The following is a 57,671-nucleotide window of genomic DNA, read 5'->3' on the forward strand; positions in this document are numbered from 1 at the left end:
CGAGCCGCCAATTACCTTGTGGGTCATACCGGAACGTCGACGCCAGCCTGGCAGCAACCCATCCCGGGCCGCAGGTCGACTATCACAGTTACCTTTTTCGTGGCCCTGCAATGGGGCCTCCGGCCTTCGGGTCCGGCATGACTTCCCCCTCCTGTTGCAGTTCATGATCCGGGGGGGGTGTCACCGGGTCCGGAGGCATCGACGGACCGCTGATGAGGGGCTTGAGCACCGGCTTCACCCAAGGCCGGAAGAGCTCTCCGTAACGTGGATGTGGCAGCTCGGTGCCCAGGCAAGGCCGGACGAGAACGTGACCGGAGGGGCCTGCACGTGATCGACACTGGCGACATCGACGTCTTCCTCGGCCTGGACGTCGGCAAGGGCGAACACCATGCCACCGCCGTCACACCGGCCGGGAAGAAGGCGTTCGACAAGCGCCTGCCCAACACCGAACCCAAACTCCGCGAGCTCTTCGCGAAGTTGCAGGCCAAGCACGGGACGGTGCTGGTCGTGGTCGATCAGCCGGCTTCGATCGGGGCTCTTCCCCTGGCGGTCGCGCGGGACATGGGCTGTCCGGTCGCCTACCTGCCCGGGCTGACGATGCGGAGGATCGCCGACCTCTACCCAGGTGAGGCGAAGACGGACGCGAAGGACGCGTTCATCATCGCGGACGCGGCCCGCGCGATGCCGCACACACTGCGGGCGATCGACGGCGAGGACGAGACGATCGCCGAGCTGGAGATGATCGTGGGCTTCGACGACGACCTCGCAGGGGAAGCGACCAGGGTCGCGAACCGGCTGCACGGCCTGCTGACCCAGATCCATCCCTCACTAGAGCGGGTGTTGGGCCCGCGGTTGCAGCACCCGGCCGTCCTCACGCTGCTGGAACGGTTCGGCTCCCCGGCCCAGATCCGCAAAGCCGGCAGACGGCGACTGGTCACGCTGCTGCGGCCGAAGGCCCCGCGGATGGCCGAGCGACTGGTCGAGGACATATTCGATGCTCTGGACGAGCAGACCGTGACGGTCCCGGGGACCGAGGCGGCCGCGCTGATCGTCCCGAGCCTGGCCGCCTCGCTGACTGCCGTCCTTGACCAGCGCAAGCTGCTAGCCGGGCGGATCGAGGAACTCCTGGAGGACCACCCTCTTTCCAAGGTCCTGACCTCGATGCCGGGCATCGGCGTCAGGACCGGAGCCCGGATCCTGATCGAGGTCGGTGACGGCCGCACCTTCCCGACCGCCAGCCACCTCGCCGCCTACGCCGGACTCGCCCCGACCACCCGGAGCTCGGGCTCATCGATCCGCGGCGAACAACCTTCCCGGAGGGGAAACAAGCAGCTCAAACGGGCCTTCTTCCTCTCCGCCTTCGCCGCACTCGGCGACCCGGCATCGCGGGCCTACTACGACAAGAAGATTGCTCAAGGGAAGCATCACACCCAGGCCCTGCTCTGCCTCGCCAGACGCCGGGCCGACGTCCTGTTCGCGATGCTCCGCGACGGAACCTTCTACGAACCGCAGCCATCGGCCGCAGTCACCTGACCTGCGGGTCTGCGAGGAGAACGACTCGATCAGCCTCGACATCGAAGCCAAGCACCGGATGGTCGGAGTCGCCCTCCGGGTCCATCAGCACCGGCTTGCCCAGCCGCCGGCCGATCTCCCGAAGGAAGCCGCAGAACACATCAAGTCGCTCCTGGCCCTGCAACTCCCGCAGGTCGACGTCGAAGTCGACTTCATCGTCGGCATAGAAACGGAAGATCGCCAACACATCAGCAGTCGGCCAGACCCGCAGGTCAGGGCACTCGGCATCCGCCGGACGGGACAGAACGGCCTCTGCCCGGGGCACCGGAAGCACCCTCTCCCCTTCGGAGTACTGGCACTTCCAGCCCTTCGCCGCGACAAGATCGAGGACCGCCTGCCAGTCCTCCACCGAGGCATCCGGGACACGCACGTCCGGCAACGACCCCATCAAGTCCGGGTCGAAGAGACACTTCACGTCATCCCACAGCAGGTCAGCCACCCCACCATGCTGCCCGGCTCGACGACCCACCGCACCCCCGTTTCCCTTGACCAAAGACATAGGGGCACCCCCCCACGCTCCCGGCGCAGCTCCCTTGAAGATCTGAAGTGCCGGGGCGGCTTTGCCCAGACCGACGAAGGTGTCGCTGGCCCGGATCGATTTGAGGAAGGGGGTCACGGCCTTGGGCAGCCAGCGGTTATCGAAGAACGCGGTGAGGCCAGCCACCGCACGTGTGGTCACCTCGTGACCCGCGGGGGAGCGGTAGTCGGCGCCTTCCGGGCAACCGAACCACGCCTCCCAGTCAATCGCCCCGAGACCCTGGCCGATTGCCCGCCATATCTCTTCGTCCCGAGGACGCATACCCGACATCATGGTGGATTGGCAGACGAGGAAGTGAGGATTTTCCCGAGCGGGTCACCCTTCCCGGCCCGCTTTGCACCAGCCCTTCGTCCGGTGCCCACATCACAGCAACAGCAGACAGGGACTGCGGATCGCACACGGCGGACACCTCTTGCACGCCCGCTGGGCCGGCGGCTACCGGGATACAGGGCCGGTCTCCTGAAAGGCACGGGCACGAAGGGACCGAGAGGCCATTCCCCTGGGGCCTCTTATCGCGCGAAAGGTGGTCGTCTCACCAGGGCCGGTCTTGCGTTCCTACCGGCTGCCCCTCGGTGGCAGCGAGCTTGCAGAGCCTGCCGGGTTCATGATGCGGCGCACAACATAGACCACGATCGCCGGTTAGCCAAACCGGCGATCGTGGTGACCATTGGTGGCGGTCGTGCTCGCTGCGCCTGGCGGTGGGGAGAAGCAGGATCAATGAACGACGCCGCACACCGGAAGAGGGGAGGAGAGTGGCCTGGCGTGACTGAGTCGCAACCTCCGCAAGCGCTGTTGTCGCTGTTGAGGGAATCTCAACTCTTAGTTATGGCGGCATAGAGGCTCAGGTGTGCATTGCATCGGGAAGTCGAATTCCCAATGCGAGCATGACATTTGACTTGATGAATGTCAGAGATCGTGAAGGAGGGCCTATGCAAAGTGGGAGCTCTATACCGGTTGGCGTGGCCGGTAAGTGGCTATGTGAACACTTCAAAGATGACCCAGCGCCCCGGGTCGACATCAGCTTCAGGGACGAGGAGCCGGACCCGGTGGCATACCGGCGCATCCTAGAGATCCTCTTCCAGCCTCGCACCGACACCCCCGCAGCATAAGATCTACGCCACATGGGTGACCCCGGCGGCACCGCAAATGCCCCGGGGTCTGGCCAGTCGCGAAGGGACTGACATGGGCAAGGCTCTCACGCGTGCAGTTGACACCGCACTGCGAACCACCGGTACGGCCCCACTCCGGGCCGTGGACTACCTCCGAGTGTCCACCGAGGAACAGGCCGACGGATACGGCATCGCCTACACCGGGAAAAAGACCGTCCGCTACATCCAGAAGAAGGGCTGGAAGCACGTCGGCACGTACGCCGACGAAGGCTTTAGCGGCAGCCTGGAGGCCGACGACAGGCCGGACCTGCGGCGCCTCATGAAGGACGCTCGCAAGACCCCTCGCCCCTTCGACATGGTCGTGGTCAACGAGGGCCGCGGCATCGGCCGCACCGGCCGCGCCTTCTGGAAATGGGTCTGGGACCTCGAAGACCTCGGCGTATACGTCGCCGTGGTCAAGAAGGACTACGACAACTCGACACCGGCCGGCCGCAGTCAAATGCGCAAGGACGCCGACTACGCCGAGGAAGAGCGCGAGCTGATCCGCGAACGCACCCAGGGTGGCATCCAGGAGAAGGCCGAGGATGGCCTGTACCCGGGCGGCATGGTCCCCTTCGGCTGGGACGTCGCCGAGCGCGGCAAGAAGGGCGCCTCACACTACGTCGTCCACAAGGAGGAGGCGGCGACCCTGCGCCGAGCGCGGGAAGTCTTCCTGGAGAAGCGCAGCTGGGAGGAGACGGCGCTGATCCTCAACAGCGAGAAGCGCCTGACCCGGTCCGGAAACGGCTGGACCGCCAAGAACATCCGCTGCCGCCTCCTGGGCGATGCGGCCCTGGAAAGCCGCGTCACATGGCGAGGCCACGACGCTCAGCGAGACCAGGACGGCAACCCGATCTACGGGGAAACCGTCGTGATCAACCTCCCGTCGATCTTCACGGACGAGGAGGTCCAGGAGTTGAAGTCCGCCATGGAAAGCCGCCGGCCGTCGACCAAAACCCGGTCCCGCATCTACCTCCTGACCGGCCTCATGACCAGCCCCTGCGGCAAGACCTACGAGGGCCACCAGCACCGGCCCACAGAGGTCATCTACCGATGCAAGGGCCGGCACGAGTCGTACGCCGGAGCGGGCGACCGCTGCACCTGCCCCTACCTCGAAGCCACCAGCATCGAGAAGCAGGTCTGGAAAGACGTTATGGCGACACTCGGCGACGCCGACCGCATGAAAGCCATGGCCCAAGACTGGCTGAACGCCACCAGCCACAAGCGCATGGACTACACCAAGCGCATCGCCGAACTGGACCAGCGGATCGCCGAAACTGAAGACCTCATCGACATCACCGCAGCCACCGCCGCCAAGCGCGCCCTGCGCCGCGGCCTGAGCCGCGAGGAGGCCGAGGAGGCCGCGGAGCGGGCCGCCAAGCCCCACGAAGACGAACTCGCCGGGCTGGAGAAGCTACGCCGTGAGGCAGAAGCGTGGCAGAGGGAGGCTGCAGAGACAGGCCGCTGGCTTCAGAACTTGGAGCGCCTGGCCGAGGTCGCCGGGCGCAACCTGCAGGACGTAGAGCCTGCCGAAAAGGCCGAGCTGCTGCGCATGATGAAGACACGAGCGGAAGTCCTCCGCTGCGCTCCGAGGCGCAAGGGCGTTGCCTGCGCGGTACGGGAGTGGTTCGTGGCCGCCGGCCGTTGCGTCCCCGTCCTCACGGACGATGCTTGGGAGCGGATCGCGCCGCTGATGGGCGGTCCGCGCTGCACCATCGACCGCCGGGTGATGGTCGAAGCACTCCTGGAGAAGGCAACTTCGGGCGCCCGCTACAAGGAGCTGGCGCCGAAGTACGGCGTCGACTGGAAGACGCTCCAGACCCAGGCGAACCGGTGGCTGAACCGGGGTGTCTGGGCCGAGGCGATGAAGGTGTTGGCCGACGCTGAGTGTGTCCCGGTGTGGCAGCCGGACCCGGTCGAGATCAAGGTGACATTCGCGCCGCTGGCTCTTGAGTCCAGAGTGGGAGTCGAGGAACGGGACGGTTCGAACCGGGGCCGCCGACACAGAACTCCGTGCGCTCGCCGAAGCCCTGGCCGACCATGTCCTGGGTGACCACCTGGGCGTGCGCGCCGCAGTCCTTGATCAGCGCGGACAGCTCCAGCAGGGCGAAGACGTCGAAGCGGTGGACGGCCGGTTCGGACGCGGCCGGGTCCCGGTTGACGACGAGCAGCGACTCGGAGCTGTCCGGCAGCCCGAAGAACGCCTGCTTGCGGCGGAGTCTCCGCTTCCACAGGTAGGTGCGGGCGAGCCAGCCCAGCGTGGCGCTGATGCCCGCCGCGACCACACCCAGGACGATGTTGCGTACGTCGTCAGTCATGTGCGCGCATGCTAGCGGGCGTCCACGTACCTGTGTTCGACGGGCAGCGGTGTGCGGGCGGACCGTGCGCCCGACACGCGCTTCCCGGTGTTCCTGACGCGGCCATGACGATCAACTAAGCTGCCCGGACGGCCCTTCCCTGGAGGTGCGGATGCGTCGCCCTGTCGCACGGAATCTGACGGTCCTGGCGGTCTCGGCCGCCGTGGTGGTGTCGGTGGGGGCGGCCGCGCCGCCCACGCCCCGGAGCGGGCCCGCGGCCCCCAAGACCCCGGTGGCCGTCGGGTACGGCGGCGCGGTCGCCAGCGTCGACCAGGACGCCTCCGCCGCCGGCATCGAGGTGCTCCGCAAGGGCGGCAACGCCGTCGACGCCGCCGTGGCCACCGCCGCGGCCCTCGGCGTCACCGAGCCCTACTCCGCGGGGGTCGGGGGCGGCGGCTACTTCGTCTACTACGACGCCAAGTCCCGCACCGTACGCACCATCGACGGCCGCGAGACCGCGCCGCTCACCGCCGACGACAAGCTGTTCACGGAGAACGGGAAGCCGCTCGCCTTCGCCGACGCCGTCACCAGTGGCCTTGCCGTCGGCACCCCGGGCACACCCGCCACCTGGCAGACCGCCCTCGACCGGTGGGGCAGCCGCACGCTCTCCTCGGTGCTGAAGCCCGCCGAGCGCCTCGCCCGGCACGGCTTCACCGTCGACGAGACCTTCCGCTCGCAGACCGCCTCCAACGAGCAGCGGTTCCGCTACTTCCCGGACACCGCCGAGCTGTTCCTGCCGGGGGGCGAACTCCCCGCCGTCGGCTCGACGTTCAAGAACCCGGACCTGGCCCGCACCTATCAGGAGCTGGGCCGCGAGGGCGTCGGCGCGGTCTACCGCGGCGAACTCGGCGAGGACATCGTCGACACCGTCAACGAGCCGCCCGTCGACCCGGACTCCGGCTGGAACGCCCGCCCCGGCGACCTGTCCGCCAAGGACCTCGCCGCCTACGAGGCCAAGCTCCAGGCGCCGACCAAGACCTCCTACCGCGGCCTGGACGTCTACTCCATCGCACCCTCCTCCTCCGGCGGCACCACGGTCGGCGAGGCCCTCAACATCCTGGAGCGCAGCGACCTCTCCACCGCCGACAAGGCCGGCTACCTGCACCGCTACATCGAGGCCAGCCGCATCGCGTTCGCCGACCGCGGGCGCTGGGTCGGCGACCCGGCCTTCGAGGACGTACCGGCGAAGGAACTGCTGTCGCAGCGGTACGCCGACTCGCGCGCCTGCCTGATCAAGGACGACGCGGTGCTCACCAGCCCCCTCGCCCCCGGCGACCCGAGGCACCCGGCCTCCTGCGCGGACGGCGGCACGGCCGCGCCGACGACGTACGAAGGTGAGAACACCACACACCTGACGGTGGCCGACAAGTGGGGCAACGTCGTCGCCTACACGCTCACCATCGAGCAGACCGGCGGCAGCGGCATCACCGTGCCGGGGCGCGGCTTCCTGCTCAACAACGAGCTGACGGACTTCTCCTTCGCCCCGGCCGACCCGGCCGTCCACGACCCGAACCTGCCCGGCCCCGGCAAGCGCCCGCGCTCCTCGATCGCTCCGACGATCGTCCTGGACCGGCACCACCAGCCGGTGGTGGCGCTCGGCTCGCCCGGCGGCGCCACCATCATCACCACCGTGCTCCAGACCCTCACCGGCTTCCTCGACCGCGGACTCCCGCTCGTCGACGCGATCGCCGCCCCGCGCGCCAGCCAGCGCAACGCCGCCCAGACCGAGCTGGAACCCGGCCTCTACGACAGCGGCGTACGGGCGGAGCTGGAGGCCATCGGGCACTCCTTCAAACCCAACCCCGAGATCGGCGCCGCGACCGCCGTGCAGCGACTGGCGAACGGGGAGTGGCTGGCCGCCGCGGAGAAGGAACGGCGCGGCGGCGGCTCGGCCATGGTGGTCCGGCCGGTGCGACAGAAGTAGTCAGAGTTCGGGGACGGGCCGCTGCGGCGTGCGGAACGCCAGCCGCCCGTCCTCGACGTCGACCGTCACCCGGCCGCCGTCCGCGACCCGCCCGTCGAGCAGCAGCCGGGACAGCTCGTTGTCGACCTCGCGCTGGATGGTGCGGCGCAGCGGGCGGGCGCCGTACTCGGGCTGGTAGCCGCGCTCGGCGAGCCAGTCCACGGCCGCGTCGGTGAAGTCGACGGTGATGCCCTGCGCGTGCACCATGCGGCGGGTCTGCTCCAGGAGCAGGCTGGTGATCTGCCGCAGCTGCTCGCCGCTGAGCTGGCGGAAGACCACGATCTCGTCGACGCGGTTGAGGAACTCGGGCCGGAAGTGCTCCCGCAGCGGACGCAGCACCTGCTCGCGCCGGGCCTCCTCGTCCGCCTCCGCGCCGCCCGCGCCGAAGCCGATCCCGGCGCCGCGCCGGGTGATCACGTCGGAGCCCAGGTTGCTGGTCATCACGACGACCGTGTTGGAGAAGTCCACGGTGCGGCCCTGCGAGTCGGTCAGCCGTCCGTCGTCCAGGACCTGGAGCAGGATGTTGAAGACGTCCGGGTGCGCCTTCTCCACCTCGTCGAGCAGCAGCAGCGAGTACGGGTGGCGGCGCACCACCTCGGTGAGCTGACCGGCCTCCTCGTGCCCGACGTAGCCGGGCGGGGCGCCGACCAGGCGGCTGACCGTGTGGCGCTCCTGGTACTCGCTCATGTCGAGGCGGACCATCCGGTCCTCGCTGCCGAACAGCGCCTCGGCCAGCGCCCTGGCCAGCTCGGTCTTGCCGACGCCGGTCGGGCCGAGGAAGAGGAAGCTGCCGATGGGCCGGTCGGGGCTGGACAGCCCGGCGCGGGAGCGGAGCACGGCGTCGGAGACGACCCGTACGGCCTCGTCCTGGCCGACCACGCGCTCGTGCAGGTGGGACTCCAGACCCAGCAGGCGGTCCTTCTCCTCCTGGGTGAGGCTGCTGACCGGGATGCCGGTCTGCCGGGAGACCACCTCGGCGATGGACTCGGTGCCCACGACCAGGTTCAGTCCCTCGTCGGCCTCGCCGTCGCCGGTGGCCTCGGTGATCCGCTGCTTCAGCTCGACGATCCGGTCCCGCAGCTGCGTCGCCTGCTCGTACTGCTCGTCCGCGACCGCCTGGTCCTTGTCCCGGACCAGCTGGTCGACCTCGCGCTCCAGGGCCCGCACGTCGGTGCCCTTGGTACGCGACTGGAGCCGGACGCGGGCACCCGCCTGGTCGATCAGGTCGATGGCCTTGTCGGGCAGCCGCCGGTCGGTGAGGTAGCGGTCGGACATCTCCACGGCCGCGACCAGTGCCTCGTCGGTGTAGCGGACCTGGTGGTGGGCCTCGTAGCGGTCGCGCAGTCCGCGCAGGATCTCGATCGCGTCGGCGGTGGTGGGCTCCGGCACCAGGATCGGCTGGAAGCGGCGGGCGAGGGCGGCGTCCTTCTCGATCCTGCGGTACTCCTCCAGCGTGGTGGCGCCCACGATGTGCAGCTCGCCGCGGGCCAGGGCCGGCTTGAGGATGTTCCCGGCGTCCATCGAGCCGCTCTCGCCGCCCCCGCCGGCGCCGACGACGGTGTGCAGCTCGTCGATGAAGATGATCAGCTCGTCGGAGTGGGCGCGGATCTCGCCCACGATGTTGTTCATCCGCTCCTCGAAGTCGCCCCGGTAGCGGGTGCCCGCGACCACGCCGGTCAGGTCCAGGGCGACCACCCGGCGCCCGATCAGCACGTCGGGCACGTCGCCGTCGGTGATGCGCTGTGCCAGGCCCTCCACGATCGCGGTCTTGCCGACACCGGCGTCACCGATCAGGACGGGGTTGTTCTTGCCGCGCCGGGAGAGCACCTCGACGGTCTGCTCGATCTCCTCCTCGCGCCCGATCACCGGGTCGATCCGCCCCTGCTGGGCCAGATCGGTGAGGTCACGGCCGTACTTGTCGAGGGTGGGGGTGTTCGTGGTCCGGGCGCTCTCGGTGCGGCCCTTCGCGGCCTCCGGCGTCTCCGTGGGCAGGTTCGAGGGGGCGAACCGGGCCGCGTTCAGGATGTGCCCGGCGGCCGAGTCCGGGTTGGCGGCCAGGGCGCTGAGCACGTGCTCCGGGCCGATGTACCCGGTGCCGGTGGAGCGGGCCAGCTCGTGCGCGTCGAGCAGGGCGCGCTTGACGGCCGGGGTGAGCGAGAGCGACGTGGGCGGCGGGACCTCGCCCGGCGGGTGCTGCACCGGTCCGGTCCGCTCGTCGATCTGCGAGGCCAGCGAGTCGGGGTCGGCACCGGCCCGGCTGAGCAGTCCCCGGGTCGGCTCGGTGGCGAGGGCCGCCCGCAGCAGGTGCTCGGTGTCCAGGTCGCGGCTGCCGTGCTCGGCGGCGTACTGGGCCGCGCCGCGCACCAGCTCCCGGGCGGGCTGGCTGAGCAGCCGGCCGATGTCGATCTGCCGGGGCCGGGGCCCGCCGAAGAAGCGCGCCAGGAATTCCGCGAACGGGTCGCCCTCCGGGCCCATGTAGCCGCTGGTCATCGTGTACCGACCTCCGCTGCATCGCTGATCGACGTGCCGGGGCCGGGTAACCCGGCAGGCATGCGGTCATGCCCAACATGACACGTTCTGTTCCACCGGGCATGCCGGGACCCCGCCCGCGCGGGGCCTTCGTCCACCCCGGCAACCGCCCGCCACCCCACGGCACGCACGGCCCCAGGCCCCGGACCGGGTTCGGGCCGGCTCCGACCCGGTCCCGGCCACCGGCTCCGACCCCGGTCCCGGCCACCGGCTCGGTCCCCGGCCCGGCCACCGGCTCGGCTTCGGACACGGACCTTGGGTGGGCTCTCGATCCGGACTCCGGACTCCGGACTCTGACCAGAGATTCTGGGCACGCCCCGGGCTTCCGCCTCCGCCCGGCTCCGGGCTCGGGCCATGGGCGGGTTCGAGTTCGGTCCTCGGCTCGGGCCGCGGCTCGGTGCCGGGCCCGGTCCCCGACCCGGGTGCAGCGTCCGAGCCCGGGCGGGTGCGGACCGCCGGCCCGCCTCACGGCCTGGGCCAGGCTCCGACACGTGGTGCTCGGGGGGACGGCCCGGACCAGGCCCGGTTCGGGCTCACGCCCCGGACCAGGCCCGGTTCGGGCTCACGCCCCGGGCCTCCGCTCGGCCCCTGGCGGGCCCCGGTCGGGCTCTCGATCCGAACCCCAGGCTCGGACCGGTGCCCCGGCGCACGGCCCGGGTCTCCGCCTCCGCTCGGCGCCGGGCTCGGTCCCCCCCGGCCGGACCGCTCCGCCCCGGGGCCCGGCCGGGGGCTCGATTCGGAGTCGGCGCGGTCAGGGCCGGGCTCGGTGGGGGGCGGGTTCAGAGGCTGTCCCTCGATGTCAGGACGCGCGGGCCGCTGTCCGTGATGGCCACGGTGTGCTCCACGTGGGCCGCCCGGGAGCCGTCGTTGGTGCGCAGGGTCCAGCCGTCGGGAGCCGCGTGGTAGTCGTCGCGGCCGCCGGCGATCAGCATGGGCTCGATGGCGATGACCATGCCGTGCCGCAGCGGGAGCCCGCGCCCCGGGCGGCCCTCGTTGGGCACGCCCGGGTCCTCGTGCATGTGCCGGCCGATGCCGTGACCGCCGAAGTCCTCCATGATCCCGTAGCCGCCCGAGCGGCACACCGTGCCGATGGCGTGGGCGATGTCGCCGATGCGGTTGCCGACGACGGCCGCCTCGATGCCCGCGTCGAGCGCCCGCTCCGCGGTCTCGATCAGGGTGAGGTCGGCCGGGCGCGGGGTGCCCACGACGAAGCTGAGCGCCGAGTCGCCCGCCCAGCCGTCCAGGAGGGCGCCGCAGTCGATGGAGACCAGGTCCCCGTCGCGCAGCCGGTAGCCGTCCGGGATGCCGTGCACGATCGCGTCGTTCACCGACGCGCAGATGACGCCGGGGAAGGGCGTCGGAGCGAAGGAGGGCCGGTACCCGAGGAACGGCGAGCCCGCGCCCGCCTCCCGCAGCACCTCGTGCGCCACCGCGTCCAGCTCCAGCAGGGACACGCCCACGTCCGCGGCCCGCCGTACGGCGGTCAGGGCGCGCGCGACGACCTGTCCGGCCGCGTGCATGGCATCGATCGATGTGTCCGTCTTCAGTTCCACCATGCCAATTACTATACCGGTATTTTAATTGGAGTCGCGACGTGCGTCGGCACGCCCGGGGCCGGTACGGGAAACCGGTATTAGAATGACGACATGGTACGCACCCCTCTGACCCCCGAAGAGCGCGAGCGCGGCGAGCAGCTCGGCCGCCTGCTCCGCGCGGCCCGCGGCGAGCGGAGCATGACGGCGGTCGCCGCCCAGGCCGGCATCTCCGCCGAGACACTGCGCAAGATCGAGACCGGCCGGGCGCCCACCCCGGCGTTCTTCACGGTGGCCGCGCTGGCCGGCGCGCTGGGGCTGTCCATGGACGAGCTGGTGGGCAGGTGCGCCCCCGTGCCGGCCTGAGGCGGCGGCACTCACCCACAGGAGTGCGAAACACGATCGACACCGCGCCTTGACGACGATGGTCTTGGCAAGCCCCTCCGGCCAGGCTTACGTTCGTCCCCCTACGGCCTGCTCTACGGGCGTAGAGGCTCTGACGTCGTGTCGAAGGAGCAGCTCATGGCCAACGTCGTACGTGCCGCTCTCGTCCAGGCCACCTGGACCGGCGACACCGAGTCCATGGTGGCGAAACACGAGGAGCATGCCCGCGAGGCCGCCCGGCGGGGTGCCAAGGTCATCGGGTTCCAGGAGGTGTTCAACGCCCCCTACTTCTGCCAGGTCCAGGACCCCGAGCACTACCGCTGGGCCGAGCCGGTGCCCGACGGCCCCACCACCCGCCGTATGCAGGAGCTGGCCCGCGAGACCGGCATGGTGCTCGTCGTCCCCGTCTTCGAGGTCGAGCAGTCCGGCTTCTACTACAACACCGCGGCCGTGATCGACGCCGACGGCACCGTCCTCGGCACCTACCGCAAGCATCACATCCCGCAGGTCAAGGGCTTCTGGGAGAAGTTCTACTTCCGCCCCGGCAACCTCGGCTGGCCGGTCTTCGACACCGCCGTCGGCAAGGTCGGCGTGTACATCTGCTACGACCGTCACTTTCCCGAGGGGTGGCGCCAACTCGGCCTCGGCGGCGCCCAGCTGGTCTACAACCCGTCCGCCACCCACCGCGGCCTCTCCGCCCACCTGTGGCAGCTGGAGCAGCCCGCCGCGGCCGTCGCCAACGAGTACTTCGTCGCCGCCATCAACCGCGTCGGCGTCGAGGAGTACGGGGACAACGACTTCTACGGCACGTCGTACTTCGTCGACCCGCGCGGGCAGTTCGTCGGCGAGACGGCCAGCGACACCAAGGAGGAGCTGGTCGTCCGCGACCTGGACTTCGACCTCATCGACGAGGTCCGGCAGCAGTGGGCCTTCTACCGCGACCGCCGCCCCGACGCCTACGAGGGGCTGGTGCGGCCGTGACCCGTGACCTCTTCGCCCGCCACCGCGCCGTCCTGCCCGACTGGCTCGCCCTCTACTACGAGGACCCGCTGGAGATCACCCACGGCGAGGGCCGGCACGTCTGGGACGCCGCCGGCAACAAGTACCTCGACTTCTTCGGCGGCATCCTCACCACGATGACCGCACACGCCCTGCCCGAGGTCACCAAGGCCGTCGCCGAACAGGCCGGCCGGATCATCCACTCCTCGACCCTCTACCTCAACCGCCCGATGGTCGAACTCGCCGAACGCGTCGCCCAGCTGTCCGGCATCCCCGACGCCCGCGTCTTCTTCACCACCTCCGGCACCGAGGCCAACGACACCGCCCTGCTGCTCGCCACCACCCACCGGCGCAGCAACACGATCCTGGCGATGCGCAACAGCTACCACGGCCGCTCCTTCAGCGCCGTCGGCATCACCGGCAACCGCGGCTGGTCCCCGACCTCCCTCTCCCCGCTCCAGACCCTCTACGTGCACGGCGGCGTCCGCACCCGCGGCCCCTACGCCCACCTGGACGACCGGGACTTCATCGACGCCTGCGTGGACGACCTCGAGGACCTGCTCGGCCACACCCGAGCCCCCGCCGCCCTGATCGCCGAACCCGTCCAGGGCGTCGGCGGCTTCACCTCCCCGCCGGACGGCCTGTACGCGGCCTTCCGCGAGGTGCTGCACGAGCGCGGCATCCTGTGGATCGCCGACGAGGTGCAGACCGGCTGGGGACGCACCGGCGAGCACTTCTGGGGCTGGCAGGCGCACGGGCGGAGTGGCCCGCCGGACATCGTCACCTTCGCCAAGGGCATCGGCAACGGCATGTCGATCGGCGGCGTCATCGCCCGCGCCGAGATCATGAACTGCCTCGACGCCAACAGCATCTCCACCTTCGGCGGCACCCAGGTCACCATGGCCGCGGGCCTCGCCAACCTCAACCACCTCCTGGAGCACGACCTCCAGGGCAACGCCCGGCGCGTCGGCGGCCTGCTCATCGAACGCCTGCGGGCCGCCGCCGCGCAGGTGCCGCACGTGCGCGAGGTGCGCGGGCGCGGGCTGATGATCGGCGTCGAGCTGACCCGGCCGGGCACCGACGAGGCCGCCCCCGAGGCGGCGTCCACCGTCCTGGAGGAGGCCCGCGCCGGCGGGCTGCTCGTCGGCAAGGGCGGCGGCCACCGCACCAGCGTCCTGCGCATCGCCCCGCCGATGTCCCTCACCGTCGCGGAGGCCGAGGAGGGCGCCGCCATCCTCGAACGCGCCCTGCGGAGCATCTGACCGCCGCGTCCCGAGCCCAGGAGGCGCTGCCATGACCACCACCTCGCAGACCCCGGCCCAGCAGCCCCGGGAGCCCTGGGAGCCGGCTCTCTCGGTCCGTCAGGTCCTCGGCCTCGAACGGGTGCAGGCCGGACAGCCCGAGGTGGTGGCCGGTGCCCACCGGCTCGACCGGCCGGTGCGCTGGGTGCACGTCGCCGAGGCCGCCGACGTCGGCGTGATGCTCACCGGCGGCGAGATGGTCCTCACCACCGGCGTGCTCCTCGCCGGTGACGAGGACAAGCAGGGCGAGTACGTCCGCTCCCTGGACCGTGCCGAGGCCGCGGCCGTCGTGCTCGGCCTCGGCCGCGCCTTCCCCGCCCCGCCCGACGTGATGCGCAGGGCGGCCGAGCGCTGCGGGCTGCCCATGGTCGTCCTGCACCGGCCCTTCCCCTTCGCCGAACTGACCGAGGAGGTCCAGTCCCGGCTGCTGCGGCGCAAGTTCGCCGCCGTCAGCCTCTCCGAGGCGGTCCGCACCGAGCTGACCGGCCTGATCACCGCGGGCGCCCCGGTGCAGCGCCTGCTCGACGAGGTGGCCCGGCACGCCGTCTGCCCGGTGGTCGTCACCAACCTCGCCCACCGCGTCCTCGCCACGGCCGGGGAGCGGGCGGCCGTCGACGACGTGCTCCGGGACTGGGAACGCATCGCCCGCCAGGCCGGTGCCGGGTCCGCCGACGGCTGGATCCGCGCCGAACTGAGCTGCCGCGGGGAGCGTTGGGGCCGCCTGGTGCTGTGCGGCTACGGCGGGGACCGCGCCGCCGGACGGCTGCTCGCCGACCGGGCCGCCGAGGCCCTCGTGCTGCACCGCATGCTCGCCGGTGACGGCACCCACGCCCACGGCACCGGCGGCTCCCGGGACACCTGGGAGGAACACTCCGCGCGGAGCCTGCTCACCGACCTGGTCAGCGGGGCGGTACCCGCGCGGCAGCTGCTGCCCCGGGCGCGCGCCGCGGGGCTGCCGGTCAACCGGCGCGTCTTCGTCCCCCTCGTCGTCCGCGAGCGGGACCCCGCCCGGCCCGCCCGGGTACTGCGGCGGCTCGGGCTGCCCGGGCTCGCCGCCGGGCTCGCCGACGAGCGTGTGGCCGTCCTGCTCAGCCTCGCCCCCGACCAGGACGCCCGGGCCCTGACCGCCCACTTCGCGACCCGGCTGCGATCGGAACCGGACTCCCGCCACGCCGTGGTCGCCGCCGCCGAAGCCCGCCCCGACTGGGCCGACGTGCCGGCCGGACTGCGCGAGGCCCAGCACGTCGCCGACGCCGTCGCTGACTCCGCGACCGCCCTGGACCTGCCGCCCGTCGTGCGCCTGCGCGACATCCACCTGCGCGGGCTGGTGCGGCTGCTGCGCGACGACCCGCACGTGCAGTCCTTCGCCGAACGCGAGCTGGACGGGCTGCTGCGCGGCCCCGACCAGGACCTGCTGCCCGTCCTGCGCACCTACCTCGCCACCGGCCGCAACAAGTCCCGCACCGCCCAGCTCCACCACGTCTCCCGGCCCGCGCTCTACCGCCGCCTCGAAGCCATACAGGGCCGCCTCGGCGTCGACCTCGACGACTTCGAGCAGGCCGCCTCCGTCCACATCGCGCTCCTCGCCCACGACGCACAACAGGGGTGACACCGTGCAATGCCCGACCCCCGCAGACGTGACACCGTGCCACTCATTTCGGCCAACCGGCGTCCCTAGTCTCGCCGTACACCGAGCGAGTGGAGGCCGAAGATGAGCCGAGTGATCCGTGCCGCGCTCTTCCAGACCGCCTGGACGGGCGACAAGGAATCGATGATCCAGGTCCACGAGCAGGCGGTGCGCGACGCCGCCGCCCAGGGCGCACAGGTCATGTGCTTCCAGGAGCTGTTCTACGGACCGTACTTCTGCCAGGTCCAGGACCCCGGGTTCTACGCCTACGCCGAGCGCGTTCCGGACGGCCCGACGGTGGAGCGCTTCCAGCGGCTCGCCCGTGAGCACGGCATCGTCCTGGTGCTCCCCATGTACGAGGAGGAGCAGCCCGGCGTCCTCTACAACACCGCCGCCGTCATCGACGCCGACGGCTCCTACCTCGGCAAGTACCGCAAGACGCACATCCCCCAGGTGCGCGGATTCTGGGAGAAGTTCTACTTCCGCCCCGGCAACTCCGGCTGGCCGGTCTTCGACACCGCCGTCGGCAAGATCGGCGTCTACATCTGCTACGACCGGCACTTCCCCGAGGGCTGGCGGGCGCTGGGCCTGGAGGGAGCCGAGATCGTCTTCAACCCGTCGGCCACCTCGCGCGGCCTGTCCGGCTACCTGTGGCAGCTGGAGCAGCCGGCCGCGGCCGTCGCCAACGAGTACTTCGTCGGCGCCATCAACCGCGTCGGCGTCGAGGAGTTGGGCGACAACGACTTCTACGGCACCTCGTACTTCGTCGACCCCGAGGCCCAGTTCGTCGGCGAGGTCGCGAGCGACAAGGAGACCGAACTCGTCGTCCGCGACCTCGACATGGCCAAGCTGCGCGAGGTCCGCGACCGCTGGCAGTTCTACCGCGACCGCGCACCGGGCGCCTACTCCCCGCTGACCGCGCCCTGACCCACCGGGGCCCCTGACAGGAGGGAACAGCAGCATGAACAGCCGTACCGTCGTCCGCGGCGGCCTCGTCATCACCGCGTCCGACGAGATCCACGCCGACGTCCTGATCGAGGACGGCCGCGTCGCCGCCCTCGCCGCGACCGGCACCCAGGCGGCCGAGGCCTTCGATGCCGAGCGGGTGATAGACGCGAGCGGCAAGTACGTCATCCCGGGCGGTGTCGACGGCCACACCCACATGGAGATGCCCTTCGGCGGCACCTACGCCGCCGACACCTTCGAGACCGGCACCCGGGCCGCCGCCTGGGGCGGCACCACCACCATCGTCGACTTCGCCATCCAGAGCGTCGGACACTCCCTTCGCTCCGGCCTGGACGCCTGGCACGCCAAGGCCGAGGGCAACTGCGCCATCGACTACGGCTTCCACATGATCGTCTCCGACGTCAACGAGAACACCCTCAAGGAGATGGACCTGCTCGTGGAGGAGGGCGTCACCTCCTTCAAGCAGTTCATGGCCTACCCCGGAGTCTTCTACTCCGACGACGGCCAGATCCTGCGGGCCATGCAGCGCGCCGCCGACAACGGCGGCCTGATCATGATGCACGCCGAGAACGGCATCGCCATCGACGTCCTGGTCGAGCAGGCCCTCGCCCGCGGCGAGACCGACCCCCGCTACCACGGCGAGGTCCGCAAGGCCCTCCTGGAGGCCGAGGCCACCCACCGAGCCATCCGGCTCGCCCAGGTCGCCGGGGCGCCGCTGTACGTCGTGCACGTCTCGGCGACGGAGGCGGTCGCCGAGCTGACCCGGGCCCGCGACGAGGGCCTCCCCGTCTTCGGCGAGACCTGCCCGCAGTACCTGTTCCTGTCCACCGACAACCTCGCCGAGCCCGGCTTCGAGGGCGCCAAGTACGTGTGCAGCACCCCGCTCAGGCCCAGGGAGCACCAGGCGGCGCTGTGGCGGGGCCTGCGCACCAACGACCTCCAGGTGGTCTCCACCGACCACTGCCCCTTCTGCTTCAGCGGACAGAAGGAACTGGGCCGGGGCGACTTCTCCAAGATCCCCAACGGGATGCCGGGCGTCGAGAACCGCATGGACCTGCTCCACCAGGCCGTCGTCGACGGGCACATCAGCCGCCGCCGCTGGATCGAGATCGCCTGTGCCACCCCGGCCCGGATGTTCGGCCTCTACCCGAAGAAGGGCACCATCGCGCCCGGTGCCGACGCCGACATCGTCGTCTACGACCCGCACACCGAGCAGGTCGTCTCCGCCGAGACCCATCACATGAACGTCGACTACTCGGCCTACGAGGGCCGGCGGATCACCGGCCGGGTGGAGACCGTGCTCTCGCGCGGCGAACCGGTCGTCACCGAGCGGGAGTACACCGGGCGCAAGGGCCACGGCGTCTACACCCCGCGCGCCACCTGTCAGTACCTGAACTAGGAGTGGTGCCCATGGACTTCGGACTCGTCCTGCAGACCGACCCCCCGGCCTCCCGCGTCGTGGACCTGATGAAACGGGCCGAGCACAACGGCTTCACCCACGGCTGGACCTTCGACTCCGCCGTGCTGTGGCAGGAACCGTTCGTGATCTACAGCCAGGTCCTGGCCCACACCAGCACACTGAAGATCGGTCCGATGGTCACCAACCCGGGCACCCGCACCTGGGAGGTGACCGCCTCCACCTTCGCCACCCTCAACGACATGTTCGGCAACCGCACCGTCTGCGGCATCGGCCGCGGCGACTCCGCGATGCGGGTCGCGGGACGCAAGCCCAACACCCTCGCCCGGATAAGCGAAGCCATCAGGGTCATCCGCGCGCTGGGCAGGGGAGAGGAGGCCGACCTCGGCGGCGGCACCGTCGTCCGGTTCCCCTGGATCAGACCCGGCGCCGAAGTCCCCGTGTGGATGGCCGCGTACGGCCCCAAGGCCCTGAAGATGACCGGCGAGGAGGCCGACGGCTTCATCCTCCAACTCGCCGACCTCTACCTCACCGAGTACATGGTCAAGGCCGTCCGGGACGCCGCCGAGGCCGCCGGACGCGACCCCTCCGAGGTGACGGTCTGCGTCGCCGCCCCGGCCTACGTCACCGCCGACGACTCGCCCGAGGCCCTCGCCCACGCGCGCGAGCAGTGCCGCTGGTTCGGCGGCATGGTCGGCAACCACGTCGCCGACCTGGTCGCCAAGTACGGCGCCCACACCGGGGCCGTGCCCGACGAACTCACCGACTACATCAAGGCCCGCGACGGCTACGACTACGCCCACCACGGGCGCAGCGGCAACCCCGACACCCAGTTCGTGCCGGACGAGATCGTCGACCGGTTCTGCCTGATCGGGCCGGTCGAGAAGCACATCGAGAAGCTGACCGCCCTGCGCGCCCTCGGCGTCGACCAGTTCGCGCTCTACGACATGCACGACGCACAGGAAGCCGTGATCGACACCTACGGCACCAAGGTCATCCCGGCCGTCAACGCCTGACCCACCCCTGCCCGCCCCGCGCTCCGGGGCGGGCGGGCCCTGGGCGCACCCGCGCACCCCCCTCGGCACCGCCCGCACGGCCTCTCCCGTCCTCTCGCATGATTGGCCTGCCCATGACCGACACCGCGCCCACGGCCATACCGCCGTCCGCCCAAGTCACCCTCCCCGACGGGCGCGTGGAGCTCGCCCCGGGCTCCCCGCCGCCGAGCGGCCCCTACGCCAACGAGGACCTGCTGCCGGTCCCCGTCGAGGGGCGCACCTGGACCACGTACAACTTCTCCGCCCTGTGGGTCGGCATGGCCCACAACACGGCCTCCTGGACGCTCGCCTCCGGTCTCATCGCGGTCGGCATGGACTGGAAGCAGGCGGTGTTCACCATCGCCCTGGCCAACCTGATCGTCCTCGCCCCGATGCTGCTCACCGGGCACGCGGGACCGAAGTACGGCATCCCCTTCCCGGTCTTCGCCCGTGCCTCCTTCGGCATCCGGGGCGCCAACCTGCCCGCCGTGGTGCGGGCGTTGGTGGCGTGCGGCTGGTTCGGCATCCAGACCTGGATCGGCGGCGAGGCGATCTACTTCCTGGCCGGCAAGCTGATCGGCGACGGCTGGACCGGCGCCGCGACGGTCGGCGGCCACGCCTGGACGATGTGGCTGTCCTTCGCGATCTTCTGGGCGCTCCAGGTCGCCATCATCTACCGGGGCATGGAGACCATCCGCCGCTTCGAGAACTGGGCGGCGCCCTTCGTCCTCGTCGGCGCCTTCGTGATGCTGTGGTGGATGGCCGACAAGGCGGGAGGCTTCGGCCCGCTCTTCGACCAGCCCTCGAAGCTGGGCTGGGGCGGCGACTTCTGGAAGCTGTTCTGGCCCTCCCTGATGGGCATGATCGGCTTCTGGTCCACACTGTCCCTCAACATCCCGGACTTCACCCGCTACGGGAAGAGCCAGAAGGCCCAGACCCGGGGACAGGCCCTCGGCCTGCCGACGACGATGACCCTCTTCGCCTTCCTGTCCGTGATGGTCACCTCCGGCTCGCAGGCCGTGTACGGCGAGCCGATCTGGGACCCGGTGCAGCTCGCCGCGAAGACGGACAACGTGGTGGGCCTGCTCTTCGCCCTGGTGACCGTGCTGGTGGCGACCCTGTCCGTGAACATCGCGGCCAACCTGGTCTCACCGGCCTTCGACTTCTCCAACGTCGCACCGCGCAAGGTGAGTTTCCGGGCGGGCGCGCTCATCACGTCCGTCCTGGCCGTGCTGATCTTTCCGTGGAAGCTGTACTCCGACCCGCAGGGCTACATCTTCACCTGGCTCGGCCTGGTCGGCGGGCTCCTCGGCACGGTGGCCGGCATCCTGATCGCCGACTACTGGATCCTGCGCCGCGCCCGTCTGCACCTCGTCGACCTGTACCGCAGGGGCGGGCGCTACTGGTACGAGGGAGGCTGGAACTGGCGTGCGGTGCTCGCCTTCGCCGTCGGCGGCGTCCTGGCCATCGGCGGGGCCGACTTCCACCCCCTGATCGACGGCCGCCCCGTCCCCTTCCTCGAACCCCTGGCCGACTACGGCTGGGCGGTGGGCCTGGGCACGTCGCTGGTCCTCTACCTGGCCCTGATGCTGCTGCCCGCGACCCGGCCCGGTGCCGACGCGGTCGGCCCCGCCGCTCAGCCCTGACCGTCCCGCAAGGCGGCCACCGCCTCCTTGGCCGCCTTGATGGCACCCTTGTTGATCTCGGTCGTGCCGGGGGCCTTCTTCGACTCGAAGTCGCTGCCGTTGTACGTGATCATCACCAGGGCGTTGGCCGCGCGGACCAGTACGGTGCCCTCGCGGGTCTGCTGCTTGTCCTCGGTGGTGAGGTTCACGACCGAGTAGGCGCTGTCGCCGAGGCCCGGGACGGCACCGCCGCCGCTGCGGTCGGCGACCCGTTCCTGGTACGACTTCCGCGCCGCCTCGTCGGTCTGCATCACCTCGAAGGAGACGTCGAGCCAGCGGTAGTCGTAGCCCTTGAGCGCGTTCCAGGAACAGGTGCGGCGCACCGCGGTGTCCGTGGACGGGATCTCCTTGCCGGCCGCCTTGGCGCCGGGCACCAGCGAGGTGGCCGTCTTCCCGGCCAGGGCCTCGCAGGGTGCCGGTGCGGTGGCGTAGGTCTTGGTCGCCGCCTGGGTCGCCGGTGCGGAGGCCGATCTGTTCGTGGTGTCGGGCGGCGTCCTGTCCTTCGCGGCCGGTGACGTGTCCGGCCCGGACGACAGCGCCCAGCCCGCCGTGGCGAGCACGGCGACCGGTGCCAGACGGGCGGTCAGGGCGAGCGGCAGAGGAAGAGAACGCACGGCGCACTTCTCGTGGGGGACGGTGCGGAGGGTGCCCGCACTGCGGACGGGACGCCAGTGTCACACGAGTCCTGGTGGGGCGGAAGGGCGAACTCGGTGCGTGGCCGCACGGTGACGCAGACGGACGGCGCTCCTCAGGGCCGCACGGCCGCCACCAGCCACACGCCGGCCCGCATCCGTACGCCGGTGTCCGTGGCGTGCGGGAGCAGCACCGCCTCCAGCTCGGCGAGCCGTCCCGCGGGAAGCGGACGGCCCGGATACCGCGACAGCAGGAAGTCGACCGCGTCCCGGACGTCCCGGCCCCACACCGCCTCCACCGCGACCGGGGTGACCGACACCTCCCGGTACCCGGCCCCGGAGAGGACCTCGCGGACGCGTTCGGGGTCGGAGAGCGAGGCCATCGCGCCCTGCGCGGCGACCTCGCCGGGGCCGGCGTCCTCGTCGACGAGCCGGGCGAACAGGCCCAGCGTCCGGGCCTCTTGGGAGTGCTGTCCGGGCGGCTGCGGGCAGACGAACGCGAGCCGCCCGCCCGGGCGCAGGGCCCGCGCCAGATTGCGGAAGGCGGCGACGTGGTCCTCGAAGAACATCACGCCGCCCCGGCTGACGACCACGTCGTACCCCTCCGCCGGGAACCGGTGCACCTGCGCGTCGGCGCACTCGTACGCCGCGTTCGCGACACCCTCGGCGGCGGTGCTCGCACGGGCCCGCTCCAGCAGCGGCGCGGAGATGTCGACGCCCACCGCGTGCCCGGGGGAGGCGAGGCGGGCCGCGATCCGGGTCGTCGCGCCGGCCCCGCAGCCGACGTCGAGGACACGGTCGCCGGGCGCGACGGCCGCCGCGCCGAACAGGGCGTCGTTCACCCCGGCCAGCATCGCGTCGTAGCGGGCCTGGTGGACGGCCCAGTGCGTGCCGACCGGGCCGTTCCACACCTCGGCCTGGCGGGAGTTTGCGGCGGGGGTCATGACTTCTCCCGAAGGGTGGGGCGGTCGGCGGGCGCCGTCAGGGCGGTCTCGATGCGGTCGACGGCGGCGAACGCGCCGTATGCGACGAGGTGCACCAGGCAGTGGTCGGTGTGCTCGGGACGCCGCCACGCCGCGACGTCCGCGTCCGTGATCCGGTACGGCGCGAGCGCGGCCAGCAGCGCCAGCCGTGCGCCGGGCCGCTCCCGCCGGTCGGGGAACGGGTCGGGGGCGAGGGGCGGGTGTGAGCCGTCCCAGTCGCGCAGGGTGGCGCGTACGAGGTCCTGGTCGTCGGCGTCCAGGAGACCGGCGCCCATCGGCGCGGTGGCGCCGAGCGCCGCGTACGCGGGGCCGACCGGTGTCCCCGCCGCCCATGCCGGTCCCCGGCCGGGGTCGTCCAGCAGAGGGAGGGAGGCGCCGGGCACGGCGGTTCGCCGCACGGTACGGGACAGCGACCGGCCCGCCAGGCTCCGCACCGGACGCAGCCGCTGCGCGTCGCACGGCAGCAGTCTCTCGGTCACCAGGGACGACACGACGCGGTTGATGAAGTGGAAGGCCAGCACGGTGCCGAGATAGCCGGGAGCCTCCTCGGGCGGGAACGGATACGGCTCCCGCGCGGCGCCCGGGACACGGGTGCGCCGCGCCCAGTCGAGCACGCGCGCGTGCCGCTCGTCCGCCGGTTCCTGCCCCCGGGCCAGCCGTTCGGCCAGGGCGTGGCCGCCGGTGGCGTGCAGCAGCATGGTGTGCGCGTCCACGCAGAACCGGCACTTGTTGGCCTGCGACACCCCGAAGGCGGCGACCTCCTTGCCGGTCCGGTCGCCGGGGCCGGCGAGCAGGGACTCGCGCATCAGCGCCCAGGCCGGGGCGAGGAGCGCGGGTGCCGAGGAGAGGGCCACGAAGGGGGCGGGCTCGGGGATGCCGAAGTCCCGAGCGGCCTGTGCGTAGACCTCGGCGACGCGGCCGGTGGCCGCCTTCGGGGGCAGCGGTTCGGTGTGACGGAAGGGTGTGGGCATGGACAGCAGCCTGCGCCGCCGGGGCCCCCTCGGTCGTCGTACGGCCGGATGCGTTCGACGCTGCGCCGCCCGGGCCGGTCGGGCGGCCGACTACTTCGCCGGGAGTAGTCCGCAAGCCGTCCACAGGGCCGACGCGGCGGCCCACGGCGACGCATAGGGTGCGGGCATGAGTGGGCGTCGGATCGATCGCGAACGGCTCGCCGACGTGGTCCTCGCGGCCGTGGTCGGCGTGCTCGGCACGGCGGTCGCCGCCTTCGACGAGGACACCACGGCACTCGACCACGTGCTCGTCGTCCTCGCCTCGGCGGCGCTCGCCTTCCACCGCGCTGCCCCGCGCGCGGTGCTGGCCGTCGCCACCGTCCTCGGCACGGCGTACGTCGTGCACGCGCACCCCGGCCCGCTGTCCGCGCTGCCCGTCCTGGGCGCCGTGCACACCGCGGCCCGGGTCGGCCACCGGGGTGTCGCGGCGGCCGGCAGCGCCGTGTTCCTGGCCGGATACGTGGCCACCGGACCCGGCACCCAGAACGTGGCCGAGCGGGCCGGACTGCTCGCCGGCTGGTTCCTGTGCGCCGTCGTGACCGGGCTCGCCGACCGGAACTGGCAGGCGTACCTGCGCCAGACCGAACAGCGGGCGCTGGAGGCGGAACGCACCCGGGAGGAGGCGGCCCTGCGCCGCGCCGGGGAGGAACGGCTGCGGATCGCCCGTGAGTTGCACGACTCCCTGACACACAGCATCTCCATCGTCAAACTCCAGGCCACCGTCGCCGTCCACCTGGCCCGCAAACGCGGCGACGAGGTGCCGCCCGCGCTGCTCGCCATCCAGGAGGCCAGTGGCGAGGCGATGCGCGAGTTGCGTTCCGCCCTCCAGGTGCTGCGGGCCGACGAACCCGCCGGCACGCCGGCGCTGCTCGTGGAGCGGGCCCGCGCGGCGGGACTCGCCGTCGACCTGACCGTCACCGGGGACGAGCGTCCGCTGCCCCGGGCGCTCGACCGCGCCGCCTACCGCATCGTGCAGGAGGCCCTCACCAACGCGGCCCGGCACGCCGGCCCGGCGAAGGTGCGGGTCCGCATCGACTACGGCACGCGCAGCACGGGGCGGAACGGGGGAGACAGGGGCCGGTCCGTGGGGGAACTGACGATCGACGTGGACGACGACGGAGCCGCCGACCCGGCCCGCCCGCCGGTGCCCGGCACCGGCCTGACCGGCATGCGCGAACGCGTGAGCGCCCTCGGCGGCACCCTGCGCGCCGCCCCGCGCGCGGAGGGCGGATTCTCGGTGCGCGCACGGCTCCCGCTGGCGGAGGAGACGGTATGAGCGGAGTCGTCCGGGTCGCCCTCGTCGACGACCAGGCACTGATGCGGGCCGGCTTCCGGGCGCTGCTCGACGCCGAGGAGGGCGTCGAGGTGGTCGGCGAGGCCGCCGACGGGGAACAGGGCGTGGCGCTGGTGCGGGCCCAGGTGCCCGACGTGGCGCTGGTCGACGTGCAGATGCCGGTGATGTCGGGCATCGAGGCGACCCGCCGCATCGCCGCCGACCCCGCCCTCGCCGCCGTGCGCGTCGTCATCCTCACCAACTACGGACTGGACGAGTACGTCTTCGAGGCACTGCGGGCGGGCGCCAGCGGCTTCCTCCTCAAGGACACCGAGCCCGCCGACCTGCTCCAGGCCATCGACGTGGTGGCGCACGGCGAGGCGCTGCTCTCCCCGTCGGTCACCCGCACCCTGATCGGCGAGTTCGTCGCCCGGCCCCCGGACCGGACCACCGCACCCGGCCTGGACGCCCTCACCCGCCGGGAACGGGAGGTCACCGCGCTGGCCGCCCGCGGCCTGAGCAACGAGGAGATCGCCGCCCACATGGTGATCAGTCCACTGACCGCCAAGACGCACATCAGCCGCGCGATGACCAAGCTGGGCGCCCGCGACCGCGCCCAACTCGTGGTGTTCGCCTATGAGTCGGGCCTGGTCGCGGTGCGCGGCACGGCCTAGTGGGCCCAAGGGCCTCACGGCACCCGGGCGGTCCACTCGGCGGAGGAGAACTTGGCGCGCGCCAGCTCCCGGGCCCGGGTCAGCTCCTCGTCCGTCACCTTGCCCTGGGTCAGCCCGTACCGCCCGGCGAAGGAGGAGATCATCCGCTCGATCACGGCCCCGCGCGCCAGTCCGGTCTGCCGGCGCAGCGGGTCCACCCGCTTCTTCGCGGACTTCGTGCCCTTGTCGGACATCTTCTCCCGTCCGATCCGCAGCACCTGAAGCATCTTGTCCGCGTCGATGTCGTACGACATGGTCACGTGGTGCAGTACGGCGCCGGGGCCGCCCCCGGGTCCCACGACGCGCTTCTGGGCGGCGCCCGCGATCTTGCCCTGGTCGGTGGCGATGTCGTTCAGGGGCTGGTACCAGGCGCGGATGCCCATCTCGCCGAGTGCGCCGAGCACCCAGTCGTCGAGGTAGGCGTAGCTGTCCTGGAAGGAGAGGCCCTGCACCAGCGCCTCCGGCACGGACAGGGAGTAGGTGATCGTGTTGCCGGGCTCCACGAACATCGCGCCGCCGCCGGAGATGCGGCGCACCACCTCGATGCCGTGCCGGGCGGCGCCCTCGGGGTCCACCTCGTTGCGCAGGGACTGGAAACTGCCGATGATCACCGCCGGGGCGCCCCACTCCCACACCCGGAGCGTCGGCGGCCGCCGGCCCGCGGCGACCTCGGCGGTCAGCACCTCGTCGAGGGCCATGTGCAGGGCGGGGGACTGCGGGCCCTCGTGGATGAGCTGCCAGTCGTAGTCCGTCCAGTCCGTGGCGTGCGCCAGCGCGCGGCGCACGGCGATGCCGACGCCCTCCGAGGTCAGCCCGTACATGACGGTGCCCTCGGGCACGGCCGCGTCGATCCGGGCGGCCAGTCCCGCCGCGTCGGTGTCCGCGGGGGCGCCCTCCAGCGCGCGGTTCACGGCGTCCAGCGCCTCGTCCGGTTCCAGGAAGAAGTCGCCCGCCACGCGCACGTGCCGCAGCACGCCGTCCTCGGCCTCCACGTCCACGACGACCAGCTTGCCGCCGGGGATCTTGTATTCACCGTGCACCGTTCCGCCTCCGTTCCGCATCGGGGGCAACAGTGCGCCCGCCCGGTGTGTTCCCGCCCCCTCACCCGATCCGGTCGGCCACCCGGTCGCCGGCGGGCACGGTCAGCCTCACCTCGGTGCCGCCCCCGCGCGCCGGGCCGACGACGAGGTCGGCGCCGATCAGCAGGGCGCGCTCGCGCATGCCGCGGATCCCGGCTCCCTCGGCTTCCCCGCCGAAGCCGTCCAGGCCCCGGCCGTCGTCGCGCACCCGCAGCTCGACGCCGTCGCCCGCCCGGGCCAGGGTGAGCCGTACCAGGCGGGCGCCGGAGTGCCGGGCCGCGTTCGTGAGGCCCTCCTGGGCGACGCGGTAGAGCACCAGGTCGGCGTTGTCGCCGAGGGCGGGCAGGCCGGAGGCGATCTCGTGGCGCACGGTCAGTGAGGGCCCGGTGAACTCGTCCGACAGCGACCTCAGGGCGCTGGTCAGACCCAGCTCCTCCAGGACGCCGGGGAGCAGACGGCGGGCGATGCGACGGATCTCGTCCAGGCTGGCCCGGGTGGTCTCCTGCACCTGCGCCAGTTGCTCGCGCACCTCGTCGGGCGCCTGGTCCGCGACCCGCTTGAGGTCCAGCAGCACGGCGGCGAGGGTCTGCCCCACCTCGTCGTACAGCTCCTGGGCGACCCGGTGGCGTTCGGATTCCTGCGCGCTCAGCGTGCGGGCGGCGCTCTGCGCGCGTTCGGCCTCCAGCCGGTCGAGCATGGTGTTGAAAGTGGTGATCAGTTCGGCGATCTCGCCGTCGCCGTCCACCTTGGGACGGACCCGCGGGCGCAGCAGGTCGGTCGTGGTCATGGCGTGCGCGAGCCGGCGCAGCGGCCCGAGACCGATCCGCAGCAGCAGCACGTTGGCGACCAGGATCACCACCAGGCCCGCCGTGAGGATCGCGGCCTCGGTGAGCAGGACGGGCGTCGACACGGTGACCGGTCCCAGCAGCAGTGCGGTAGCGGCGACCAGCACCACCGAGTTGAACAGGGAGATTCTCCAGAACAAGGACACCGCAGCAGCGTCGACGACACACGGCACCCGGTCCATCGGGTGCGGCACCCATTTCGACCGACACGCACCACCACCGTCACGTACGACCACCACCGCCGCGCGGCGGTGGTGGTCGTACGCCTTTCGTGGTTCAGCGGCTGCCGGGTGCTCTCGCCCGGCAGCCGGGCCCCCCGCTCACGCCACGCCCCGTGTCGCCTCCCATTCCCGGGCGGGCGACCAGAGCCCGGTGCCGCCCGCGCCACCGTCACCGCCCCCGCCGACGGCGCCCCGGCCGCCGGCCGCGGTCCACCGGTGCGGGTGGTCGTCCGCCGTCCGCCGGAAGCCGACCGTGTAGGTCCGGGTGTACGCGCCGTTGGCCGAGGTCACCGTGACGGTGCGGGTGGTCAGGCGGGACCGGGACGACGAGACGGTGGCACTGCCGTCGGTGACCTTCACCCGCGCACCGGACTCCGCCGGCACGGCGCCGACGGCGGGGATCCTCGCGTGCTCCGGCCAGTCCACCACGTACGTGCCCACCTCCGGGTCGAACCCGTCGAGCGCGGCGCCCCCCACGGTCAGGGCGGAGGCGTCGGCCGCACTGGCCTTCGTGGCGTCCGGGAAGTCGGTCACCGTGACCGACCCGTCGGTGTTCACGACCACGTCCGCCGCCATCGCCGCCGCCAGGTTGATCCGCTGCCAGGCCGGCCCGCCGGACCCGGTGAGGTCGAGCGGGTACCCGGAGTCCGTCGCCGTCTGCTCCAGTACCTGGGCGCGCTGCTCGGGGGTGAGGTCCGGGAATGCGGTGATCAGCAGGGCCGCCGCGTCGGACGGCGCGTCGAGGGCCTGCCCGGCCTCGCCGGTCCGCGAGAAGCCGTAGGTCAGGCGCCGCGTGTACAGGTCCACGTCCTGCGCGGTGCTCAGCCCGGCGTACGGGTCGCCCGCGCAGGCCGTGAGGGTGTCGCCGTAGCCCTCCTCCTCGCACCGCGCGAGCAGCACGTTCTCGATCTCGGTGTGGGCCTGCATGAGCAGCTTCTCGAACTCGGGGTCCGCCCAGCGGTGCGCCACGGTGGCCTGCGCGGTGACACGGCCGCCCATGACGTCGAGCGGGTAGTGGAATCCGAGGACGATCCGGTTGTCCCCGTACTCCGAGGTGCGCGCGAGGATCGACGGCGCCAGGTCGGGCAGCAGTGTGGCGAGGACGGTCCCGGCCTCGTAGCCGCCGTAGGTGTGGCCGCTCGGGTAGGAGCCCTGGCCCGCGAGGCCGCTGTACGAGCTGCCCTGCGACTCGTAGATCGCGCCGCCGTCCCCGGCGAAGCCGAGCCGCACGTACGGGCGCAGGTACTGGTAGTGGTTCTTCGCCGCGTCGTGGGTGTCGAGGTTCTTGGTGACGCGGCCGAACAGCGCGCTCGTCTTGGGCAGTCGGCCTTCCTTCAGCGCTTCGCCGTACAGCGGGCCGAGCCGGGAGCCGAGGCCGTCGGCCATCGTGACGGTGGCGCTGTTGGACGCGTCCACCTCGGCCCGGTCGACCTGCTGCCGTGTCGCCGCGTTGTTGACGTCGACGGTGATCCTGTCGTTCTCGGCCGTGAGTGAAGTGCCCGCGGTCCACTTCTCGTTGGCGCCGAGGGTGTCGGAGCCCAGGTCGTCGAAGCCGCCGAGGAGCTGGTTGAAGTAGTCGCTCCCGTCACCGGTCGCGGGCCACGCGTCCGACGCGTAGGCGGCGTCGAGCACGTCGTCCGGGAAGGGGGACGGCTCGTAGTCCGCCGGGTCGGAGGCGGCCGTGGCCGCGGCCCTCGTACCGGGGCCGTCCGAGCTGCCGGCCAGGGTCACCGCGGTCACGGTGGCGGTGTGCGCCTTCGCCGCCCTGTTCCCGGTCGTGAGCAGCGCGGTGTCGGCGGTGCCGGACACGTGCGCCGTCGTTCCGTCGTCGAGGGCCACGGTGTAGCCGACGACCGGGAAGCCGCCGTCGCCGGCGGCCCGCCAGCTCACCCGGACCCGCTCGCCGTCGGTGACCACGCCCGTGACGGTCGGCGGCTGCGGCCTGGCGTCACCCGTGACGGCGGGCCGCGTCGCCGCGCTCCAGGGGGAGTCGCCGAGGGCGTTGACCGCCCGGACCCGCGCCGTGTACGACCTGCCGTCCCCGAGCCGGGTGAACACCGTGCTCCGGCTGTCCGGATCGGCGATCTCGACCTGGTGGCCGCCGCCGAGCGTGATCTCGTAGCCGGTGACCGGTGAACCGCCGTCGTCCCCGGGCGCGGACCAGGTGACCTTCACGGCGGTGCCGGACGAGGTCGCCGACACCGCGCCGGGAGCGGCCGGCACCGTCCTGCGCTTCGTGGTGAGCGCGGACCTGGCGCGGTCGAGGGCCGTGTACCGCTCGGTGAGGGTGCGGTCCGTGGCCGCGTCGTCCGCCAGGGCCGTCCTGGCCGCGGTGAGCGCCGTGCTGAACGCCGTCCACGAGGTGTCCGTGTAGCGCTCGTTGCCGAGGGCGGAGGCGGTGGTGACCAGGTTCTCCAGCTTCAGCCTCGGCAGCGGCACCAGCTGGTTGGCGGCCAGGGTCAGGCTCCGGGTCCGCAGGTCGGCCTCCAGCTGTGTCGCGTCCCGGGCGCCGAGGAGGCCGCGGGCGGCGGCGAGTTCGCGCCGGAACACCCCGAAGTCGATCGTGCCGTACCGGGCCGCGTCGTCGGCGAGACCCTCGTACTGCTCGATCGCCTTCCGCAGGGCGGACAGGTCCGTCTCCGCGGGCGCCTCGACGTGACCGAAGGTGAGCCGGCCGAGGTTGGCGACGTACGGGTGCGCGGAGTCCGCGTTCGTCGTCAGCCGCAGGTGCACGGCGTGCGTGCCGGTGATCGCCTTCGGCAGGGTCAGGCTGGTCGTGCCGCCCGAGGACCACGCGCTGCCGGTGACCGGCAGGGGGACGGTCGCGTACGGCGTACCTGGTGCGTCCGCGTCGAAGGAGTCCAGGTACAGCTGGACGGCCGAACCGGTGCCGCAGCGGGCGGAGTTGTTGACGTAGGTGAGCGTGACGGTGTTCTTGGGCGAGTCGCCGAAGTCGATGTCGCCGTAGTCGAGCCAGGCGCCGTCGTAGGTGCCGCCGAGGCTGGTGGCGGAGCCCGCGTCGCTCCAGCCGGCCGGCTCGCTCTTGAGCCCGCCGCCGCTGTTGCCCTCGAAGGCCGTGGCGTCGAACACCACCGGGGCGTCCGCCTGGCGTGTGAGGGTCAGCGCGTACACGTTGGCGACGTAGGGCTGGGCGTCGGTCTGGGTGCTGGAGACGAAGACGGCGAACACGTCCTGGTCGCCGCGGAAGGTGTCAGGGGCGAGCCGCACGCTCGTGGTGGCCACGGTTCCCCAGCCCGAGCCGGTGTAGTCGAGGGGGACCTCGACGGCCGTCGGGCCGTCCTTCGCGCCCAGGCGCAGTTCGATGTGCGAGTCCGACGCGGCGCGGGAACGCGGCTTGTCGTAGCTCACGGTGACGGTGTCGGCGCCGTCACCGAGGCCGGTGTCCCGCCACTGGGCCCACGCGCCGTCCGTCACGTTCTCGAAGAGGCCGCCCGAGAGCTTCAGCGGAAGCGAACCGCCGCCCGTCGCGGTGGAGTTCGCCGCGGTCAGCCTGGCGAGCGTCGTCTCCGGGGAGGACGACGGGGCGGACCGGGGCGAGAACTGGTACCAGTCGAAGTTGGACACCCACTGCCGCCCCGAGGGAGCGTGGAAGACGAACGTCGCGCCCGACGCCTCCAGCAGCGCCTCCGGGTCGGTGACGGCCGCCTGGACGGTGGTGTAGTACTGCCAGCCGCCGGTCCCCGGCAGCGGGACGGTGGCGACGACAGGTCCTTCGGCGTCCCCGGCGTGGATGTCCACGCTGCTCGGCTGCGCGGTCGTGGCCTGCGCGTTGGCGTAGCGCACCGAGACGCTCCGCGGGGCGACCCCGCCGAAGTCGAGGTCCGTGTACTGCTCCCAGGCGCCCTCGGTGACACCGCCGAGGTCGCCGTCCGAGTAGTACGCCTCCTTCACGAGGCTGGGGCCCTCCATCCGGTCGGGGTCCTCGGCCTGGAGCACGGCGTAACCGCCCTCGTCCAGGGTGAGCGCGTCGGCGGCGGACCGGAGTGCGTCGTGCGCGGCCATCAGCGTGCCGGTCGGGGAGGCGGGGTCCGCGAGGACGGTCCGCGCGCGTTCCAGCGCCGCCCGGAAGATGCCGTAGGAGCCGTCGGAGTAGTTGCCCTCGCGTACCAGGGACGCCTCGTCGGCCAGGGCGGCGAGGCTCTCGCGGTGCACCGCCGCGGCCGAGACGACCAGCGGGTCGGTCACGGACACGCCGGTGCCGGTCACCGTGGCGGCCTCAACGCCGTGCGGGAAGGCCCGGTCGCGGAAGGTGATGCCGAATCGCGCGTCGGTCTTCGTGGTGCCGGTGAGCTTCAGCGAGGCCGTACGCCTGCCGGTCACCCCGAGGTCGGCCTCGACGCCGTCCGGGAGGCCGGTGACGCTCGCCGCGCCGGTCCGGGTGAGGCTGGTGCCCTTCCGCGCCGTGAACGTCGCCCGACCGGACAGGCGCAGCTCGACTCGTGCGTCGACGGTGCCGTCGGCGGCGGTCTCGACGGTCTCCGGCCGGGCGGAGACGACGGTCGTGCCCTTGCCGGACCCGCTGCCGCCGTCACCGCTGTCGCCCGTGTCGGTGTTCAGCGAGTACGCGGGCTCGGTGCGCGAACCCCAGGCCGACGGCTTGGAGCCCATGTCGAACGTCAGGGTGCCTCCGGCGACGATCTGCGAGTAGTCGAGCCACGTGTTGGAGAACCGCTTGCCGTTGAGCGTGGCACGCTGCACGTAGTAGTCGCTCGGTGAGACTCCGTCGGCCCGCACCGTGAAGCTGGCCCCGTTGGCGTAACGGATCGTCGTCGAGTCGAAGAACGGGCTGCCGATCTGGAACTGGCTGGAGCCCGCGGTCACCGGGAACAGCCCGAGGGCGGCGGCGACGAACATGGTCGACATGGTGCCGGCGTCGTTGTCCATGGTCGGCAGGAAGCCGTCCGGGGCGAGTTCGTAGACCTTGGTCTTCACCGGGGGCCTGAACTCGCCGCCGGAGCTGGGGGCTTCGCCCGTGGAACCCGTCGCGATGTACCGGTTCCAGGTCTCGCCGGTGTAGATGGCGCGCACCCACTTCTGCGTCAGGTTCGGCTCACCGACGTAGTTGAAGAGGTAGGGGGCCTGGAGGTCGATCTCGTTGGCGTTGGAGTGCAGCATGGTGGAGCCGTCGTCGGCGTCGGAGTCCTCGCCGAACATGTGCCGGATCGCGGCCCGGCCGGCCTGCTCGCCGCCCATGGCCTCGATCAGGCCGCCCATGTCGTACGCGTCGTACCAGTGGTACTGCCAGAGGGTGCCCTGGTAGAGCCTGGCTTCCTCGAACTTCTCGTAGTCGACGCCCTGCCAGTCGCCCTCACCGTCGCGCGGGGTGAGCAGGCCCACCTCGGTGCCGTCGGCCGCGGTCCAGGCGCCCGGCTTGACCAGGTTGTCGATCGCCATCGTCGCCTGCTCGCGCAGCTTCTTCGCGTCCGCGTCCTCGCCCAGCGCGTCGGCGATGACGGACAGCGCCCACTGGTCGTAGCCGCGCTGCACCGTCGTACCGGGGTCACCGGCGATGTAGCCCTGCCGCAGCTGCGTTCCGGTGTAGTAGCCGGTGTACGACTTCAGCGCCGGGTACGCCTCGTCGAGCCGGTCGAAGTCCTTGAACCCCTTCGACAGCGCGTCGGCGATCACCACGGCCGAGCGTTCCCAGCGCACGGTCGGCACCGAGTGGGTGAGGCTGCCGAGGCTCTTGCCCGAGGTGTGCGCGTCGGCGAAGAGGATGACGGCGGACTGCACCATGTCCCGGTAGGTCGACGGGTCGATGTAGGCCTCGACCGAGTACTTGCGGAAGTCGTCCCAGGTGGACCAGCCGTCGTAGTACGTGAAGCCGTTCGCCCGGTGCACCGCGCCGTCGACGCCCCGGTAGGTGCCGCTGGTGCTGGTGGCGTTCACCGGCAGCGCGTACATGCGGTACAGGTGCGTGTAGAACTGCCTGGTGAGCGTCGAGTCCGGGTCGGCCTTCCTCGAGGCCTTCACCGCGACGGCGCCGAGCGTGCGGTTCCAGTCCGCCTTCGTCCGCGCGCGCACGTCCGCGAAGCTGCGGCCCGCCACCTCGTGGTGCTGGTCGGTGGCGGCCTGTTCGGCGCTGATCGGCGACAGTGTGACGCGCAGCTCGATGTCGTCGCCGTCGGCCTCGTCGAACCCGAGCACGGCTCCGGTGTCGGTGCCGTCCTGCGCGGTCGCGTCGCTCAGCGTGCCGTCGTCGCCCCAACTGCGCAGCGAGGTCACGGGGGCGTTCGTGGTGGCGTGGTAGTACAGGCGGTACGAGGCGCCGTTGAAGGACCCGGCGACCAGTCCGCTGATCGCGGTGGTCCCGTCCTTGAGCGTGGTCGCCTCCAGGGTCGCGCGGGTGCGGCTGGTGAAGTTGTTCGCCAGGTCGAGCACGAGCTGGGGCCGGGAACCGGCCGGGAAGCGGTACCTTTCGAGGGCCGTGCGGGTCGTCGCGGTCATCTCGGCGTCGATGGTCCCGGCGGGGGACCCGAGGCCCACCCGGTAGGAGCCGGGCGACGCCGACTCGTCGTCGTGGCTGTAGGGGTGGGCGTAGGTGCTCGTGGCCGGGCGCTTGTCGTACTGCTGCGACGTCGGGACGACCAGCAGGTCGCCGCCGCCGCCCGAACCGCCCACGCCGTCCAGATTGGTGGCGGTGAACCCGGCGATGTGGTCCTCGTCGTAGTCGTACCCCGAGTGGTTGCGGCCCGGGACCGTCATCGGGTTGACCTTGGCCAGGCTGTGCGGTGCCTGGGCGCCGGGGAGGTCGTTGCCGTCGTCGCCCGCAGTGGACACGAACGGGTCGACGAGCTTCGTGTAGTCCGTCCCGCCGGAGGACGATGCGGCCGAGCCCGACGGAGGGGAGTCCTTGGCGGCGGGTACGGCCACGGCGGTGCCGCCGCCCGTCAGCGCGGCCAGGCCGAGCGCCCCGGCGAGCACCGCGGCGAGCGTGGTCCGCAGGGCTCGGGGGCGGGACGACGGCCGGATCGGCGGTCTCTTGGATCTGTCAGGCATGACGAGCACGGACCCTCTCCCTGTGGACAACGTTGTCAAGCAACATCCGAGGCGTGCGCCCCGGGTAGACGCCTCCGCCATCACATAGGGAGAAGTCATACAACGGGGAAACGGAGTTCGTACAGAGCCTTCGCGTACGCGGCGCGGTCAGCCGATCGGCTGGACGCCGATCACGGACAGCAGACGCAGCTTGTCGTGGCTCTCGGAACCGGGGGCGGCGGTGTAGACGAGCAGCAGGTGCGACTGGTCGGGGTCGAGGAGGGTCTGGCAGTCCAACTCCAGGAGCCCGACCTCGGGGTGGCGGAAGCGTTTGACCCGGCCGGGACGGACGCCCACCTCGTGCGTGTCCCACAGGACGCGGAACTCCTCGCTGCGCTCCAGGAGGAGGCCGGCGTAGTGGGCGGCCCGGGAGCCCGGCCCCCTCAGCGTGACGACCTGGCGCAGTCCGGACGCGAACATGCGGGAGAGCAGGTCGTGGTCCTCCGACGCGTACAGGGCGCGGGTGGCCGGCCGGGTGAACCAGCGGTAGCCGATGCTGCGTTCCGGGCCGGTGAACTTGGTGGTGTCGCCGGTCAGGGCCACGCCGAGCGGCGTCTGGCGCAGCGTCTCCCCGAGTTCGGTGACGATCTCGGCCGGAGTGTCGGCCAGCCGGTCGAGGATGCGCAGCAGGCCCGGGCCGACGTGCTCGCCGGCCGAGCCGCGCACGGGCGGATTGTGTCCGGCCAGGCGGAAGAGGTGGTCGCGTTCGTCCAGGGACAGGTGCAGTCCCTGGGCGATCGAGGCGGCCATCTGGGCCGAGGGCTGCGGGCCGCGCTCCCGTTCCAGTCGCGCGTAGTAGTCGGTCGACATGTGGCACAGCGCCGCGACCTCCTCGCGACGCAAGCCACTGGTCCTGCGGCGCGCTCCCCGCGGGAGTCCGACGTCCTCGGGCTGCAGCAGCTCCCGCCGGCGCCGCAGGAAGGCGGCGAGCCCGCTCCGGTCGATCTCCATGAGGCCCTCTCCTCCTGTACCGCTTCCCCCCTTTCTATCGCCGTCGCGGCGGCGCAGCCACGGATCGCCGATCCCCCTCTCCGGCGCCCGGACCGGCTCCGGCAGGGCCGTGAGCGGGCGCCGGCCTGCGCGGGGATGGAAGGCAGCGCCGGCCTCGGCCGTGCGATCAGGGGATCGGCAGGCCCTGCATCCCGTCACCGGATCCGGTCATGGTGGACGTGACGACACGACGAGGCAGGCAACGACACCCCCAGGAGCACGCTCATGCCACGCACCGACTTCGACATCACCGTCCCCGATCTGACCGGCCGGCGCGCGGTCGTCACCGGCGCGAGCGACGGCCTCGGGCTCGGCATCGCCACCCGCCTCGCGGCCGCCGGTGCCGAGGTGCTCCTGCCGGTCCGCAACCCGCGCAAGGGCGAGGCGGCGCTCGACGCGATCCGGGCGCGGGTGCCGGGCGCGGAGGTGTCCCTGCGCTCGCTCGACCTGTCCTCGCTCGGCTCCGTGGCGGCGCTCGGCGAGACGCTGCTGGCGGAGGACCGCCCGATCCACCTGCTGGTCAACAACGCCGGCGTCATGACACCGCCCGCGCGGCAGACGACCGCGGACGGGTTCGAGCTGCAGTTCGGCACCAACCACCTCGGCCACTTCGCCCTCGTCGCCCGCCTGCTGCCGCTGCTGCGGGCCGGCCGGGCACGGGTGACCTCGCAGATCAGCGTCGCGGCGAACCGGAACGCCATCAACTGGGACGACCTGAACTGGGAACGCTCCTACGACGGCATGCGCGCCTACAGCCAGTCGAAGATCGCCTTCGGCCTCTTCGGCCTGGAACTCGACCGCCGCGGCGCGGCCGGTGACTGGGGCATCACCAGCAACCTCTCCCACCCGGGCGTCGCCCCCACCAACCTGCTCGCCGCCCGCCCCGAGGTGGGCCGCGCCCGGGACACCCTGGGCGTACGGGTCATCCGCGTCCTGTCCGCCCGCGGCATCCTCCTCGGCACGGTCCGCACCGCGCAGCTCCCCGCGCTGTACGCCGCCACGTCGCCGCAGGCCGAACGGGGGGCGTTCTACGGCCCCGGCGGCCCGGGCCGGCTGGGCGGCCCGCCCGCACGACAGAAGCTCTACAGCCGCCTGCGGAGCACGGACGACGCCCGTCGGATCTGGGAACGCTCCGAGGAACTGACCGGCCTGCGCTGCGGGTGACGGCGACGGGCCGCGCCGGTGGTACACGGCATTCCCCCCCCGGGGGGCCGTTCCTGATGTCGGACGGACCGGCCGGAGCACGGACGCGGATGAGTGCGGGCCGCGGGGCCGGCCTCCGGTGGAGGGCCCCTCCTGGGAAGGGCTACGAGGACAAGTCCGCGACGGCGTCGCGCACCTCGGCGGCCACCTCGTCCACGGAACGCCCCGAGCAGTGCAGTCGGCGCACCGCCAGGCGGGGGCGGGTGCGGGAGAGGTGCCCCAGCACGGCGTCGTAGCGCTCCCGGGTCGCCGCGAGGAACGCCTCGGTCTCGTGGAGTTCACCCCCGCGGGGGCGTTCCCCGGTGCGGCGAAGGGCTTCGGAGACGGGCAGGTCGAGGAGGAGGAGGCCGTCCGGGAGGGTGACGCCGAAGTGGCGGGCGAGGGTGGTGGACAGGACGTCCGGGGGAAGGGCGCCCCAGCGCAGTACCTCCGTGCCCGCCGCCCAGGCGTCCGTGCCCCCGGTGCGGGTCCGCAGCCAGTCGCGCACCGCGCGTGCGGCGTCCGGGTCCTGCTTGCGCCACCAGGCGTCCACGTCGGTACGGGGCTCGACCACCTGCCGGGCGCGGGCGAACAGGGGCAGGTAGACCAGAGGGTCGACGAGCGGGTGCCGGTCGGCGAGGACGGTCCGGCCGCCGGCCGCCACGTGCCGCTCCGCCGGACCGAACAGACACAGCTGGAGGTACAGGACACAGACCTTGAGCTGGACGCGGCCCACCTCGTCGGCCGCGGAGGAGGCGCCGGCCAGCGCCGCGGACAGCTCGGTGCCCGGATTGTCCGGGTTCTCGTGTCCCCGCACGGCGTGCACGACCCCGACGCCGTCCCGTTCGCGGAGGCGGCGGAGCACCGTCGTCTTCCCGGTTCCGTCGATGCCGATGAGGGCGACGCGCACCTCACCCACCGTCCCGGGTCTCTTCGATGTCCCACAGCCGGAACGCGGTCGCCACGACCTTCGGCAGGAACGCGAACTCCCGCTGGGTGCTCCCGGCGGCGTAGAGCGCGAGCCGGGTCATCAGGAACTCGCGCAGCGCCAGCCGGTGTCCACGCCTCCAGTCGGAGTCCGCGACGAGCCGTGCCGCCCGGGGCGACACCGAGGCCACCGCCCGCGCGTGCACGTCGAGGAAGCGGTCCACCTCCTCCGCCGTGACGTGCGGGCCGGCGGTGAACGCCAGCAGTTCGACGGCGTCCCGCTGAGGCGGTCCGACGGTGGCCAGTTCCCAGTCGTACGCCACGATCCTCCCCTCCCTTACCGCGAGGTTGCGCGGGTTGAAGTCGTTGTGGACCAGGGTGCGGGGTATCGCGTGCAGTTCCTGCGTCCAGCGCTCGGCGTCCTCGACCACGCCGAGCAGGACGTCCCGGCGGTGGGCGCCGAGCAGTTCGGGAAGCTCGTCCGCGGCATGGCGCACCAGCGCCGCCCACAGCTCCCGTGCCTTCGCCAGTTGCGGGGGATCGGGCACGTGGTGCAGCCAGCCCTCGGCCAGGACCTCCTGGTCGCGGCCGAGCCAGTGCCCGTGGACGGCGCCGACGGCACGCAGCGCCTGGTCGGTCCGGGCGGCGTCCCACCGCCCACCGTCGTCGGGCAGCCGTTCCATGAGGATGACGTACGCCTCGCGCTCGTCGTCCTCCAGGAGTCCGTAACAGCGCGGCAGCAAGTCCGTCAGGACGGGCTCCCCGCGCCGGTACACGGCCAGTTCCCGGCGGTGGGCATCGGTGAACACGGTGTCGGCGCCCCAGCGTTGCCAGGCCGCGTCCAGCTCCGGCCCGCACACCGAGAACAGCTTCGCCACACCGCCGACGATCTCGTCCCCGCGCGACTTGACCTTTGCCACCAGCTCGGCGCCGGTGGACCCGTCGGCCGCGTTCCAGCCGACGCTCAGCGGGTACAGGCCGGTCAGCTTGCGCCGCTCGGCCAGCGCGCCCAGCTCGCTGGAGATGCCGTCGCCCCGCAGCATGGGCCCCTCGGTCACGCGAGTGACGTGCAGCCGGGGGTCGCCGGTGCCCTGTGCGAGCAGGGGTTGCAACAGGGCGGCGTCCAAGTCGCCCGGCTGGAGCCAGTCGACGCGCCGGGCCCGGCCGAGGCGCTGGTGGGCGGCCGCGAACTGGCCGCTGACCACCGCCGCCATGGTGGACACGTCCAGGGCGAGGGCGAACCCGGCCACGATCTCCGCGAACCGACGCGCTCCACCCGTGCCCGCGCACCCCAGCAGGGTGAGGAAGTCGCGCTGGTGCGGCAGCGCGGTGCCGCCGCCCACGGTGCCCACCACCAGATTGGGCAGCAGCAGGGTGGCGACGAGATCGTCACCGTCCGTCTCCATCGAGAAGATCGACGTGCCCGACTCGTGGACGCAGGCCGCGTCCTGGCCCGTGGCGAGGAACAGGGCCGCGACGATGTTCGCCGCGTTCACGCCGTAGCCGACCATCCCGGCCTGCTGCGCCCCGAGGACCGTCGCCACATGGCTCTTGACCATGGCCTCCGGCGTGGTCTTCAGAACGCCGGTCACCGCGTCGCGGCGCACCCGGCACTCCGCCGTCACCCGGGTTCCGCGCCCGGCGAGCAGGGACGTGACGGCCGCCTTCTTGTCACCGCTCAGGTTGCCCTCCAGCAGGGAGTTCACCGGGCGCATGCCTTCGTCGTCGGCGACGGCCTCGGTCAGCCGGCGCAGGATCTGCCAGGTGGCCGCCGTCGTCATGTTCTGGCCGGCCGCGTCGGCCGTCTCGAACACACAGCGCAGGTGCAGATAGCGGCCGATCTGGTAGGGCTCCACGTCGATCAGCCGGGTGTGCCGGGACACCATGCGGACCTGCTCCTCCAGCAGGCCGCGCCGCTCCCGCAGCCAGCCGGTGAACCGGTGCGCGGCGTTGAGGTCGTCGAACTCCAGGACGGGTGCCCGGGTCATACGCTGCGACAGCACCTTCGTCAGTACGCCGCCGGACGCGGTCAGCGCCCGCGCGCCCCGGGACGTGGAGGCCACCAACGCGCCCTCCGTGGTGGCGAGCGGGGCCACGACGCTGTCCCGGGCCGCGTCCCCGGCGAACAGCAGCGGGCCGGCGAGACCCACCGGCACCTCCACGGAGCCGACGAAGTTCTCCACGTTGCCCATCAGGTTCCGGGCCGCCAGCCCGGTGCTCTCCAGCGAGGCGAGCGCGGTGCCGCCGCGCTCCCGCAGCCAGCTCAGCCGTTGCCTTCGGGCCTCCTCGGAGTACTGTCCCCGGCCCGGAACGACGTCGCTCATATGTCCCTCGTCCCCCGTCTCGTGGGTCGGCGTCTGCATCAGGCCGCCTGCGGCCGGGTGGACGTGATGCGCGCCCAGGCTTCGTCGGAGGGCTGGAAGACCCGGTCCTTGACGCGGGGCGGTCGCTGTCCGCCGCGTACCGTGTGCTCCCACTCGAGCAGGAAGGCGTCCTCGTGGACGGTGATCACCTCGACGGGGGCGATCCGTCCGGACCGGCGGCCGGCCCCGTATCCGGGGCAGTGCTGCGCCAGCCGCGCGTCCAGCGCGCCCGCCAGGTCCGCCACCGGAGGCCCCGCGAAGGCCACCGCGACCTGGTAGCGGCCCGGCCGGCCGGGGGCCAGGCGACAGGTGGCGTTGCGGATCTCCGCCCCGGTGTCCTGGCAGGCGGCGCCCAGGGCGCGGACCGCCACGGCCTCCGAGAGCCGCTCGCCGGCGGCGGACCGGACGACGTCCCGGCCCGCGTACTCGACGCGCGGGGTGCGCCCGACCCGGCCGACGACCCGGACCACGTCAGTGACGGCGCACCGGTAGAGCCCGCCGATGTGGCTGAGCACGAGGTGGTAGTCGGCTCCCTCCTCCAGTTCGGTCGGCAGCAGGGTCTCGCTGTCGGCCGACAGGGGGCCGTCGGCCGGGACGAACTCGTACACGCAGCCGGGCAGGTAGAGCGGCGCACCGCTGGGATGCCGGTCCACCGGCACGGCGGCCGGTCCCTCGCAGGACGCGACGGGCGCCGCGAAGAGCTGGACACCGGGCCCGTAGGTCTCCCGTACGCGGGGGAGGTAGAGGGAGGCGAGGGCGCTGTTCCAGACGAGGACGGCGGTCAGCCGCGGCCACAGGTGCTGGGGCAGCACGGTGCCGAACGTCGCGGCGTACCGCGCGATCTCGTCGGCGCGTTCCGGGTCGGGCGAGGTGTGCGGCCGGCCGCCGAGCGTGCCGGCCCGGATGTCCTCGACCAGCCTGGGCCACGAGGTGCGCAGTTGGTAGGGCAGGGCGGCGACCATCGCGGGGTTGATGCCGATGACGGCGCGGATGTCCTGCGCGGCGGCGAGCCGGAGCTTGAAGTAGGCGCGCTCCCAGGGGTCGGCCGAGGCGAGCGCCTCGGGGATCCGGCTCCAAGAGGCGTCGTTGCCCGGTCCGACGGCCGAGTCCTCGCCGAACCGCCGGTAGTCGACCTGGCTGGAGCCGATGTGCGGCTGGCCCTTGCGGGTGCGGGCCGCGGGCGCGGTCGGGTCCTGCCACAGGTTCAGCACTCCGTCCGGCGCGGTGGCCGAGCCGGGCAGCGTGCCGAGCAGCGGGGCGAAGGCGGCGTGGTAGAAGGGCAGGAAGACCTCCCGCATGTAGGTGCGGGTCACCGGGATGTGCTTCTCGCGGCCTGTGCTGCCGCTGGAGGAGAAGTACACCACCGGGTCGTCGGCCGTCAGCACGCGTTTTTCCCCGTCCATCGCCCGCTCGATCCACGGCATCAGCTCCTCATGGGTGCGGATCGGCACCGCCCGGCGCAGCTCGCCGACGGTACGGACGCCGGACAGCCCGTGCTCGTGGCCGAACGCGGTGCCGGCGTTGTGCTTCAGGATCCGGGTGAGCAGTTCGCGTTGCGTCTCCTCGGGACGGTCCAGGCTGTCCAGGAGCCGGCGGTGCGCCGCCTGTACGCGTGCGGCCTCCATCAGTGGCCTCCTCGGTCACGGTTCGAGATGAGTACGCCGTACAGGCGCAGCCGGTCGTGGTCGGTGCCGTCGCGGGAGATCCGGGTCTGGACCGTGTCGGCGCGGCCCGGGCCGAGGGCGGCACGGAAGTCCGGGGGGTCGAGTACGTCCCGGTGTTCCACCCGGACGGCGTCGCCGGGCCCGAGCAGCCCCCGCAACACCGCCTCGGTGACCAGGTGGTGGACGTGCACCAGGTACGCGTCGCTGCGGACCCCGCCGGTGGCCACCGTCATCTCCACCCGGTGTCCCGAGGGCCGCCCGGGAACGCGCACGGCGAGCGGCCCCGAGGGCACGTCGACCGGGAACGGGCCCTGGAAGGTACGCAGCATCCGCGACAGGGCGGACAGCTCGCGGCGGGTGGCCGGGCCGTACCAGGCGAGGCCGCCGCCGGGGGCGAGACGGCGGTGCGGATGACGGCCGGCGACGCTGCCCGGCCGCCCTGCGAGGAAGACGGTGCGGGTGAACGCGCGGTACCAGCCCGCCCGCTCGCCGGGCTCCAGCGCCAGCGCGAACGAGGCAGCGCCGGCGACGAACCCGGCCGGGTCGATGTCGTCCACGACGACGACCGCGGTCAGCTCCCGCGGGGCCGAGAGGTCGCCGCCCGCGAGCCCCGCGTGGACCGCTTTGAGCCTGGCCCGCGCCGCGGAGGCCAGCACCTCGGCATCGGTGGGACACAGGGCCCCTGGAGCGCTCATGTGTAGATCGCCCGGATCGCGGGGGAGGGCGGGACGCCGGGCCGGCCGAGCAGGGACGCCGTCAGCCGGTAGGGGTCGACGTATCCGTGCGGTGCCCGCAGCCGGGTCGGCAGATCGGCGGCGCCCCACCGGCTCGGGTCCGCGTCGCCGGCGGCCGCGCGGTCGAGCAGCCGGGCCGCGCGCCCCACACAGCGGCGCAGCAGCCCCATCCGGAACGGCTGGGCGGAGCGCCGGTGCAGGGTACCGACGAAGTACAGCCGCATGCCCAGCCGGTAGGCCGCCCGGTCCGCGGAACCGGAGGTGGCCGACAGGTCGCCGAGGGTCGAGCCCCGCCAGCCGCCGTACCGGCTGGAGCGCACCGTCCCGCCCACCGGCACCCTGCTCAGGGAGAGACGCGCGGTGCGCGCACCGAACTCGGCCAGGACTCGCTCCAGGAGCAGGTAGTCGGCGGTGATGCCGTCGTCGTGGATCAGCAGGAACCGCCGTCGCGGGCCGATCATCGGGATCAGCTCGCGCAGGATCGGCAGCAGGTAGTTGGGGTGGCCGTCGGCGCCGACCAACTGGCGCAGCGGCAGGCCCCAGCGGGGACCGTCGAGGTGGACCGGGCCGCCGTAGCGCCGGTGGTCGATCAGCAGGCCCCGGGCGGCGAGGGTGTCGAGCATGGTCCCGGCCGTGGTGGCGAGCGGACGGTCGGCGGTGAGTCCGAGACCGCCGACGCCCAGCAGGTCCAGCTGGGCCTGCCACAGTTGCAGCATGCGGAGCCCGGCCGGGTGGATCCAGCCGTCACGGTCGGCGCGGGCCAGGCGCACGCCCACCGCCCCGGGGTCGGCCGTCCTGCGTTCGCCGTGGAAGCGGACGTACCGGTCGCCGATCGCCGTCTCCGACTCGCGGCTCCAGTCGGTGTGCGGCTCGGTCAGCTCGAGATGATGCCAGAAGGCCGTCGCCTGGGTGGTGACGGTGGCCATGCGGTTGTTCCAGACCAGCCGCACCGCGTCGGCCCTGGCGCTCGCCTTGACGAGTACGTCGGTCCACAGCAGGCCCTTGACGTGAGTGGGGGTGAGGGGTTTGGTCGGAGTGATCGTCACCGGTGCCACGACGAGCTCGGTGGCGGGAGCGACTGTCAGCTGCATGGTCACGCCGTTCGTCCGGATGAGCGCGAAGTCAAGTCCGGCTTGTCCAAGGGGACTTGAGGGGCACGGGGGGCGAGGTTAACCAGACCGGAAATTGCGCGTCCAACGAATGCCGTTCCGCTGGCACCTTGCTGCCAATTCCTCGCCCGCTCCCACCCCGGACCCTGCGGAAAACCGCAGGGTCCGGGGTGGGGGAAACCGCACAAGTTCGACGGCTATCCGCATACCGGCACTGAGCTGGCACTTCTAGCGTGGTCAACGGATCGCGGCACCGGCCCGCGGCGTGCGCTTCGTACCTGGAGACTTCGAATGGACCACATCACCCTTGCGCTGCCACAGGAGCCCGCGGACGGCATCGCGGGATGGGCGGCCGACCTGGTGGACGCCATGGGCGCGCCCGGTGCCGGCCTCGCTGTCGCCCTGGAAAACCTCTTCCCGCCGCTGCCGAGCGAGATCATCCTGCCGTTGACCGGTTTCGCCGCCGGACAGGGAGTCATCAGCCTGTTCGCGGCCCTCTTCTGGACCACTCTCGGGTCCGTGGTGGGTGCCGCGGTCCTCTACTGGATCGGCGCACTGGTCGGCCGCGAGCGGATGTACGCGATCTGGGCGAAGCTGCCCCTGGTCAAGACCTCCGACCTGGAGCGGACGGAGGAGTGGTTCGCCAAGCACGGCACCAAGGCCGTCTTCTTCGGCCGCATGGTGCCGATCTTCCGCAGCCTGATCTCGGTGCCGGCCGGCCTGGAGCGCATGCCCCTGCCGACCTTCCTGCTCCTCACCGGCCTGGGCACGCTGATGTGGAACACCGTGCTCGTCATGTCGGGGTACTGGCTGGGCGACCAGTGGGACAAGGTCGGCGACTACGTCGGTGTGCTCAGCAAGGTCGTCCTGGTCGCGGTGGTCCTCGCCCTGGCCTTCTACATCGTGGTCCGGCTGCGCTCGCGCGGCACCGCCCAGCACCGCCGCCCGTCGTGACCGGCCCCGTCCTGACCGGTCCCGTCCTGACCCGGACCGAGCGATCTTGCCCCGGCTGCGCCGCCCCACTAGGCTCAGCGAGCGTGCAGGGGGATTCAGCGGACACGACCGGCCAGCCCCTCCCGACGGTGCCCGGAACCGTACTGCCGGGAGGCGAGCCCGCGGCCAAGCCCGCCCCGGCGCTGCCCCTGCGCGCCGCGGGCGTCTTCCTCGGCTGCCTGACCGCGCTGCTGGGACTGCTGTACTTCGTCGTCGCCGGTGTCCCGCTCGGCCCGCTCCTGCTGTGGCCGCGCACCCGGCGCCAGGCGTTCGTCGTCCTCACCTCCGGAGCCCGGCGGCTGACGGCCCTCGAACGGTGGCGCCGCTCGGTCTTCTTCGGGGACTCGTTCCCCGATCGTCCCGTGCCCGACCAGCGCATCCTGCGCTACCTCGCCGCCCGTACCTACGCCGGCCTGATCACCGGCGTGGTACTCGGCCTCCTCGCCTTCGGCGCCGTCCTCGCGGGCCTGCTCGTCGCGAGTCTGGCCCGGGGCACCCTCGACGGCCGGGAACTGGTCACCCAGGTCCTGCTCGGGGGGGTGCTGCTCTTCCTGGACGTACAGGGCCTGTTCTCGCTGGAGGCGCTCGACGCGCGGATGGCCCGCGAGTGCTTCGGGCCCTCGGAGCGCGAGCTGATGCAGCAGCGCATCGACGAGCTGGCCACCAGCCGGGCGGCGGTGCTCCAGGCCGTCGACACCGAGCGCCGGCGCATCGAGCGGGACCTGCACGACGGCGTGCAGCAGCGTCTGGTCGCGCTGGCCATGCTCCTCGGGCGGGCCCGTCGCGGCGGCCGCACGCCCGAGCAGGCGCGCAGCCTGCTGGAGCAGGCCCACAAGGAATCACAGGACGTCCTGACGGAACTGCGGGAAGTGGCCTGGCGGGTGTATCCGACGGCGCTGGACAACCTGGGGCTCCAGGAGGCGCTCGCCGGGGTGTCGGAGCGGTGCAGCATCCCCATCCGGACCGACTTCGCGCTCGCCGAGCCGCTGCCCGCCTCCGTGGAGACCGCCGCGTACTTCGTCGTGTCGGAGTCGGTGACCAACGCCGCCAAGCACTCGGCCGCCACGGAGATCCAGGTGAGCGTCCGCAAGTACGGACCGGTCCTCGTCGTCCAGGTCGAGGACGACGGCGTCGGCGGCGCCAGGCCGGAGGGCAGCGGACTGACCGGGCTGCACAGCCGGGTCGGCGCCCTCGACGGCCGTCTGCACGTCCACAGCCCCTCAGGGGGGCCCACCACGATCACCGCGGAGCTGCCGTGCGCGTAATGCTGGCCGAGGACTCGACCCTGCTGCGGGAGGGGCTGGTCCGCCTCCTCAGCGAGGAGGGCCATGAGGTCCTGGCCGCGGTGGGAGACGCCGTCGCCCTCCTGCGGGAGATCGAGCTGCTGCGGCCGGACATGGTCGTCGTGGACATCCGGATGCCTCCCACCCACACGGACGAGGGACTGCGGGCCGCGCTGGAGATCCGCAAGCGGTGGCCCGGCGTCGGGGTGCTCGTCCTGTCCCAGCACATAGAGCGCAACTACGCGGCGCAGCTGCTCACGTCGAACGCGGAGCGGGTCGGCTACCTGCTGAAGGACCGGGTCGCCCAGGTGGAGGAGTTCCTCGACGCGCTGGAACGGATCGAGGCGGGCGGCGCCGCCATCGACCCGGAGGTCGTACGGCAACTGGTGATCCGTACGACACACAGCGACCCGCTGGCCCGGCTGACCCCTCGGGAGCGCAGCGTCCTGGAGACACTGGCGCAGGGGCACACCAATGCGGCGATCTCGGAGAAGCTGCACATCTCCATGAGCACCGTCGAGAAGAACCTCAACATGATCTTCGACAAACTCGAACTCGCCCACGCCTCCGGATACAACCGCCGGATCCTGGCCGTACTGCGGTACCTGGAGTCCTGACGCGCGACGTGCCGGGCGTCGGGTCGTCCCCGTCGCCCGGCACGTCGTCGTCACCGGCTGGACGGCTCACCGGTCACTCGGACCCGTCACTGGAACGAGTACGGGTTCAGCGCGTCGTCCGGCAGGTGCTCGATCTGGACGCGGTCGCCGATGCCGGCCTCCTCGGCGAGTTCGAGCAGCACGTCGAGGGCCACGTGGTCCTCGAGCCCGAAGCCCGTCGAGTCGAAGACCGTGACACCGTCCCGGTGCCGCGCCGCGGTCTCCGGGTCGGCGCACAGCGTCATGAGATCGGGACCGACGTCGCCCTCCTCCAACTGCTGGCACTCTCCCTCCCGCAGCGCCTGCGCCAGGTGGTCCGGCGTCACGAACGCCGACTTCAGGACTGGCACCGGGACCTCGAACTTGCCGATGAGGTCGGCTCCGATCGCGTTGATGTGCACGTGCGGCCGCAGGTTCGCGCCGCTCAGCACCGGGCCGTCGCCCACACCGACGGAGGTGACGGTGCAGATGATGTCCGCCGCCGCCTCCAGCTCGGCCGGCTCCACGACCTCGATGTCGAGGTCCAGGAAGTCCACCCGGTCCGCGAACGAACGCGCGTGGTCCGGGTCGATGTCGTGCACCAGGATCCGCTCCAGCGGGAACACCCGGCTCAGCGCGTGCGCCTGGGTCACCGCCTGGGCGCCGGCACCGACCAGACCGAGGACCCGGCTGTCGGGACGGGCCAGCAGCCTGCTGGCGATCGCCGAGGCGGCTCCGGTGCGGATCGCGGTGGGCAGGATGCCGTCGCACACCGCCAGCAGACGGCCCGTCACGTCGTCGTAACGCGTGAGGGATCCGATGATGGTGGGCAGTTGGAACACACCGGGGTTCGACGGTGTGTAGGCCACCGTCTTGATCGTTATGGAACGCCCCGGATCATGGTGCGGCATCCACTCGAGGATGGCCGCGTTCCCCGGGCCGCGGAGAAAACCGTCCCGAGTGGGGCTCACGCCTTTGTCCGGAGCGGTGAAGGCCTCCTGGAGCCGGACGATCATCCGGTCCATGAAGCGGTCGTTGCCGCTCTCCTTGACGAGTTTGGCAACATGCTGCCGGGTGAGGACCGTGGTCTCCATTTTCTCCCCTCGATTGTCGTCGCACCTCGGCAGCTAATTGCCAAGGAATATGCGTCTGCCATTCCATGAACTACGATCCGCGCTCAGCCGACACTTCAAGCAGGAAGCTATTGCGTACCCTTTTGCGGGTGCCGGTCAATTCGCGCTCCGAACGTAACCGTCCGGCTTTTAATGGTCAAGGATTCCAAGGGTCGTTACGGTTTTCCGCAGGTTCCACCCTGCGGTTTCCCGCAGGGTGGAACCTGCGGCTTTCCGTACGGTGAACCTGCGGAAAGCAACGGTCAGCACGACGGTTTACCTCGTATCCCCCCGACCGCCGGTGGATCTAGCGTTCTTCTCGTCGAGAACCCGACCGGCTTCCAGGGCCGGACCTGCAGCAACGGAAGGAAGCAAGGTGCGAAAGAAGCCGGCAACGGTACGGATTGCGCGATGGAGCGCCACGCACCCGTGGTCCGCCATCGGCCTGTGGGTCGTCTTCGTCGCCGCGTGCCTCGTTCTGGGCGGAGCGGCAGGTACGAACTCGATCAGCGACGAGGAGTCGGGGGTCCGCGAGTCGGGCCGCGCAGGCAAGATCGTTCACTCCGGTGACTTCCCCGAGAAGGCCGAGGAGAACGTGCTGATCACCGCCGAGGACGGCGGGAAGCTGGACCCTGCGGCCGGCCGTGAGGCCGCCGCGGACGTCGTCGAGCGGATGAAGGCCCTCGACGAGGTGGAGGGCGTCGGCGACCCGGTTCCCGCCCCCGACGGCAAGGCCCTGCTGGTCCCCGTGACCATGAAGGGCGACACCGAGAACGCCGACCGGCGTGTGCAACCGCTGCTCGACGCGAGCGCGTCGGTCCAGGACGCCCACGAGGGCCTGCGGGTCGACGAGGTGGGCACCGGTTCGACCGCCAAGGGCCTGTCGGAGACGCTCGGCGAGGACTTCAAGAAGGCCGAGCTGATCAGCCTGCCGCTGACCCTGCTGATCCTGCTCGTGGTCTTCGGAGCGATCATCGCGGCAGGCGTGCCGGTGGTCCTGGCCCTGTCGTGCGTGGGCGCCGCCATCGGACTGTCCACGCTCGCCTCCCACGTGCTGCCCGAGACCAGCGCGGTCAGCAACGTCATCCTGCTCATGGGCATGGCCGTGGGCGTGGACTACTCGCTCTTCTACCTGAAGCGGGAGCGCGAGGAACGCCGCGCGGGGAAGTCCCACGTCGACGCCATCGAGGTCGCGGCGGAGACCTCCGGGCACACCGTCGTGGTGTCCGGAACCACCGTCATCGTGGCCATGGCCGGCCTCTACCTGGCGAACGAGGCGACCTTCGCCTCCCTGGCCACCGGCTCGATCATCGTGGTGGCGGTGGCCGTACTGGCCTCGCTGACCGTGCTGCCCGCCCTCCTCGCCAAGCTGGGACGCTGGGTCGACAAGCCCAAGGTGCCGTTCCTGTGGCGCCTCACCATGCGCTCCGGCGAGTCGCGGGTGTGGCCCGCACTGCTGCGTCCGGCGCTGTCCAAGCCCTTCATCACGCTGGTGGTGTCCGTGGGCGCGCTGCTGCTGCTGGCGGTGCCGGCCCTCGACATGAAGCTCAAGCAGCCGGGCTCCGACGACCTGTCCCGGGACATCCCCGTGGTGCAGGCGATGGACCGGCTCACCGAACACTTCCCCAGCAAGGGCACCGTGCACCAGGTCGCCGTCCGGGCGCCCGCCGACCGGGCCGACGACGTGAAGACCGCGCTGAACGGCCTCCTGGAGCGCACCGCGAAGGACGAACTCTTCGCCCACGACTCCACCCCCGCCATCGAGGTGTCCGAGGACCGCAGGGTCCACACCGTCGACGTAGGCACTCCCTACCAGCCGAAGAGCGACGGGGCCCGCGAGTCCCTGGACCTGCTGCGCGAGTGGGTGCCGCAGGCGATGGCGGACGTGCCCGACGCCGAGAGCGCGGTCGGAGGCAAGGTGGCGCAGGGCGTCGACTTCACGGGTCACCTCGAGGAGCGCATGCCCTGGGTGGTGGGCTTCGTCCTGCTGCTGACCTTCGTCACCATGGTGATGATCTTCCGGTCGATCGCCGTGGCGCTCTCCGCGATCCTGCTCAACCTGCTCTCCGCCGCGGCCGCCTTCGGTGTGCTGGTCGCCGTCTTCCAGAACACCTGGGCCGAGGGTTTCCTCGACTTCCACAGCTCGGGCGCCGTCGTCTCCTGGTTGCCGCTGTTCCTGTTCGTGGTCCTGTTCGGGCTGTCGATGGACTACCACGTCTTCGTGGTCAGCCGGATCCGCGAGGCAGCCCTCGCGGGCGCCACGACCAAGACCGCCGTCCGTGAGGGCATCACCCGCTCCGCGGGCGTGGTCACCAGCGCCGCGATCGTCATGGTCGGAGTCTTCGCGATCTTCGGCACCCTGAGCATGGTCGAGTTCAAGCAGTTGGGCGTCGGTCTCGCGGCCGCCATCCTGCTGGACGCCGTGATCATCCGGATCTACGTGCTGCCGGCCCTGATGACGGCGCTGGGCAAGTGGAACTGGTGGCCCGGCAAGGTCGCCGGCGGCCCCGGCGGACCGGCCTCCCTCCCGGACCAGGCCGAGCCCGGCAGCCGCCACGCCGAGGAGCAGCCCCAGTACGCGCGGTTCGCCGCCGGGCAGCAGTACGGGCAGCCGTCCGCGCAGCAGGCTCCGCAGCAGCACCACCAGCCGGGCGGCTACCAGCAGGGCGGCTACCAGGAGCAGTCCTACCAGCAGGGCGGTTACCAGCAGCCGTACCACCAGGGCGGCCATCAGAGTCCCTACCAGGACCCCTACCAGCAGGGCGGACACCATCAGCCCGGCCCGTACCGCCACGACGCCTCGCGACCCGGCTACTACGAGCAGTAGAGCCAGGTCCCTCCGGCGAGGAAGGAGGGTCGCCCGTCACCCCCGGACGGAGACGGCCCTCCTTCCTCTTTTTTCGCGTGCCCGGCCGCCGTGCACGCGACGCCGTGCCCGGCAACTAGCTGCCAACGCGGCCCGCCCGGCCCGTCCCGCGGCGACGGTGGAGGTGCAACCGACACCACCGACCTCGACGGAGTGAGCATGCGGATCGAACAGAGACCCCCGAACCGGTTACGGGCGGCGCTGTACGGGGCGGGAGCGTTGCTCCTGGCCCTCCTGATGGGCCTGACCGCGGCGGCCCAGGGCCACGCCGCCGCGGGATGGCAGCCCGTGCCGCCGCCCGCCGCGTCCGGCCTCAGCGCGTACGTCCCCTTCGACGCGACCTCGGCCGTGGCGCGCAGCACGGTGCAGACGAGCACCACCTGCCTGCCCTGCGAGTACGAGCACACGCTGTGGACCCGGCAGGCCGGCGCCTGGAGCGCCCTCCCGCTGCCTCCCGCCGGTGCCTCCACGGACGTGCTCACCGGCACCGCCCCGAACGACGTGTGGGCCCTCGGCCGGGGCGAGCGGGACTTCGGGCAGTACCACTGGGACGGCTCGCGGTGGACGGACCGGACCGTCCCGGACTTCGAGGTGCTGGCGGCCCGTGCCGTCTCCCGCACCGATGTGTGGGCGGTCGGCAACTACCGGGAGAGCGACGGGGACGTGCCCGGCGCGGTCGCCCACTGGAACGGCTCGGCCTGGACGCTGACCAAGCTCGGCGCGCCCGACGCCTGGACCAACATCAAGGCCGTGCACGTCGCGTCCGCCCACGACGTCTGGGTGGTGGGCTCGGGCGGCGGCCGCCTCTACGCCGCGCACTACGACGGCATGTCCTGGCAGGAGGTGGCCCTGCCCCGGCTGTCGGGGCTCTCGGCGACCGCGAACGCGGTGACCGTGCGGAACGGCGAGGTGTGGATCGGCGGCACCGACCGCAACATCTACACCGACAGCGGCACACCGAGGGCGTTCGTGCTGCACGGGAACGGCACGGACTGGCAGACGACCTACGTGCCGGTGCCCGCGCCCACCGGCGACGCGTCCGAGGACCGCATGTCCGTGCAGGCCCTGGCCGTCCACGACGGAACCGTGTGGGCGGGCCTGTACGCGCATCGCGCCAAGGACCGCGGCCTGGCCCGCTGGAACGGCTCCACGTGGGAGACGGCCGCGGCCCCGGGGGCGACGCCCGGCTCCGAGGTGACGGCCCTGTACCCGACGGCGGACGGAACCCTGTGGGCCAACGGGCTCCAGTACCCCAACGCCTACCTGAAGGGCTACGCGGCTTCCCTCGCGCCGAGCGCCTGACACCACGGTGGAGGGGCCCGGCGTTTGCCGGGCCCCTCCACCGTGCGGGCCCTCAGGGACCGGTGAGGAACTGCACGAGCAGCTTGTTCACCGTCTCGGGATCCTCCAGGTAGCCGTAGTGCCCGCAGCCCTCGACGAGGTCGAAGCGGGCGCCGGGGACGGCGTCGGCGACCTCGCGGCCCAGCCGGGGCGGAGTGACCAGGTCGTCGGCGAAGGCGATGACCTGGCAGGGGACACGGATGCCCCGGTACGCGGCCAGCCGGTTCTCCAGCCGGCTGACCTCCATCTGCGCCCGCTGCCCCGGACCGGGCGCGGACGTCAGCTCGAACAGGTCGAGCCAGTCCGCCATGGCCGCGTCGTCGTCGAGCGTCCGAGGCGACAGCGACTTCAGGGCGCGCAGGACGGCCGCGTAGCGGTCAGGGAGCCGTACTCCCGAGTCGTACAGGTCGATCTCCGTGCGCGTCAGCTCGGCGCGCAGGAAGTCGGTGCGACCCCGGGTGGCCATCAGGACGGCCCGGCCGACCAGGTCGGGACGCGCCAGCGCCAGTTCCTGGGCGACGAACGCGCCCATGGAGGTGCCGACGACGGCGGTGGGACCGAGGTCCAGACGCTCGATGAGCCCGGCCACGTCCGCGACCATGTCCTGGAGGGTGAACCCCTCGGGGCACTCGGAGGACGGGGGGACGCCCCGGTTGTCGAGGGTGATCACACGCAGACCGGCCGCGGTGAGCGCGGGTACCTGGTGCAGTTGCCACACGGTACGGCCGCCACCGGTGCCCTGGATCATCACCACCGGGTCGCCGGTGCCGGCCTCGTCGTAGCTGAGCCGAATCCCGTTCACGGGAATGACCGGCATGGTGCCTCTCCCCTCTCGTGGTGGTCGTGCGGTACGCGACCGCACACGCAGGCGACCCGCGCCCCGGACGCCCGGGGCCGCGGGTCGTGCGGCGCTCGGATCAGGCGGCTCCGTCCATCGCGTCGGCCAGGCTCTTGGGACGCATGTCGGTCCACTGGGTGTTGACGTACTCGAGCGCCGCGTCCCGGCTGCTCTCCTCGAGGACGGTCCGCCAGCCGGCGGGCACCTCGACGAACGCCGGCCACAGCGAATGCTGCCCCTCGTCGTTGACCAGGACCAGGTAGGTGCCCTCGGGGTCCTCGAAGGGATTGCTGCTCATTCCATCGCTCCTTCTCAGCGCTGACTGTTTCTCTGGGACGGTGTGTCGGGTATCTCGTGAAAGGTCACAGACGGTCCGCGAGGAATTGGCCGATCCGGGCCATGTGACGGGCATCCGTCATCAGGTTTCCGTGCGTCGAGTCTATGGCGCACACCTCGACCGAACCACCCGTGAACGGTTGCCACAAGCTGACATTCAGGCGGCCCTCCCGGTCGTCCGCGGATTTCCGCTCGGCGGAGACGAAGAGGAGGTCACCGTCGAAGAATTCCGGTGTGAACTTCCGCATGAGCCGGACATTGTTCACGTACACGTCCTTCAGTGCGAGTATGTCCCGGGCCTCCAGCTGTGCCAGAGCCTGGTCACCAGACTGCAGGAACTCCCGGAAACGTCGCAGGACGCTTTCCTGGTCTGCTATGAGCTCGGCCATGTCGAACTCGAAGCCCATGGCCCGCAGGTTGTGCGCGACCACCTCGTGCTCGACCGGTTCCGAGGTGTCCGCGTTCTCGCCCGGCGGATACGCGTCCAGCAGGGCGAGCCGGGACACCTCCTCGCCCTCGGCGCGCAGCGCGGTCGCCAGGGCGTGCGCGACGATGCCGCCGAACGACCACCCCGCCAGCCGGTAGGGACCGCTCGGCTGCACGGAACGGATCAGAGCCAGGTACTCCGCGGTCATCTCCGCCATCGACGAGGGCAGCGGGCCGCTCCCGTCGAGACCTCGCGCCTGGATGCCGTAGACCGGGACGTCCGGGCCGAGATGGCGGACGAGCCCCGCGTAGCACCAGCTGAAGCCACCGCCCGGGTGGAGACAGAACAGCGGGGCGGCCGTGCCGCGCGCCCGCAGCGGGAGCAGGCCCTCGGAGGAGCGCCCCGGGGAGCCGTCGGCCGTCCCCGTCAGCACGGCGGCGACGCCCTCCGGCGTGGGGGAGTCGAAGACCGTGCGGACGGGAAGGTCCTGGCCGAACTCCTCGCGCAGCCGTGCCACCAGGCGGGCGGCCAGGAAGGAGTGCCCGCCCAGTTCGAAGAAGTCGTCCTCCACACCGGCCCGTTCGACGCCCAGCACCTCGGCGAAGAGCGTGCACACCCGGTGCTCCGCGGGCGTCCTGGGCGCCCTCGACCCGCCGCCCGCCGCGTACTCGGGCACGGGCAGCGCGGCGCGGTCCAGCTTGCCGTTGGGGGTCAGGGGGAGTGCGTCGAGGACGACGAACGCGGCCGGCACCATGTGGGCGGGCAGCCGCCCGGCAAGATGCTCGCGCAGCCGCACGGAGTCGGGGGCCTCCTGGTGAGCGGCCACCACGTATCCGACCAGCCTGCGGTCCCCCGGCCGGTCCTCCCGCACCACGACGGCGGCCTGCGTCACCGAGGCGTGTGCGGTGAGCGCCGCCTCGATCTCACCGGGTTCGATGCGGAAGCCGCGGATCTTGACCTGCGAGTCGGCCCGGCCCAGGTAGACCAGCATCCCGTCGGCGGTGAGCCGGGCGAGGTCGCCCGTACGGTACATGCGGGCGCCGTCCGCACCGTGGGGGTCGGCGACGAACCGTTCGGCGGTACGGCCGGCCCGGCCCAGATAGCCGCGGGCGAGCGCGTCCCCGCTGATGTAGAGCTCACCCGGGACACCCGGCGGAACCGGGTTCAGCCACGGGTCCAGGAGCCGGACGGCGGTGTTGTCGACGGGCCGGCCGATCGGCGGGGCGGAAGGGCCCCAGCCGGCCGGGTCGGCCGGGAGCCGGTGGGCGGTCACCACGTGGGTCTCGGCGGGACCGTAGTGGTTGTGCAGGCGGCGGCCGGGGCGAGCGGCGCAGAAGGCGCGCATGGCGCCGTGCGGCGTCAGCGCCTCCCCGGCCTGCACCAGGTCGGTGAGGTGCGGCAGATCGAGGCGGGCGGCGACGGCCGCCTCGCAGACCGCGTCGATGACCAGGTTGGGCGCGTACAGTTCCTGGACCTGCCGCTCTCCCAGCCACCTTGCCAGCCGCTCCGGATCGCGGCGGACGTCCTCGGGGCAGACGACCAGGGTCTTGCCGGCCAGCAGCGCGGAGAGTATCTCCTGGACCGAGACGTCGAAGCTCACCGCGGTGAACTGCGCCACCCGGGTGCCGGGCCCGCCCGGCAGAGTCCGCTCGTGCCAGTCGAGGAGGTTGGCCAGCGCGCGCACCGGCATCGTGACGCCCTTGGGGCGTCCCGTCGAGCCGGACGTGTAGATCACGTACGCGGGATGGGCCGGGCCGACCGGGGAGGTCCGCTCGGCGTCGGTCAGGTCGGCGTCGGACAGGGAGCCGAGGCGGGTCACGGTGGCGGGGTCGTCCACCACGAGCGGCGTCCCGGCCGGTCCGGAGGGAAGCGCGCCGACGAGGTCCCGGGTGGTCAGGACGGAGGCCGGCCGCGCGTCGTCGAGCATGTACGCGATACGGTCCGCCGGGTACTCGGGGTCGACCGGCAGGTATCCGGCGCCCGCCTTGAGGGCCGCCAGGCACGCGGTGACCAGCTCGGCGGACCGGTGCATGGCCACCGCGACCAGGCTCTCGGGCCCCGCCCCGCGCTCGACGAGCAGCCGGGCCAGCCGGTTGGCCCGGGTGTTCAACTCGGCGTACGTCAGCACGCCGTCCGCCGTTTCGACCGCGACGGCGTGCGGGGCCCGCGCGACCGACGCCGCGAAGCGCTCCGGCAGTGACCCGCCGACCGGTGCGCGTGCCGGCCCGAGAGAGGCGGACAGGGCGCGTGCGCGTTCCTCCTCACCCAGGAGAGGCACCTCACCGATGGCACGGTCCGGTGCCGCGGTCACCGCGTCCAGCAGGCGCAGCAGCCGGGCGACGAGGGTCTCGGCGGTGTCCGCGTCGAACAGGTCGGTGCTGAACTCCAGACCCGCGCCGAGTCCGGCCGGGCGCCCCTCGGCGTCGTGCCGCTCGGCGAAGGAGAACAGCAGGTCGAACTTGGCGGTGCCGGTGTCGGCGGACAGGGACTCGGCGTCCAGGCCGGGCAGACGCAGGCCGTCGCCCGGCCGCCGGTCCGTGTTGTTGAAGGTCAGCATGGTCTGGAAGACCGGATGCCGTGCCGGTGAGCGCTTCGGGTTGAGCACCTCCACGAGCCGCTCGAAGGGCACGTCCTGGTGCGCGTACGCGGCCAGGTCCGTCTCGCGGACCCGGGCCACCAGGTCACGGAAGGCGGGATTGCCGGAGGTGTCGGCGCGCAGCACCAGGGTGTTGACGAAGAAGCCGACGAGGCCGTCGAGGGCATCGTCGGTGCGTCCGGCGACGGGGGTGCCCAGCGGAATGTCCTCGCCGGCGCCGAGCCGGGTGAGCAGAGCGGCGACAGCCGCCTGGACCACCATGAAGGGGCTGGCCTGGCACGTCCGCGCCACGGTCACGATGCGGGCGTGCAGTTCCTCGGGCACCTCGTAGAGGACCCGGCCGCCCCGCCCCCCGGCGGTCGCCGGACGCGGCCGGTCGGCGGGCAGCGCCAGCTCCTCCGGCAGCCCCGCCAAAGCCTCACGCCAGTAGGCGAGCTGCTGAGCGGCGGGGCTGCCGGGGTCGTCCTCCGAGCCCAGCGCCTCGCGCTGCCACAACGTGTAGTCGGGGTACTGGACGGGCAGCGGGCGCCACTCCGGCGCGCGCTGGCCGAGACGGGCCGTGTACGCGGTGGTCAGATCACGGGCGAGCAGGGGCACCGACCAGCCGTCGCCGGCGATGTGGTGGACCAGCAGGAGCAGCACCTGTTCCCGCTCGCCCGTCTCGAACAGCCAGGCGCGCAACGGGATCTCGGCCGTGAGGTCGAAGGAGTGCGAGGCGGCCCGGGTGATCTCCGCCTCCAGGCTGTCCGACGGCACCGACGGGACGACGGTCAGCTCCGGCCGGGCCTCGGTGGCCGGCCGCACGATCTGCCGGGGTCCCTCGGCGTCCTCGGCGAACACCGTCCGCAGGCTCTCGTGACGGTCCGTCAGGTCGGCCAGCGCGGCCCGCAGCGCCGACCGGTCCAGGTCGCCCGTGAGCCGCAGCGCGAAGGGGATGTTGTACGTCGGGCTCGGGCCCTCGAAGCGGTGCAGGAACCACAGCCGGCGCTGCGCGGGGGAGGCCGGGATGCGCTCCGGGCGGGGATCGGCCGGACGCAGGGCCGGACGGGCCGCACCCGCGGTGTCGAGGGCGCGGGACAGGGCCGCCACCGTCGGCGTGTCGAACAGCTGCCGCACGGTCAGTTCCGCGTCGAGGACCGATCGGATCCGGCCCACGAGCCGGGTGGCGAGCAGTGAGTGCCCGCCGAGGGCGAAGAAGTCGTCGTCGACGCCGACCCGCGGCATGCCGAGGAGCTCGGCGAAGAGCCCGCACAGGATCTCCTCCCGCGGGGTGCGCGGAGCCCGGCTCTCGACGGTGGCGTCGGCGGTGGTGAGGTCGGGCACCGGCAGCGCCCTGCGGTCGATCTTGCCGTTGCCGGTCAGGGGCAGCGCGTCGAGGGTCACATAGACCGACGGGACCATGTAGTCG

The 57,671-nt window shown here is 72.1% G+C and carries 38 protein-coding genes and 1 pseudogene (1 of these 39 running past the window's edge); 19 read left to right on the top strand and 20 right to left on the bottom strand.

Annotated features, from left to right (window positions below):
• Positions 1-327: 327 nt before the first annotated feature.
• A complete protein-coding gene (locus tag ACZ6IM_RS37995) occupies positions 328-1,533 on the top strand; it encodes an IS110 family RNA-guided transposase (RefSeq protein WP_398917475.1) in 1,206 nt (401 codons plus the stop codon).
• Here the strand turns inward: ACZ6IM_RS37995 and ACZ6IM_RS38000 are convergent.
• Positions 1,526-2,011: a hypothetical protein gene (locus tag ACZ6IM_RS38000; protein ID WP_319127568.1), complete on the bottom strand. Its 486-nt coding sequence runs from the start codon at positions 2,009-2,011 to the stop codon at positions 1,526-1,528. The genes ACZ6IM_RS37995 and ACZ6IM_RS38000 overlap by 8 nt on opposite strands.
• Positions 2,012-3,292: 1,281 nt before the next feature.
• Here ACZ6IM_RS38000 and ACZ6IM_RS38005 point away from each other — a divergent pair.
• A complete protein-coding gene (locus tag ACZ6IM_RS38005; RefSeq protein WP_469563260.1) occupies positions 3,293-5,311 on the top strand; it encodes a recombinase family protein in 2,019 nt (672 codons plus the stop codon).
• On the opposite strand, the pseudogene ACZ6IM_RS38010 reads toward ACZ6IM_RS38005, so the two are convergent.
• Positions 5,238-5,576: pseudogene (locus tag ACZ6IM_RS38010) on the bottom strand (hypothetical protein); the annotation flags it as partial. The gene ACZ6IM_RS38005 and the pseudogene ACZ6IM_RS38010 overlap by 74 nt on opposite strands.
• A 151-nt stretch (positions 5,577-5,727) precedes the next feature.
• On the opposite strand from ACZ6IM_RS38010, the gene ggt reads away from it, so the two are divergent.
• A complete protein-coding gene (gene ggt / locus ACZ6IM_RS38015) occupies positions 5,728-7,539 on the top strand; it encodes a gamma-glutamyltransferase (protein ID WP_469563263.1) in 1,812 nt (603 codons plus the stop codon).
• Here ggt and ACZ6IM_RS38020 read toward each other — a convergent pair whose 3' ends face one another.
• Both ACZ6IM_RS38020 and map read right to left on the bottom strand, forming a co-directional pair.
• Positions 7,540-10,068 carry an ATP-dependent Clp protease ATP-binding subunit gene (locus ACZ6IM_RS38020; protein WP_052837649.1) on the bottom strand — a complete coding sequence of 843 codons (2,529 nt, stop codon included), beginning with the start codon at positions 10,066-10,068 and terminating at the stop codon, positions 7,540-7,542.
• A gap of 818 nt (positions 10,069-10,886) precedes the next feature.
• A complete protein-coding gene (gene map / locus ACZ6IM_RS38025) occupies positions 10,887-11,663 on the bottom strand; it encodes a type I methionyl aminopeptidase (RefSeq protein ID WP_469563266.1) in 777 nt (258 codons plus the stop codon).
• Positions 11,664-11,753: 90 nt separating this feature from the next.
• Here map and ACZ6IM_RS38030 point away from each other — a divergent pair, with 90 nt between their 5' ends.
• The 8 genes from ACZ6IM_RS38030 to ACZ6IM_RS38065 all read left to right on the top strand — a co-directional run bounded on the left by ACZ6IM_RS38030 (position 11,754) and on the right by ACZ6IM_RS38065 (position 21,013).
• Positions 11,754-12,005 carry a helix-turn-helix domain-containing protein gene (locus tag ACZ6IM_RS38030; protein WP_007445836.1) on the top strand — a complete coding sequence of 84 codons (252 nt, stop codon included), beginning with the start codon at positions 11,754-11,756 and terminating at the stop codon, positions 12,003-12,005.
• A 156-nt stretch (positions 12,006-12,161) separates the two neighbouring features.
• Positions 12,162-13,004: a nitrilase-related carbon-nitrogen hydrolase gene (locus tag ACZ6IM_RS38035; protein WP_052837651.1), complete on the top strand. Its 843-nt coding sequence runs from the start codon at positions 12,162-12,164 to the stop codon at positions 13,002-13,004.
• A complete protein-coding gene (locus ACZ6IM_RS38040) occupies positions 13,001-14,284 on the top strand; it encodes an aspartate aminotransferase family protein (protein WP_052837652.1) in 1,284 nt (427 codons plus the stop codon). Before ACZ6IM_RS38035 ends, ACZ6IM_RS38040 begins: the two co-directional genes overlap by 4 nt.
• Before the next feature lie 31 nt (positions 14,285-14,315).
• Complete coding sequence (locus tag ACZ6IM_RS38045) at positions 14,316-15,932, top strand: PucR family transcriptional regulator (RefSeq protein ID WP_052837653.1); 1,617 nt, start codon at positions 14,316-14,318, stop codon at positions 15,930-15,932.
• A 102-nt stretch (positions 15,933-16,034) separates the two neighbouring features.
• Positions 16,035-16,877 (top strand): nitrilase-related carbon-nitrogen hydrolase, encoded by an 843-nt coding sequence (locus tag ACZ6IM_RS38050; RefSeq protein ID WP_469563272.1) that lies wholly within the window; start codon positions 16,035-16,037, stop codon positions 16,875-16,877.
• Between the two features lie 34 nt (positions 16,878-16,911).
• Positions 16,912-18,315: a dihydropyrimidinase gene (hydA, locus tag ACZ6IM_RS38055; RefSeq protein ID WP_469563274.1), complete on the top strand. Its 1,404-nt coding sequence runs from the start codon at positions 16,912-16,914 to the stop codon at positions 18,313-18,315.
• An 11-nt stretch (positions 18,316-18,326) separates the two neighbouring features.
• Positions 18,327-19,349, top strand: coding sequence for a TIGR03842 family LLM class F420-dependent oxidoreductase (locus tag ACZ6IM_RS38060; protein WP_469563277.1), 1,023 nt, complete (start codon positions 18,327-18,329; stop codon positions 19,347-19,349).
• Positions 19,350-19,462: 113 nt separating this feature from the next.
• Entirely contained in the window at positions 19,463-21,013 is a 1,551-nt protein-coding gene (locus ACZ6IM_RS38065) for an NCS1 family nucleobase:cation symporter-1 (RefSeq protein WP_469563279.1), read from the top strand.
• Here ACZ6IM_RS38065 and ACZ6IM_RS38070 read toward each other — a convergent pair.
• From ACZ6IM_RS38070 to ACZ6IM_RS38080, 3 genes are all read right to left on the bottom strand, one after another.
• The gene (locus tag ACZ6IM_RS38070) at positions 21,004-21,666 is read right to left on the bottom strand and encodes a hypothetical protein (protein ID WP_052837658.1); all 663 of its coding nucleotides are present in this window, start codon (positions 21,664-21,666) and stop codon (positions 21,004-21,006) included. The two genes, ACZ6IM_RS38065 and ACZ6IM_RS38070, sit on opposite strands and share 10 nt — an antisense overlap.
• A gap of 134 nt (positions 21,667-21,800) precedes the next feature.
• Entirely contained in the window at positions 21,801-22,628 is an 828-nt protein-coding gene (locus ACZ6IM_RS38075) for a class I SAM-dependent methyltransferase (RefSeq protein WP_052837659.1), read from the bottom strand.
• A complete protein-coding gene (locus ACZ6IM_RS38080) occupies positions 22,625-23,638 on the bottom strand; it encodes a carboxymuconolactone decarboxylase family protein (protein WP_469563283.1) in 1,014 nt (337 codons plus the stop codon). Before ACZ6IM_RS38080 ends, ACZ6IM_RS38075 begins: the two co-directional genes overlap by 4 nt.
• 166 nt (positions 23,639-23,804) lie before the next feature.
• On the opposite strand from ACZ6IM_RS38080, the gene ACZ6IM_RS38085 reads away from it, so the two are divergent.
• Together ACZ6IM_RS38085 and ACZ6IM_RS38090 are read left to right on the top strand one after the other, a co-directional pair.
• Positions 23,805-24,953 carry a sensor histidine kinase gene (locus ACZ6IM_RS38085; RefSeq protein ID WP_469563286.1) on the top strand — a complete coding sequence of 383 codons (1,149 nt, stop codon included), beginning with the start codon at positions 23,805-23,807 and terminating at the stop codon, positions 24,951-24,953.
• A complete protein-coding gene (locus ACZ6IM_RS38090) occupies positions 24,950-25,624 on the top strand; it encodes a response regulator (RefSeq protein WP_052837662.1) in 675 nt (224 codons plus the stop codon). Before ACZ6IM_RS38085 ends, ACZ6IM_RS38090 begins: the two co-directional genes overlap by 4 nt.
• A 14-nt stretch (positions 25,625-25,638) precedes the next feature.
• Here the strand turns inward: ACZ6IM_RS38090 and ACZ6IM_RS38095 are convergent, their stop codons facing one another.
• The 4 genes from ACZ6IM_RS38095 to ACZ6IM_RS38110 all read right to left on the bottom strand — a co-directional run bounded on the left by ACZ6IM_RS38095 (position 25,639) and on the right by ACZ6IM_RS38110 (position 35,818).
• Entirely contained in the window at positions 25,639-26,703 is a 1,065-nt protein-coding gene (locus tag ACZ6IM_RS38095) for a lipoate--protein ligase family protein (RefSeq protein ID WP_052837663.1), read from the bottom strand.
• Positions 26,704-26,764: 61 nt separating this feature from the next.
• Entirely contained in the window at positions 26,765-27,769 is a 1,005-nt protein-coding gene (locus ACZ6IM_RS38100) for a HAMP domain-containing sensor histidine kinase (RefSeq protein WP_469563290.1), read from the bottom strand.
• A gap of 138 nt (positions 27,770-27,907) precedes the next feature.
• A complete protein-coding gene (locus tag ACZ6IM_RS38105) occupies positions 27,908-34,828 on the bottom strand; it encodes a glycoside hydrolase domain-containing protein (protein WP_469563293.1) in 6,921 nt (2,306 codons plus the stop codon).
• Between the two features lie 147 nt (positions 34,829-34,975).
• On the bottom strand, positions 34,976-35,818 hold the full coding sequence (locus ACZ6IM_RS38110; protein WP_469563295.1) for a helix-turn-helix transcriptional regulator: 843 nt from the start codon (positions 35,816-35,818) through the stop codon (positions 34,976-34,978).
• Between the two features lie 264 nt (positions 35,819-36,082).
• On the opposite strand from ACZ6IM_RS38110, the gene ACZ6IM_RS38115 reads away from it, so the two are divergent.
• Entirely contained in the window at positions 36,083-37,021 is a 939-nt protein-coding gene (locus ACZ6IM_RS38115) for an SDR family oxidoreductase (protein ID WP_469563298.1), read from the top strand.
• 142 nt (positions 37,022-37,163) lie between these two features.
• Here the strand turns inward: ACZ6IM_RS38115 and ACZ6IM_RS38120 are convergent, their stop codons facing one another.
• The 5 genes from ACZ6IM_RS38120 to ACZ6IM_RS38140 are packed head-to-tail and all read right to left on the bottom strand — an operon-like array spanning position 37,164 to position 43,818.
• Positions 37,164-37,949, bottom strand: coding sequence for a DEAD/DEAH box helicase family protein (locus ACZ6IM_RS38120; protein WP_469563301.1), 786 nt, complete (start codon positions 37,947-37,949; stop codon positions 37,164-37,166).
• Between the two features lies 1 nt (position 37,950).
• Complete coding sequence (locus tag ACZ6IM_RS38125) at positions 37,951-40,290, bottom strand: hypothetical protein (RefSeq protein WP_469563304.1); 2,340 nt, start codon at positions 40,288-40,290, stop codon at positions 37,951-37,953.
• A 38-nt stretch (positions 40,291-40,328) separates the two neighbouring features.
• A complete protein-coding gene (locus tag ACZ6IM_RS38130; protein ID WP_052837668.1) occupies positions 40,329-41,954 on the bottom strand; it encodes a GH3 family acyl-acid amido synthetase in 1,626 nt (541 codons plus the stop codon).
• A complete protein-coding gene (locus ACZ6IM_RS38135; protein ID WP_469563308.1) occupies positions 41,954-42,688 on the bottom strand; it encodes a DUF6182 family protein in 735 nt (244 codons plus the stop codon). The genes ACZ6IM_RS38130 and ACZ6IM_RS38135 overlap by 1 nt, the downstream gene beginning before the upstream one ends.
• Entirely contained in the window at positions 42,685-43,818 is a 1,134-nt protein-coding gene (locus tag ACZ6IM_RS38140) for a hypothetical protein (RefSeq protein ID WP_052837670.1), read from the bottom strand. Before ACZ6IM_RS38140 ends, ACZ6IM_RS38135 begins: the two co-directional genes overlap by 4 nt.
• 309 nt (positions 43,819-44,127) lie before the next feature.
• On the opposite strand from ACZ6IM_RS38140, the gene ACZ6IM_RS38145 reads away from it, so the two are divergent.
• The 3 genes from ACZ6IM_RS38145 (at position 44,128) to ACZ6IM_RS38155 (ending at position 46,729) form a co-directional block, all read left to right on the top strand.
• Positions 44,128-44,790 (top strand): DedA family protein, encoded by a 663-nt coding sequence (locus ACZ6IM_RS38145; protein ID WP_052837671.1) that lies wholly within the window; start codon positions 44,128-44,130, stop codon positions 44,788-44,790.
• Between the two features lie 128 nt (positions 44,791-44,918).
• On the top strand, positions 44,919-46,094 hold the full coding sequence (locus tag ACZ6IM_RS38150) for a sensor histidine kinase (RefSeq protein ID WP_469563313.1): 1,176 nt from the start codon (positions 44,919-44,921) through the stop codon (positions 46,092-46,094).
• Positions 46,094-46,729 (top strand): response regulator, encoded by a 636-nt coding sequence (locus tag ACZ6IM_RS38155; protein WP_052837672.1) that lies wholly within the window; start codon positions 46,094-46,096, stop codon positions 46,727-46,729. Before ACZ6IM_RS38150 ends, ACZ6IM_RS38155 begins: the two co-directional genes overlap by 1 nt.
• 86 nt (positions 46,730-46,815) lie before the next feature.
• Here the strand turns inward: ACZ6IM_RS38155 and ACZ6IM_RS38160 are convergent, their stop codons facing one another.
• A complete protein-coding gene (locus tag ACZ6IM_RS38160; RefSeq protein ID WP_052837673.1) occupies positions 46,816-47,841 on the bottom strand; it encodes an ornithine cyclodeaminase family protein in 1,026 nt (341 codons plus the stop codon).
• 394 nt (positions 47,842-48,235) lie between these two features.
• Between ACZ6IM_RS38160 and ACZ6IM_RS38165 the strand changes: the two genes are divergently transcribed.
• Positions 48,236-50,686, top strand: coding sequence for an MMPL family transporter (locus ACZ6IM_RS38165; RefSeq protein WP_469563316.1), 2,451 nt, complete (start codon positions 48,236-48,238; stop codon positions 50,684-50,686).
• A gap of 198 nt (positions 50,687-50,884) precedes the next feature.
• Positions 50,885-52,027, top strand: coding sequence for a hypothetical protein (locus ACZ6IM_RS38170; RefSeq protein WP_469563319.1), 1,143 nt, complete (start codon positions 50,885-50,887; stop codon positions 52,025-52,027).
• 52 nt (positions 52,028-52,079) lie between these two features.
• On the opposite strand, the gene ACZ6IM_RS38175 is transcribed toward ACZ6IM_RS38170, so the two are convergent.
• The 3 genes from ACZ6IM_RS38175 to ACZ6IM_RS38185 all read right to left on the bottom strand — a co-directional run.
• Complete coding sequence (locus ACZ6IM_RS38175) at positions 52,080-52,883, bottom strand: alpha/beta fold hydrolase (protein WP_052837675.1); 804 nt, start codon at positions 52,881-52,883, stop codon at positions 52,080-52,082.
• 100 nt (positions 52,884-52,983) lie between these two features.
• On the bottom strand, positions 52,984-53,202 hold the full coding sequence (locus tag ACZ6IM_RS38180; RefSeq protein WP_052837676.1) for an MbtH family protein: 219 nt from the start codon (positions 53,200-53,202) through the stop codon (positions 52,984-52,986).
• 64 nt (positions 53,203-53,266) lie between these two features.
• A protein-coding gene (locus ACZ6IM_RS38185) for an amino acid adenylation domain-containing protein (protein ID WP_469563323.1) crosses the window boundary here: on the bottom strand, positions 53,267-57,671 show its 3' portion. It continues 2,771 nt past the right edge of the window; 4,405 of the gene's 7,176 nt are visible here — the last part of the coding sequence; its start codon lies beyond the right edge, outside the window — the gene reads right to left on this strand; it ends in the stop codon at positions 53,267-53,269.

This window comes from Streptomyces sp. NPDC042336 (genome assembly GCF_055581985.1).

Bases quoted from the DNA above. Each gene is read 5' to 3' on its own strand.
- ACZ6IM_RS38110 (WP_469563295.1), bottom strand. From the start codon at position 35,818: ATGGAGATCGACCGGAGCGGGCTCGCCGCCTTCCTGCGGCGCCGGCGG.
- ACZ6IM_RS38045 (WP_052837653.1), top strand. From the start codon at position 14,316: ATGACCACCACCTCGCAGACCCCGGCCCAGCAGCCCCGGGAGCCCTGG.
- ACZ6IM_RS38180 (WP_052837676.1), bottom strand. From the start codon at position 53,202: ATGAGCAGCAATCCCTTCGAGGACCCCGAGGGCACCTACCTGGTCCTG.
- ACZ6IM_RS38035 (WP_052837651.1), top strand. From the start codon at position 12,162: ATGGCCAACGTCGTACGTGCCGCTCTCGTCCAGGCCACCTGGACCGGC.
- ggt (WP_469563263.1), top strand. From the start codon at position 5,728: ATGCGTCGCCCTGTCGCACGGAATCTGACGGTCCTGGCGGTCTCGGCC.
- ACZ6IM_RS38030 (WP_007445836.1), top strand. From the start codon at position 11,754: ATGGTACGCACCCCTCTGACCCCCGAAGAGCGCGAGCGCGGCGAGCAG.
- ACZ6IM_RS38020 (WP_052837649.1), bottom strand. From the start codon at position 10,068: ATGACCAGCGGCTACATGGGCCCGGAGGGCGACCCGTTCGCGGAATTC.
- ACZ6IM_RS38130 (WP_052837668.1), bottom strand. From the start codon at position 41,954: ATGGAGGCCGCACGCGTACAGGCGGCGCACCGCCGGCTCCTGGACAGC.
- ACZ6IM_RS38135 (WP_469563308.1), bottom strand. From the start codon at position 42,688: ATGAGCGCTCCAGGGGCCCTGTGTCCCACCGATGCCGAGGTGCTGGCC.
- ACZ6IM_RS38060 (WP_469563277.1), top strand. From the start codon at position 18,327: ATGGACTTCGGACTCGTCCTGCAGACCGACCCCCCGGCCTCCCGCGTC.
- ACZ6IM_RS38170 (WP_469563319.1), top strand. From the start codon at position 50,885: ATGCGGATCGAACAGAGACCCCCGAACCGGTTACGGGCGGCGCTGTAC.
- ACZ6IM_RS38125 (WP_469563304.1), bottom strand. From the start codon at position 40,290: ATGAGCGACGTCGTTCCGGGCCGGGGACAGTACTCCGAGGAGGCCCGA.
- ACZ6IM_RS38075 (WP_052837659.1), bottom strand. From the start codon at position 22,628: ATGACCCCCGCCGCAAACTCCCGCCAGGCCGAGGTGTGGAACGGCCCG.
- ACZ6IM_RS38050 (WP_469563272.1), top strand. From the start codon at position 16,035: ATGAGCCGAGTGATCCGTGCCGCGCTCTTCCAGACCGCCTGGACGGGC.
- ACZ6IM_RS38005 (WP_469563260.1), top strand. From the start codon at position 3,293: ATGGGCAAGGCTCTCACGCGTGCAGTTGACACCGCACTGCGAACCACC.
- ACZ6IM_RS38175 (WP_052837675.1), bottom strand. From the start codon at position 52,883: ATGCCGGTCATTCCCGTGAACGGGATTCGGCTCAGCTACGACGAGGCC.
- hydA (WP_469563274.1), top strand. From the start codon at position 16,912: ATGAACAGCCGTACCGTCGTCCGCGGCGGCCTCGTCATCACCGCGTCC.
- ACZ6IM_RS38140 (WP_052837670.1), bottom strand. From the start codon at position 43,818: ATGCAGCTGACAGTCGCTCCCGCCACCGAGCTCGTCGTGGCACCGGTG.
- ACZ6IM_RS38085 (WP_469563286.1), top strand. From the start codon at position 23,805: ATGAGTGGGCGTCGGATCGATCGCGAACGGCTCGCCGACGTGGTCCTC.
- ACZ6IM_RS38160 (WP_052837673.1), bottom strand. From the start codon at position 47,841: ATGGAGACCACGGTCCTCACCCGGCAGCATGTTGCCAAACTCGTCAAG.
- ACZ6IM_RS38090 (WP_052837662.1), top strand. From the start codon at position 24,950: ATGAGCGGAGTCGTCCGGGTCGCCCTCGTCGACGACCAGGCACTGATG.
- ACZ6IM_RS38155 (WP_052837672.1), top strand. From the start codon at position 46,094: ATGCTGGCCGAGGACTCGACCCTGCTGCGGGAGGGGCTGGTCCGCCTC.
- ACZ6IM_RS38105 (WP_469563293.1), bottom strand. From the start codon at position 34,828: ATGCCTGACAGATCCAAGAGACCGCCGATCCGGCCGTCGTCCCGCCCC.
- ACZ6IM_RS38080 (WP_469563283.1), bottom strand. From the start codon at position 23,638: ATGCCCACACCCTTCCGTCACACCGAACCGCTGCCCCCGAAGGCGGCC.
- ACZ6IM_RS38100 (WP_469563290.1), bottom strand. From the start codon at position 27,769: ATGGACCGGGTGCCGTGTGTCGTCGACGCTGCTGCGGTGTCCTTGTTC.
- ACZ6IM_RS38145 (WP_052837671.1), top strand. From the start codon at position 44,128: ATGGACCACATCACCCTTGCGCTGCCACAGGAGCCCGCGGACGGCATC.
- ACZ6IM_RS38115 (WP_469563298.1), top strand. From the start codon at position 36,083: ATGCCACGCACCGACTTCGACATCACCGTCCCCGATCTGACCGGCCGG.
- ACZ6IM_RS38065 (WP_469563279.1), top strand. From the start codon at position 19,463: ATGACCGACACCGCGCCCACGGCCATACCGCCGTCCGCCCAAGTCACC.
- map (WP_469563266.1), bottom strand. From the start codon at position 11,663: ATGGTGGAACTGAAGACGGACACATCGATCGATGCCATGCACGCGGCC.